The organism is Dinoroseobacter shibae DFL 12 = DSM 16493, from assembly GCF_000018145.1.
Classification (GTDB): Bacteria; Pseudomonadota; Alphaproteobacteria; order Rhodobacterales; family Rhodobacteraceae; genus Dinoroseobacter; species Dinoroseobacter shibae.
The window spans coordinates 278,679-329,279 of record NC_009952.1 but is presented as its reverse complement, the minus strand read 5'-3'; the positions used below and the strand labels follow the sequence as shown (position 1 = coordinate 329,279).

At 64.9% G+C, this 50,601-nt stretch carries 70 protein-coding genes and 2 tRNA genes (1 of these 72 cut by a window edge); 25 read left to right on the top strand and 47 right to left on the bottom strand.

Annotated elements, in window-relative coordinates; all coding sequences use genetic code 11:
* The first annotated feature begins 16 nt into the window (after positions 1-16).
* From rplS to DSHI_RS01705, 3 genes are all read left to right on the top strand, one after another.
* Complete coding sequence (gene rplS / locus DSHI_RS01715; RefSeq protein ID WP_012177020.1) at positions 17-391, top strand: 50S ribosomal protein L19; 375 nt, start codon at positions 17-19, stop codon at positions 389-391.
* 11 nt (positions 392-402) lie between these two features.
* Positions 403-624, top strand: coding sequence for a 50S ribosomal protein L31 (gene rpmE / locus DSHI_RS01710; protein ID WP_012177019.1), 222 nt, complete (start codon positions 403-405; stop codon positions 622-624).
* Positions 625-741: 117 nt separating this feature from the next.
* The gene (locus DSHI_RS01705) at positions 742-1,620 is read left to right on the top strand and encodes a beta-keto acid cleavage family enzyme (protein WP_012177018.1); all 879 of its coding nucleotides are present in this window, start codon (positions 742-744) and stop codon (positions 1,618-1,620) included.
* A 207-nt stretch (positions 1,621-1,827) separates the two neighbouring features.
* Here the strand turns inward: DSHI_RS01705 and DSHI_RS01700 are convergent, their stop codons facing one another.
* Entirely contained in the window at positions 1,828-2,796 is a 969-nt protein-coding gene (locus tag DSHI_RS01700; protein WP_044027581.1) for an MBL fold metallo-hydrolase, read from the bottom strand.
* Positions 2,797-3,042: 246 nt separating this feature from the next.
* On the opposite strand from DSHI_RS01700, the gene DSHI_RS01695 reads away from it, so the two are divergent.
* The gene (locus tag DSHI_RS01695; protein WP_012177016.1) at positions 3,043-3,852 is read left to right on the top strand and encodes a division plane positioning ATPase MipZ; all 810 of its coding nucleotides are present in this window, start codon (positions 3,043-3,045) and stop codon (positions 3,850-3,852) included.
* A gap of 17 nt (positions 3,853-3,869) precedes the next feature.
* On the opposite strand, the gene DSHI_RS01690 is transcribed toward DSHI_RS01695, so the two are convergent.
* Positions 3,870-4,565 carry a peptidoglycan-binding domain-containing protein gene (locus DSHI_RS01690; protein WP_157865186.1) on the bottom strand — a complete coding sequence of 232 codons (696 nt, stop codon included), beginning with the start codon at positions 4,563-4,565 and terminating at the stop codon, positions 3,870-3,872.
* Between the two features lie 228 nt (positions 4,566-4,793).
* Here DSHI_RS01690 and DSHI_RS01685 point away from each other — a divergent pair, with 228 nt between their 5' ends.
* From DSHI_RS01685 to yidD, 7 genes are all read left to right on the top strand, one after another.
* A complete protein-coding gene (locus DSHI_RS01685; RefSeq protein ID WP_012177015.1) occupies positions 4,794-5,525 on the top strand; it encodes a TVP38/TMEM64 family protein in 732 nt (243 codons plus the stop codon).
* 4 nt (positions 5,526-5,529) lie between these two features.
* A complete protein-coding gene (locus DSHI_RS01680; RefSeq protein WP_012177014.1) occupies positions 5,530-6,942 on the top strand; it encodes a dihydrolipoyl dehydrogenase family protein in 1,413 nt (470 codons plus the stop codon).
* Positions 6,943-7,026: 84 nt separating this feature from the next.
* Complete coding sequence (locus DSHI_RS01675) at positions 7,027-8,382, top strand: sensor histidine kinase (RefSeq protein ID WP_050757867.1); 1,356 nt, start codon at positions 7,027-7,029, stop codon at positions 8,380-8,382.
* Between the two features lie 51 nt (positions 8,383-8,433).
* A tRNA-Arg gene (locus tag DSHI_RS01670) sits at positions 8,434-8,510 on the top strand.
* Between the two features lie 155 nt (positions 8,511-8,665).
* Positions 8,666-8,800 carry a 50S ribosomal protein L34 gene (gene rpmH / locus DSHI_RS01665; RefSeq protein WP_012177012.1) on the top strand — a complete coding sequence of 45 codons (135 nt, stop codon included), beginning with the start codon at positions 8,666-8,668 and terminating at the stop codon, positions 8,798-8,800.
* Positions 8,801-8,823: 23 nt separating this feature from the next.
* Positions 8,824-9,252, top strand: coding sequence for a ribonuclease P protein component (gene rnpA / locus DSHI_RS01660; RefSeq protein ID WP_157865184.1), 429 nt, complete (start codon positions 8,824-8,826; stop codon positions 9,250-9,252).
* The gene (gene yidD, locus DSHI_RS01655; RefSeq protein ID WP_012177010.1) at positions 9,249-9,470 is read left to right on the top strand and encodes a membrane protein insertion efficiency factor YidD; all 222 of its coding nucleotides are present in this window, start codon (positions 9,249-9,251) and stop codon (positions 9,468-9,470) included. The genes rnpA and yidD overlap by 4 nt, the downstream gene beginning before the upstream one ends.
* 6 nt (positions 9,471-9,476) lie before the next feature.
* Here yidD and DSHI_RS01650 read toward each other — a convergent pair.
* Positions 9,477-9,552, bottom strand: a tRNA-Thr gene (locus tag DSHI_RS01650).
* Between the two features lie 171 nt (positions 9,553-9,723).
* Between DSHI_RS01650 and ttcA the strand changes: the two genes are divergently transcribed.
* The 5 genes from ttcA (at position 9,724) to yihA (ending at position 15,562) form a co-directional block, all read left to right on the top strand.
* Positions 9,724-10,587 (top strand): tRNA 2-thiocytidine(32) synthetase TtcA, encoded by an 864-nt coding sequence (ttcA, locus tag DSHI_RS01645; protein WP_012177009.1) that lies wholly within the window; start codon positions 9,724-9,726, stop codon positions 10,585-10,587.
* Positions 10,588-10,679: 92 nt separating this feature from the next.
* On the top strand, positions 10,680-12,224 hold the full coding sequence (locus tag DSHI_RS01640) for a putative bifunctional diguanylate cyclase/phosphodiesterase (RefSeq protein WP_245533033.1): 1,545 nt from the start codon (positions 10,680-10,682) through the stop codon (positions 12,222-12,224).
* A gap of 121 nt (positions 12,225-12,345) precedes the next feature.
* Positions 12,346-14,166: a membrane protein insertase YidC gene (yidC, locus tag DSHI_RS01635; RefSeq protein ID WP_012177007.1), complete on the top strand. Its 1,821-nt coding sequence runs from the start codon at positions 12,346-12,348 to the stop codon at positions 14,164-14,166.
* Positions 14,163-14,912 carry an MOSC domain-containing protein gene (locus DSHI_RS01630; protein ID WP_012177006.1) on the top strand — a complete coding sequence of 250 codons (750 nt, stop codon included), beginning with the start codon at positions 14,163-14,165 and terminating at the stop codon, positions 14,910-14,912. Before yidC ends, DSHI_RS01630 begins: the two co-directional genes overlap by 4 nt.
* On the top strand, positions 14,909-15,562 hold the full coding sequence (gene yihA, locus DSHI_RS01625; RefSeq protein WP_012177005.1) for a ribosome biogenesis GTP-binding protein YihA/YsxC: 654 nt from the start codon (positions 14,909-14,911) through the stop codon (positions 15,560-15,562). Before DSHI_RS01630 ends, yihA begins: the two co-directional genes overlap by 4 nt.
* 62 nt (positions 15,563-15,624) lie before the next feature.
* On the opposite strand, the gene DSHI_RS01620 is transcribed toward yihA, so the two are convergent.
* Positions 15,625-16,356 (bottom strand): SDR family NAD(P)-dependent oxidoreductase, encoded by a 732-nt coding sequence (locus DSHI_RS01620; RefSeq protein WP_012177004.1) that lies wholly within the window; start codon positions 16,354-16,356, stop codon positions 15,625-15,627.
* 87 nt (positions 16,357-16,443) lie between these two features.
* Between DSHI_RS01620 and argB the strand changes: the two genes are divergently transcribed.
* Genes argB through DSHI_RS01605 form a run of 3 tightly spaced genes read left to right on the top strand, consistent with a single transcriptional unit; the run spans position 16,444 to position 18,480 of the window.
* Complete coding sequence (gene argB / locus DSHI_RS01615; RefSeq protein WP_012177003.1) at positions 16,444-17,307, top strand: acetylglutamate kinase; 864 nt, start codon at positions 16,444-16,446, stop codon at positions 17,305-17,307.
* Complete coding sequence (locus DSHI_RS01610) at positions 17,276-17,983, top strand: hypothetical protein (protein WP_050757775.1); 708 nt, start codon at positions 17,276-17,278, stop codon at positions 17,981-17,983. The genes argB and DSHI_RS01610 overlap by 32 nt, the downstream gene beginning before the upstream one ends.
* Positions 17,980-18,480: a SixA phosphatase family protein gene (locus DSHI_RS01605; protein WP_012177001.1), complete on the top strand. Its 501-nt coding sequence runs from the start codon at positions 17,980-17,982 to the stop codon at positions 18,478-18,480. Before DSHI_RS01610 ends, DSHI_RS01605 begins: the two co-directional genes overlap by 4 nt.
* A gap of 43 nt (positions 18,481-18,523) precedes the next feature.
* Here DSHI_RS01605 and DSHI_RS01600 read toward each other — a convergent pair whose 3' ends face one another.
* The 11 genes from DSHI_RS01600 to DSHI_RS01550 all read right to left on the bottom strand — a co-directional run bounded on the left by DSHI_RS01600 (position 18,524) and on the right by DSHI_RS01550 (position 28,916).
* Positions 18,524-19,294, bottom strand: a complete 771-nt coding sequence (locus DSHI_RS01600; protein WP_044027579.1) for an amino acid ABC transporter ATP-binding protein — start codon at positions 19,292-19,294, stop codon at positions 18,524-18,526.
* A 21-nt stretch (positions 19,295-19,315) separates the two neighbouring features.
* Positions 19,316-20,614, bottom strand: a complete 1,299-nt coding sequence (locus tag DSHI_RS01595; RefSeq protein ID WP_012176999.1) for an amino acid ABC transporter permease — start codon at positions 20,612-20,614, stop codon at positions 19,316-19,318.
* A gap of 1 nt (position 20,615) precedes the next feature.
* The gene (locus DSHI_RS01590) at positions 20,616-21,851 is read right to left on the bottom strand and encodes an amino acid ABC transporter permease (protein WP_012176998.1); all 1,236 of its coding nucleotides are present in this window, start codon (positions 21,849-21,851) and stop codon (positions 20,616-20,618) included.
* Positions 21,852-21,971: 120 nt separating this feature from the next.
* Positions 21,972-22,988, bottom strand: coding sequence for an amino acid ABC transporter substrate-binding protein (locus DSHI_RS01585; RefSeq protein ID WP_012176997.1), 1,017 nt, complete (start codon positions 22,986-22,988; stop codon positions 21,972-21,974).
* Between the two features lie 349 nt (positions 22,989-23,337).
* On the bottom strand, positions 23,338-24,042 hold the full coding sequence (locus DSHI_RS01580) for an ATP12 family chaperone protein (RefSeq protein ID WP_012176996.1): 705 nt from the start codon (positions 24,040-24,042) through the stop codon (positions 23,338-23,340).
* The gene (locus DSHI_RS01575) at positions 24,039-24,719 is read right to left on the bottom strand and encodes an HAD-IA family hydrolase (RefSeq protein ID WP_012176995.1); all 681 of its coding nucleotides are present in this window, start codon (positions 24,717-24,719) and stop codon (positions 24,039-24,041) included. The genes DSHI_RS01580 and DSHI_RS01575 overlap by 4 nt, the downstream gene beginning before the upstream one ends.
* Positions 24,716-25,762: an RluA family pseudouridine synthase gene (locus tag DSHI_RS01570; RefSeq protein WP_012176994.1), complete on the bottom strand. Its 1,047-nt coding sequence runs from the start codon at positions 25,760-25,762 to the stop codon at positions 24,716-24,718. The genes DSHI_RS01575 and DSHI_RS01570 overlap by 4 nt, the downstream gene beginning before the upstream one ends.
* On the bottom strand, positions 25,759-26,139 hold the full coding sequence (gene crcB, locus DSHI_RS01565; protein ID WP_044027578.1) for a fluoride efflux transporter CrcB: 381 nt from the start codon (positions 26,137-26,139) through the stop codon (positions 25,759-25,761). Before crcB ends, DSHI_RS01570 begins: the two co-directional genes overlap by 4 nt.
* Positions 26,140-26,170: 31 nt before the next feature.
* On the bottom strand, positions 26,171-27,481 hold the full coding sequence (locus tag DSHI_RS01560; protein ID WP_012176992.1) for a replication-associated recombination protein A: 1,311 nt from the start codon (positions 27,479-27,481) through the stop codon (positions 26,171-26,173).
* Between the two features lie 179 nt (positions 27,482-27,660).
* The gene (locus DSHI_RS01555) at positions 27,661-28,248 is read right to left on the bottom strand and encodes an acyl-homoserine-lactone synthase (RefSeq protein ID WP_012176991.1); all 588 of its coding nucleotides are present in this window, start codon (positions 28,246-28,248) and stop codon (positions 27,661-27,663) included.
* 56 nt (positions 28,249-28,304) lie between these two features.
* Positions 28,305-28,916, bottom strand: coding sequence for an autoinducer binding domain-containing protein (locus tag DSHI_RS01550; RefSeq protein ID WP_012176990.1), 612 nt, complete (start codon positions 28,914-28,916; stop codon positions 28,305-28,307).
* A 114-nt stretch (positions 28,917-29,030) separates the two neighbouring features.
* Between DSHI_RS01550 and DSHI_RS22190 the strand changes: the two genes are divergently transcribed.
* Positions 29,031-29,186, top strand: coding sequence for a hypothetical protein (locus DSHI_RS22190; RefSeq protein WP_157865182.1), 156 nt, complete (start codon positions 29,031-29,033; stop codon positions 29,184-29,186).
* Positions 29,187-29,258: 72 nt separating this feature from the next.
* Here the strand turns inward: DSHI_RS22190 and rplQ are convergent, their stop codons facing one another.
* The 18 genes from rplQ to rpmC form a co-directional block, all read right to left on the bottom strand.
* A complete protein-coding gene (gene rplQ / locus DSHI_RS01545; RefSeq protein WP_012176989.1) occupies positions 29,259-29,675 on the bottom strand; it encodes a 50S ribosomal protein L17 in 417 nt (138 codons plus the stop codon).
* A gap of 118 nt (positions 29,676-29,793) precedes the next feature.
* The gene (locus DSHI_RS01540) at positions 29,794-30,810 is read right to left on the bottom strand and encodes a DNA-directed RNA polymerase subunit alpha (RefSeq protein ID WP_044027577.1); all 1,017 of its coding nucleotides are present in this window, start codon (positions 30,808-30,810) and stop codon (positions 29,794-29,796) included.
* Between the two features lie 117 nt (positions 30,811-30,927).
* A complete protein-coding gene (gene rpsK, locus DSHI_RS01535) occupies positions 30,928-31,317 on the bottom strand; it encodes a 30S ribosomal protein S11 (RefSeq protein WP_012176987.1) in 390 nt (129 codons plus the stop codon).
* Between the two features lie 15 nt (positions 31,318-31,332).
* A complete protein-coding gene (gene rpsM, locus DSHI_RS01530; protein WP_044027576.1) occupies positions 31,333-31,701 on the bottom strand; it encodes a 30S ribosomal protein S13 in 369 nt (122 codons plus the stop codon).
* A 236-nt stretch (positions 31,702-31,937) separates the two neighbouring features.
* Positions 31,938-32,579, bottom strand: coding sequence for an adenylate kinase (locus tag DSHI_RS01525; RefSeq protein WP_012176985.1), 642 nt, complete (start codon positions 32,577-32,579; stop codon positions 31,938-31,940).
* Entirely contained in the window at positions 32,576-33,937 is a 1,362-nt protein-coding gene (gene secY / locus DSHI_RS01520) for a preprotein translocase subunit SecY (RefSeq protein ID WP_012176984.1), read from the bottom strand. The genes DSHI_RS01525 and secY overlap by 4 nt, the downstream gene beginning before the upstream one ends.
* A gap of 111 nt (positions 33,938-34,048) precedes the next feature.
* The gene (gene rplO / locus DSHI_RS01515; RefSeq protein ID WP_012176983.1) at positions 34,049-34,522 is read right to left on the bottom strand and encodes a 50S ribosomal protein L15; all 474 of its coding nucleotides are present in this window, start codon (positions 34,520-34,522) and stop codon (positions 34,049-34,051) included.
* A gap of 142 nt (positions 34,523-34,664) precedes the next feature.
* Positions 34,665-34,853 carry a 50S ribosomal protein L30 gene (rpmD, locus tag DSHI_RS01510; RefSeq protein ID WP_012176982.1) on the bottom strand — a complete coding sequence of 63 codons (189 nt, stop codon included), beginning with the start codon at positions 34,851-34,853 and terminating at the stop codon, positions 34,665-34,667.
* Between the two features lie 12 nt (positions 34,854-34,865).
* Positions 34,866-35,441, bottom strand: a complete 576-nt coding sequence (rpsE, locus tag DSHI_RS01505) for a 30S ribosomal protein S5 (protein ID WP_012176981.1) — start codon at positions 35,439-35,441, stop codon at positions 34,866-34,868.
* A gap of 158 nt (positions 35,442-35,599) precedes the next feature.
* Entirely contained in the window at positions 35,600-35,959 is a 360-nt protein-coding gene (rplR, locus tag DSHI_RS01500; protein ID WP_012176980.1) for a 50S ribosomal protein L18, read from the bottom strand.
* An 11-nt stretch (positions 35,960-35,970) separates the two neighbouring features.
* Positions 35,971-36,504: a 50S ribosomal protein L6 gene (gene rplF, locus DSHI_RS01495; RefSeq protein ID WP_012176979.1), complete on the bottom strand. Its 534-nt coding sequence runs from the start codon at positions 36,502-36,504 to the stop codon at positions 35,971-35,973.
* Positions 36,505-36,516: 12 nt separating this feature from the next.
* The gene (gene rpsH / locus DSHI_RS01490; protein ID WP_044028227.1) at positions 36,517-36,906 is read right to left on the bottom strand and encodes a 30S ribosomal protein S8; all 390 of its coding nucleotides are present in this window, start codon (positions 36,904-36,906) and stop codon (positions 36,517-36,519) included.
* 16 nt (positions 36,907-36,922) lie between these two features.
* On the bottom strand, positions 36,923-37,228 hold the full coding sequence (rpsN, locus tag DSHI_RS01485; protein WP_012176977.1) for a 30S ribosomal protein S14: 306 nt from the start codon (positions 37,226-37,228) through the stop codon (positions 36,923-36,925).
* An 18-nt stretch (positions 37,229-37,246) separates the two neighbouring features.
* Positions 37,247-37,810: a 50S ribosomal protein L5 gene (rplE, locus tag DSHI_RS01480; RefSeq protein ID WP_012176976.1), complete on the bottom strand. Its 564-nt coding sequence runs from the start codon at positions 37,808-37,810 to the stop codon at positions 37,247-37,249.
* On the bottom strand, positions 37,810-38,115 hold the full coding sequence (rplX, locus tag DSHI_RS01475) for a 50S ribosomal protein L24 (protein ID WP_012176975.1): 306 nt from the start codon (positions 38,113-38,115) through the stop codon (positions 37,810-37,812). Before rplX ends, rplE begins: the two co-directional genes overlap by 1 nt.
* Positions 38,115-38,483, bottom strand: coding sequence for a 50S ribosomal protein L14 (gene rplN / locus DSHI_RS01470; RefSeq protein WP_011567679.1), 369 nt, complete (start codon positions 38,481-38,483; stop codon positions 38,115-38,117). The genes rplX and rplN overlap by 1 nt, the downstream gene beginning before the upstream one ends.
* A gap of 73 nt (positions 38,484-38,556) precedes the next feature.
* Positions 38,557-38,787 carry a 30S ribosomal protein S17 gene (rpsQ, locus tag DSHI_RS01465; RefSeq protein WP_012176974.1) on the bottom strand — a complete coding sequence of 77 codons (231 nt, stop codon included), beginning with the start codon at positions 38,785-38,787 and terminating at the stop codon, positions 38,557-38,559.
* A gap of 12 nt (positions 38,788-38,799) precedes the next feature.
* Complete coding sequence (gene rpmC, locus DSHI_RS01460; RefSeq protein ID WP_012176973.1) at positions 38,800-39,006, bottom strand: 50S ribosomal protein L29; 207 nt, start codon at positions 39,004-39,006, stop codon at positions 38,800-38,802.
* 192 nt (positions 39,007-39,198) lie between these two features.
* Here rpmC and DSHI_RS01455 point away from each other — a divergent pair, with 192 nt between their 5' ends.
* Positions 39,199-39,819 (top strand): 2OG-Fe(II) oxygenase family protein, encoded by a 621-nt coding sequence (locus DSHI_RS01455; protein ID WP_044027575.1) that lies wholly within the window; start codon positions 39,199-39,201, stop codon positions 39,817-39,819.
* A 51-nt stretch (positions 39,820-39,870) separates the two neighbouring features.
* Positions 39,871-40,260 (top strand): DUF4149 domain-containing protein, encoded by a 390-nt coding sequence (locus tag DSHI_RS01450; RefSeq protein ID WP_012176971.1) that lies wholly within the window; start codon positions 39,871-39,873, stop codon positions 40,258-40,260.
* 572 nt (positions 40,261-40,832) lie between these two features.
* Here DSHI_RS01450 and DSHI_RS01445 read toward each other — a convergent pair.
* The 9 genes from DSHI_RS01445 to DSHI_RS01405 all read right to left on the bottom strand — a co-directional run bounded on the left by DSHI_RS01445 (position 40,833) and on the right by DSHI_RS01405 (position 46,172).
* Positions 40,833-41,063 (bottom strand): DUF6552 family protein, encoded by a 231-nt coding sequence (locus DSHI_RS01445; protein ID WP_012176970.1) that lies wholly within the window; start codon positions 41,061-41,063, stop codon positions 40,833-40,835.
* Between the two features lie 150 nt (positions 41,064-41,213).
* Positions 41,214-41,627: a 50S ribosomal protein L16 gene (gene rplP, locus DSHI_RS01440; RefSeq protein WP_012176969.1), complete on the bottom strand. Its 414-nt coding sequence runs from the start codon at positions 41,625-41,627 to the stop codon at positions 41,214-41,216.
* Positions 41,628-41,640: 13 nt separating this feature from the next.
* Positions 41,641-42,363 (bottom strand): 30S ribosomal protein S3, encoded by a 723-nt coding sequence (rpsC, locus tag DSHI_RS01435; protein WP_012176968.1) that lies wholly within the window; start codon positions 42,361-42,363, stop codon positions 41,641-41,643.
* Positions 42,363-42,743 (bottom strand): 50S ribosomal protein L22, encoded by a 381-nt coding sequence (rplV, locus tag DSHI_RS01430; RefSeq protein ID WP_012176967.1) that lies wholly within the window; start codon positions 42,741-42,743, stop codon positions 42,363-42,365. The genes rpsC and rplV overlap by 1 nt, the downstream gene beginning before the upstream one ends.
* A gap of 3 nt (positions 42,744-42,746) precedes the next feature.
* Positions 42,747-43,025: a 30S ribosomal protein S19 gene (rpsS, locus tag DSHI_RS01425; protein ID WP_012176966.1), complete on the bottom strand. Its 279-nt coding sequence runs from the start codon at positions 43,023-43,025 to the stop codon at positions 42,747-42,749.
* A gap of 3 nt (positions 43,026-43,028) precedes the next feature.
* Positions 43,029-43,871, bottom strand: a complete 843-nt coding sequence (gene rplB, locus DSHI_RS01420; RefSeq protein ID WP_012176965.1) for a 50S ribosomal protein L2 — start codon at positions 43,869-43,871, stop codon at positions 43,029-43,031.
* Between the two features lie 295 nt (positions 43,872-44,166).
* Positions 44,167-44,781: an outer membrane protein gene (locus tag DSHI_RS01415; protein WP_044027574.1), complete on the bottom strand. Its 615-nt coding sequence runs from the start codon at positions 44,779-44,781 to the stop codon at positions 44,167-44,169.
* A gap of 378 nt (positions 44,782-45,159) precedes the next feature.
* On the bottom strand, positions 45,160-45,528 hold the full coding sequence (locus tag DSHI_RS01410) for a DUF5615 family PIN-like protein (protein WP_245533064.1): 369 nt from the start codon (positions 45,526-45,528) through the stop codon (positions 45,160-45,162).
* A gap of 14 nt (positions 45,529-45,542) precedes the next feature.
* Positions 45,543-46,172: a DUF433 domain-containing protein gene (locus tag DSHI_RS01405; RefSeq protein ID WP_050757771.1), complete on the bottom strand. Its 630-nt coding sequence runs from the start codon at positions 46,170-46,172 to the stop codon at positions 45,543-45,545.
* Positions 46,173-46,465: 293 nt separating this feature from the next.
* Here DSHI_RS01405 and DSHI_RS01400 point away from each other — a divergent pair, with 293 nt between their 5' ends.
* The 3 genes from DSHI_RS01400 to DSHI_RS01390 all read left to right on the top strand — a co-directional run bounded on the left by DSHI_RS01400 (position 46,466) and on the right by DSHI_RS01390 (position 48,143).
* Positions 46,466-46,957 carry a YHS domain-containing (seleno)protein gene (locus tag DSHI_RS01400; RefSeq protein ID WP_012176961.1) on the top strand — a complete coding sequence of 164 codons (492 nt, stop codon included), beginning with the start codon at positions 46,466-46,468 and terminating at the stop codon, positions 46,955-46,957.
* A 163-nt stretch (positions 46,958-47,120) separates the two neighbouring features.
* The gene (locus DSHI_RS01395) at positions 47,121-47,501 is read left to right on the top strand and encodes a hypothetical protein (RefSeq protein WP_012176960.1); all 381 of its coding nucleotides are present in this window, start codon (positions 47,121-47,123) and stop codon (positions 47,499-47,501) included.
* 291 nt (positions 47,502-47,792) lie between these two features.
* Positions 47,793-48,143, top strand: coding sequence for a hypothetical protein (locus DSHI_RS01390; protein ID WP_012176959.1), 351 nt, complete (start codon positions 47,793-47,795; stop codon positions 48,141-48,143).
* A 95-nt stretch (positions 48,144-48,238) separates the two neighbouring features.
* Here DSHI_RS01390 and DSHI_RS01385 read toward each other — a convergent pair whose 3' ends face one another.
* The 5 genes from DSHI_RS01385 to tuf all read right to left on the bottom strand — a co-directional run.
* Positions 48,239-48,535: a 50S ribosomal protein L23 gene (locus DSHI_RS01385; RefSeq protein WP_012176958.1), complete on the bottom strand. Its 297-nt coding sequence runs from the start codon at positions 48,533-48,535 to the stop codon at positions 48,239-48,241.
* Complete coding sequence (gene rplD, locus DSHI_RS01380; RefSeq protein WP_012176957.1) at positions 48,532-49,149, bottom strand: 50S ribosomal protein L4; 618 nt, start codon at positions 49,147-49,149, stop codon at positions 48,532-48,534. Before rplD ends, DSHI_RS01385 begins: the two co-directional genes overlap by 4 nt.
* Positions 49,146-49,985 (bottom strand): 50S ribosomal protein L3, encoded by an 840-nt coding sequence (rplC, locus tag DSHI_RS01375; RefSeq protein WP_012176956.1) that lies wholly within the window; start codon positions 49,983-49,985, stop codon positions 49,146-49,148. The genes rplD and rplC overlap by 4 nt, the downstream gene beginning before the upstream one ends.
* A 14-nt stretch (positions 49,986-49,999) precedes the next feature.
* Entirely contained in the window at positions 50,000-50,308 is a 309-nt protein-coding gene (gene rpsJ / locus DSHI_RS01370) for a 30S ribosomal protein S10 (protein WP_044028221.1), read from the bottom strand.
* Positions 50,309-50,418: 110 nt separating this feature from the next.
* Positions 50,419-50,601 carry the final stretch of an elongation factor Tu gene (tuf, locus tag DSHI_RS01365; RefSeq protein ID WP_012176905.1) on the bottom strand. 993 nt of this gene lie beyond the right edge of the window, so 183 of the gene's 1,176 nt are visible here — the last part of the coding sequence; its start codon lies beyond the right edge, outside the window; it ends in the stop codon at positions 50,419-50,421.

Sequence of the window (50,601 nt, the reverse complement as noted above, 5' to 3'; positions counted from 1 at the left end):
ACTCAGGAGAGATCAGATGAACCTGATCGCACAGCTCGAAGCCGAGCAGATTGCCGAACTCGGCAAGGACATTCCGGACTTCAAGGCCGGCGACACCATCCGCGTCGGCTACAAGGTGACCGAAGGGACCCGCAGCCGGGTCCAGAACTACGAAGGCGTCTGCATCGCGCGCAAGGGCGGCGATGGCATCGCGGCCTCCTTCACGGTCCGCAAGATCAGCTTCGGCGAAGGCGTGGAGCGGGTCTTCCCCCTGCATTCCACCAATATCGACAGCATCGAGGTGGTCCGTCGCGGCAAGGTGCGGCGCGCCAAGCTCTATTATCTGCGTGCCCGTCGCGGCAAATCGGCCCGGATCGCCGAGCAGACCAACTACAAGCCGAAATCGAACTGAGGGCCGCCGAGATGAAAAAAGACATCCATCCCGAATATCACATCATCGACGTGAAGATGACCGACGGCACCGTGATCCAGATGCGCTCCACCTGGGGGGCCGAGGGCGACCAGCTGTCGCTCGACATCGACCCGTCCGTGCACCCGGCCTGGACCGGCGGCACCTCGCGCCTGCTGGACACCGGCGGCCGCGTGTCGAAGTTCAAGAAGAAATACGAGGGCCTCGGCTTCTGAGCCTGCCGCTCTCTCGATCGTGCAAAGGCGCCCCTTCGTGGGCGCCTTTTTCATGCGGGCTTGTGCGCTGGGGACCGGGGGTGTTGACTGCAGCTCCGAGCCGGCTTGCGAGGACCCATGCCCCAGATCTGCCTTGAAGTCGCGCTGAACGGGCCCTGGTCGCGCAGCCTGCAACCGGGCATGCCGATCACCACCGACGAGTTGATCGCCCAGGGCATCGCTTGTGCCCGGGCCGGGGCGGCGGTGGTCCATGTCCATGTCTACGACCCCGATACCGGGCGGCAGCGGGAGGATTACGACGCCTATGCCAAGGTGATCGAGGGGATCCGCGCAGTGGAGGACGTGATCGTCTACCCGACCCTGCCGCTCTCGGGCTCAAGGGACGCGGCGACGGCGATGACGCCGGAGGCGCGGTTTGCCGTGGTCGAAGCGCTGGCCCGGGACGGGCTGCTGGAATGGGCGGTGGTCGATCCGGGCTGCGCGATCCTGTCGAGCCTGTCGGAGATCCGCGCAGGCCGGGAGGGGTTCGTTTATCACAATTCGGAGGCGGAGGTCCGGCACGGGCTGGATCTCGCCCGGACCTACGGATTTCACCCGAGCTATGCGATCTATGAGCCGGGCTTCGCCCGCCTCGGGGCGGCCCTGGCCGCACAGGTGCCGGGTGTGCCCCGCCCGATCTACAGGTTCATGTTCTCCGAAGGGTTCACCTTCGGATATCCGCCGCGGGGCTATGCGCTGGACAGCTACCTTGCGCTGATGGCCGAGCTGGACCCCGGCGCCCCCTGCATGATCGCGGGATTGCAGGTGGATATCCTGCCGCTGATCGGGGCCGCGGTGCCGGCAGGCGTCCATGTGCGCGTGGGCCTGGAGGATGCGCCCTTCGGCACGGAGCTGAGCAATATCGGCTGGACCGAGGCGGCGGCGCAGGCCATCGCGCAAGCGGGCGGAACGCTGGCCCGAGCGGCCGAGATACGGCGCAAGATCGCGGGCCGCTGACGCGCGAGGGCGCACGGCGCCACGTGCAAGCGCGTTCGAACGCGCTTGGCCCCGCGGACCCTGGCAGGCTGACCCAACCGAGTGGGACATCGCGGGCCCCTTGGCTTTCATGCCAGCTGGACCCTCACACCGCATCGGGCACAGCGCGATGCGCGTGCCGGTGCCAAGCGCGTTCGAACGCGCTTGTGCCCTGCGGACGCCCTGCGCCTAGAGCCAACTGGCCGGCGCGTAGCGGAACGCGTCGCCGGCGCGCTGGATGCGTCCGAACCCCGGGAAATGCACATGGCTGCCGGCGATCAGCACCCCGTCGCTTGCGGCCTCCTCGAACAGACGCCGCCGGGAATGCGCCGCGGCTGCCGGGTCCACGTCGAAGCCGAAGCCCACATCGGGCATCGCGGTATGCAGGTCCGCACTGTGCAGCGTATCGGCAAGCATCAGGAGCTGCCGGTCGCCGCCGTCGATGCGCAGCACCGCGTGTCCCGGGGTATGTCCCGGAGAAAGGATCAGCCGCACCCCCGGTGCGACCTCCGCCCCGTCGGCCACGCGGGTGACACGGTCGCTATAGGCCTCGACGACGGTTTGCGCCAGCTGGAACAGCCCCTGCGCCTCCGTCGGCGCCTGGGCCATCATCCCGGCATCGAGCCAGAACCCCGCCTCGGCCTCGGCCATCACCAGCTCCGCATTGGCGAAGACCACGGCACCGTCCGCAACAAGACCGCCCAGATGGTCGGGATGCGCGTGGGTCAGGATCACCGTGTCCACATCGCCCGGCGCCACGCCCGCCGCGCCCAGCGCCGCGGCCACGCGCCCGAAGCCCGGGCCGAGCAAATCGACCTCTCCCATGCCGGCATCGATCAGGATCGTGCGGTCGTCGGAGCGCAGGAGATAGGCCGTGACAGGCGCGGGCAGCAGGTCAGGGCCCAGGCCCATCTCCGCCAGCTTGGCGTCGATCGCCCCTTCGTCGGGGCCGAAGAAGAAAGGCCGTCCCAGAGGCGCCATCCCGTCGAGGAGCGCCGTGATTCGGTACGCCCCAAGCGGCATCTCGACCAGCCCGGGTGCGGCCATGCCCCCGGGGCCTGCGGCCTGCGCGGCACTGGGCAGCAGCGCGGCCGGGAGCGACAGGGCGGGGACGGCGAGGGCGGCGCGGCCAAGGGCGCGGCGTGTCAGGTTGGGCATTGGGGGATCCTCCGTGTTGTGTTTGGCGACGAGCCTACCGGCTCCCCAAGGGGAGGGATATCCCGAAACGGCGCGTCGGCAGCAGGGCGCGCGTTAACCAAACACAAAGCCCTTCCTGCGATGAACATCTGCAATGGCTTGGATTTGAGCCGATTGTCGCCGTTTTGGGATTCCAATGCGGGGAGCAGCTTTGTACTGTCCCGGCCAACCGGCGGGGACAAGGACCGGTCGCAGAAAGGGCGCGCAGTGGCACATATCATCGTCTTCGGCAACGAGAAGGGCGGATCGGGCAAGTCCAGCACCTGCATGCATGTGGCCACCGCGCTGGCGCGGATGGGCCACCGGGTGGGCGGGCTCGACCTCGACCTGCGGCAGCGCAGCTTCGGCCGCTATCTGGAGAACCGCAAGGCCTCCTGCGAGCGGGAGGGGATCGCCCTGCCCACGCCGGAGCTGATCGAGTTGCCGCAGATCGACCCGGCGAGCCTGCCGGAGGGCGAGAACCTGTGGGATTACCGGCTGAGCGCTGCGGTCTCGTCGCTCGAAGAGGAATGCGATTTCGTGGTGATCGACTGTCCCGGCTCCCATACCCGGCTGAGCCAGGTCGCCCATTCGCTCGCCGATACGCTGATCACGCCGCTCAACGACAGCTATGTGGACTTCGACATGCTGGCGCGGATCGATCCGACCACCAACAAGGTGCTCGGGCCCTCGGTCTATTCCGAGATGGTGTGGGATGCGCGGCAATTGCGGGCGCGCGCGGGCCTGCCGCCGATCGAATGGGTGGTGCTGCGAAACCGGCTGGGCACCCAGTACATGCACAACAAGAAGAAGATCGGCGACGCGCTGAAGGACCTGAGCAAGCGGATCGGCTGCCGGGTCATTCCGGGTTTCTCGGAGCGGGTGATCTTCCGCGAGCTGTTTCCCCGGGGGCTGACCCTGCTGGATCTGCGCGACATCGGGATCGACAAGCTGAACATGTCCAACGTCGCCGCGCGGCAGGAGCTGCGCGAACTGGTCAAGGCGCTGAACCTGCCGGGCGTCGAGGTCGACTTCTAGGGGTCCGGGTAACGCTCCTAGCTACAGCTCAGCGCGACCACCGTATCCCAATGGTCGATCTCGACGTTCAACCGTGACGGCCTGAAGTCCATTGTGATCGGCCCGCGACCAATCACCCGCACGAACGCGGCCCCCGGCAGATCAAGACGCTGTTTGGGGTCGATTTGCGTGCTCAGAAGCGCTGCATTCTGCCACGCACCGCAGCGATCCTGCTCCCGCGATGTCCGGACTCCGAGACGCTCCGGAGGCGGGCTTAGCGCTTCGCGCAACCAGAACTTCGGCCCGGCCTCCGCCAACCGCGCTCGACCAACCGCGTCCAGCGCATCAGGATCCACGGTTTCCCGTGCCGCATAGGTACGCTCGAGGAAGGTCAGGGACTGGCGGCGGTGGGCAAGACCCAACGCCTCGACCGGGATCGGGCCGCGGTGCACATAGGCTAGCGCCTCGGTCAACGCATGTTGGGTGGCCGGACCGGCGATCCCGTCCACGGGACCGGTGTAAAGCCCGTAATAGGCCAGCCAGGTCTGCAAATCGGTGAGATAAGCCGCATGTTCGACCTCTCGAGCGGCCTTTTCATCGGGTGTTTCGGGGGCCTTCGTTTGCGACTGAAGGAGCTTCAGCAGGATTTCGCTGCCAGTCCCTTGCGCCAGAACCGGCGCGGTCCCGAGACAGAGCAAGACGACGACCGCACAAGGAAGACCCGAAATTCGCATGACACACCTCAAACCGGCACAACATGTACGGTAGGATCGGGCCGTCGCCCTGTCCAGATTGTAACAAACCCTGCCCGGTCTTGCCCAAAGGTTACAGTTTTCGGAGCCGCTTGTTGCAAACGGTGCGAAATCCTCACCCCGGATCAACCGGGCGTGATCACCCTAACAGTGACGCGCAATCAGGCTCAATTCATGGGACAACAGCCCCACACGCAAAGGACCCCCGGGATGTCGATCATGGATGAAAACCGCAAAGCCGCGCTGCCCCGCTGGGTGCCGATCGCCGGTATCGCCGCCATTGCCGCCATTGGCGCCTTCACCCTCAGGGACACGCTGAGCTTCGAGGCGCTGGCCGAGAACCGCGAGGCGCTGATCGCCTTTCGCGATGCGAATTTCGGCCTGACCATAGGGGTTTACCTGGCCGTCTACATCGCGGTTGTGGCATTCTCCCTGCCCGGGGCGACCATCACCACCCTGACCGGCGGGTTCCTCTTCGGGCTGGGCACGGGCACCTTGCTGACGGTGTTTGCCGCCACCATTGGCGCGACGATCATCTTTCTCGCCGCCCGCTGGGGCCTGGGGGAACGGCTCGCCGCGAAGATGGACGCCTCGGAGGGCCGCGTGAAACAGCTCAAGGCCGGGCTTGCGGAAAACGAGATCAGCGTGCTGTTCCTGATGCGCCTCGTGCCGGCGATCCCGTTCTTCGTCGCCAACCTGCTGCCCGCGCTGGTGGGGGTGAAGCTGCGCAACTTCGTCTTCACGACCTTTTTCGGGATCATCCCCGGCACCGCCGTCTACACCTGGGTCGGCGCGGGCCTCGGCGAGGTCTTCGCCCGCGGCGAAACCCCGAACCTCGGCATCATTTTCGAGCCCCATATCCTCGGCCCCATTCTCGGGCTTTCGGCGCTCGCCCTGCTGCCCATTCTCCTGAAGTATTTCCGCAAGACCAAAGGCGCCTGATCCCATGACCAACCGAATTGAAACCGATATCTGCGTGATCGGCGCGGGCTCCGGCGGGCTGTCCGTCGCCGCGGGCGCCGTCCAGATGGGGGCGCGGGTCGTCCTGATCGAAGGCCACCTGATGGGGGGCGATTGCCTGAACTTCGGCTGCGTGCCCTCCAAGGCGTTGATCGCCGCAGGCAAGCAGGCCCATATCGTGCGCGCCGGCGGCTTCGGCGTCGCACCCGCGGAGCCGGTGATCGACTACGCCGCCGCCAAGGACCATGTGCGCCGCGTCATCGACACCATCGCCCCGGTGGACAGCCAGGAACGCTTCGAGGGCCTCGGCTGCACGGTGATCCGCGAATACGCGTCCTTCATCTCGGAAACCGAGCTTCAGGCCGGTGACACGGTCATCACCGCCCGCCGCTTCGTCATCGCCACCGGATCCCGCCCCTTCGTGCCGCCGATTCCAGGTGTCGAGGACGTGCCCTATTACACCAACGAGACGATCTTCGACCTGCGCGAGAAGCCCGAGCACCTGATCATCATCGGCGGTGGCCCGATCGGGATGGAAATGGCCCAGGCCCATGTGCGGCTCGGCTGCAAGGTCACGGTGCTGGAGGGCGCGCAGGCGCTTGGCAAGGATGACCCGGAACTTGCCGCCATCGCGCTGGAACGGCTGCGCGGCGAAGGGATCGAGATCATCGAAGGCGCGCAGGCCTCGAACATTTCCGGCAAGGGCGGTGCGATCACCGTCGAGACCGCCAATGGCCAAAGCGTCACCGGCACCCATCTCCTGATGGCCGTGGGACGCACGCCGAACCTCGACAAGCTGAACCTGGAGGCCGCCGGGGTCGACTACGACCGTCGCGGGTTGAAGGTGGATGCCTCGCTGCGGACCACCAACAAGCGCATCTACGGCGCGGGCGACGTGGCCGGGCCGCTGCAGTTCACCCATGTGGCGGGGTATCACGCGGGCATCCTGATCCGGCAGCTGGTGCTCGGCCTGCCCGCGAAAACCCGCGACGACCATGTGCCCTGGGCCACTTACACGGACCCCGAGATCGCGCAGGTCGGCCTGACCGAGGCACAGGCGCGCGAGAAGTACGGCGCCGCCCTCGAGGTCGCCCGGTTCGAATATGACGAGAACGACCGCGCCATCGCGTCGGGCAAGACCACCGGCCTGATCAAGGTGATGGTGGTCAAGGGCCGCCCGATCGGGGCCTCCATCGTCGGCGCCGAGGCCGGCGAGTTGATCGGCCTCTGGGCCTATGCCATCGCCAACAAGCACAAGATGAGCGCGGTTGCCAACATGATCGCGCCCTACCCAACCCTGGGCGAGATTAACAAGCGCGCGGCGGGGGCCTATTTCTCCCCCCGGCTGTTCGAGAGCGCTCTGGTCAAGCGGATCGTACGCATTGTCCAGAAGTTCTGACAGGCGTATGTCAGGGATCAGAAAGGAGCGACCCACGTGAATTCGCTGTCCGGACGGTTCCTGGTGCTGACCATCATCTTCGTGATGCTGGCCGAGGTGCTCATCTTCGTGCCCTCGGTCGCGCGGTTTCGCGAGGATTACCTGCTGGACCGGCTGGAACGGGCGCAGATCGCCTCCCTTGCCCTGCTGGCGACGCCCGACGACATGGTCGCGCCAGAGCTGGAGGCGGAGCTTCTGGCCAATGCCGAGGTGTTCAACGTGGTGTTGCGACGGGACGAAGTGCGGCAGCTGATCCTGTCGCGTCCCATGCCGCCGGAAATCTACGGCACCTATGATCTGCGCGACCCGTCCGCCTATGAGCTGATCCGCGATGCGCTGTGGAACATCGTGATGACCGAGGACCAGGTGATCCGGGTGATCGGCAACCCGGTGCGCGGCGCCGGCGAGGTGATCGAGATCACCATGCCCACGGGCCCCCTGCGCGCCGCCCTGATCGATTACGGCATCCGCATCCTGATCCTGTCGGCGGTGATCTCGATCTTCACCGCGGCGCTGCTGTTTCTTGCGGTGCGGCGGTTCCTGGTCAAACCCATGCGCCGGGTGGTGGACCACATGACCGCCTATGCCGAGGCGCCGGAGGATGCGCGCCGGATCATCATTCCCGATGCGGGCGTGCGGGAGCTGCGCGATGCCGAGGCCGCCCTGCAATCGCTGCAGACCCAGCTCACCACGGCGCTCAAGCAGAAGGACCGGCTGGCGCAGCTCGGCTCTGCGGTGGCCAAGATCAGCCATGATCTGCGCAATGTGCTGACCGTCGCACAGCTGCTCGCGGACCGGATGGAACGCTCCGAAGACCCCACCGTGCAGAAGGCCGCGCCGAAGCTCGTCCGCTCCATCAGCCGGGCGGTCAATCTCTGCGAGGGCACCCTGGCCTTCGGCAAGGCCGAAGAGCTGCCGCCCACCCTGTCGCGCTTCAACCTCGCCCCTCTGATCGACGACGTGCTCGACAGCGAGGCATTGGCCTGCGACCCGAGCGAGATCGTGCTGCGCGCCGAAATCCCGCCGGGGCTGATGATCCGGGCCGACAGCGAGCAGCTCTACCGCGTGATCACCAACCTCGTGCGCAATGCCCGCCAGGCGATCGAGGCGACCGGCCAGCCCGGTGAGATCTGCGTCCTGGCGCGCGAAGAGGATGCCGAATGGGTGGTCTGCATCCGCGACAGTGGCCCCGGCCTGCCCCCCAAGGCCCGCGAGAATCTGTTTACCGCCTTCCAGGGCGGGGTGCGCAAGGGCGGTACGGGCCTGGGCCTCGTGATCGCGGCCGAGCTGGTGCGCGGCCATGGCGGTGCGCTCGACCTGGTGCGCTCGGACGAGAGCGGTACGGAGTTCGCCCTGCGGCTGCCACGCAACTCCGCCATCCTCGACGCCGCGGCGGAATGACGAAAAACCGGCTTGCAAAGGCAGGACCGGGGCGCTAGTCACCACCCTCACGGACCGATAGCTCAGCTGGATAGAGTACTTGACTACGAATCAAGGGGTCGGGGGTTCGAATCCTCCTCGGTCCGCCACTTTTCCACCGGCCTGCGCGCTGCAAGGCCACCGGGAAAAGGGCAGAACGCTTCATACGCGTTGACATGAACGGCCCGCGCCTCGTATAGGCGGGTTCTGAAATTTTCGGGTCCAACCGCCATCCGGGCGGCGGGCCAACCGAAGGAGAGACACGATGAAGCGTACGTTCCAGCCGTCGAACCTGGTTCGCAAGCGTCGCCACGGGTTCCGCGCGCGCATGGCCACCAAGGCCGGCCGCAAGATCCTGAACGCCCGCCGCGCACGCGGTCGCAAGTCGCTGAGCGCCTGAGCTCTGCCGCTGGCCTTCGGGCTATGACGACAGCGCCCGCACAAGCCGCGACCGGGGCCGGGATGGCCCCCTCCCCGCCGCCCGCATCTTCGCAGGCGGCGCTTTGTGTTTTGACCAAACGCGCGGATTTCCTGCGCGCCGCCCGGGCCCGTCGCCAGTCCGCCCCGGCTTTCCTGTTGCAGGCGCGCCGCCGGGCGCCGGACGAGCCCGCGACGGGCATCCGCGTCGGCTTCACCTGCTCGAAAAAGGTCGGCAACGCGGTCGCGCGCAACCGCGCCAAGCGGCGGCTGCGCGAGATCGCCCGCCTGGAGCTGCCCACCAACGGCCGGGACGGCTGGGATTACGTGCTGATCGGGCGCAAGGCGGCCACGGCGGAGCGGGATTTCACCCTGCTGCGCGCGGACCTCGCCGCTGCCCTCGCCCGGATCCACGGCAAGGGGCGCCCGTCATGAGCCCGCTGGCCTGGCTCCTGTCCCTGCCCGTGCGGGCCTACCGGCTGATCTTTTCGCCCTGGGTCGGGTTCAACTGCCGCTACGATCCGACCTGTTCGGCCTACGCGATGGAGGCTTTGCGCAAACATGGCGGTGTGAAGGGCGGCTGGCTCACCCTGCGCCGCATCCTGCGCTGCCACCCTTGGGGCGGGACGGGCGTGGACGATGTTCCGGACTGAGGGACATGGTGCCTCAAGAGGGACTCGAACCCCCGACCTTGTCCTTACGAAGGACCTGCTCTACCAGCTGAGCTATTGAGGCAACGGCGGTTGCTTACCGTGGCGGCCCGGCCATCACAAGACCAATTATGCGCCGCCCGGTTCCTGCCCGCAGCTGCGACAACGCTGGTGATCCAGCCGCTTTCGCCCACCGGCGATTGACGCACCCCGCCTCCCTCCCCTATCCCGGCAGCAGCCAATCCGGAGGGATCAGATGCTCGACGACGCCGACATTCACCCGCTGTTTCACAACGCGCCCGGCACGACCGAGTTCAAGAAGCTGCGCAAGCGGATCATCCGCAATGTCCGGGAGGCGATCGACCTTTACGGCATGGTCGAGCGCGAGGCCCGCGAGGGGACGAAGCCGCGTTGGCTGGTATGCCTGTCCGGCGGCAAGGACAGCTACACCCTGCTCGCGGCTCTGACCGAACTGCAATGGCGCGGGTTGCTGCCGGTGGAGATCCTGGCCTGCAACCTCGACCAGGGGCAGCCGGGGTTTCCGGCGACGGTGCTGCCGGAGTTCCTGGAGCGCATGGGCGTGCCGCATCGGATCGAGTACCAGGACACCTATTCCATCGTGATGGACAAGGTGCCCGCGGGGCGGACCTATTGCGCGCTCTGCTCGCGGTTGCGTCGGGGCAACCTCTATCGGATCGCGCGGGAGGAGGGGTGTTCGGCCGTGTTGCTGGGGCATCACCGGGACGACATTCTAGAGACATTTTTCATGAACCTCTTCCACGGCGGACGCCTTGCGACCATGCCACCGAAACTGGTCAACGAAGAGGGCGATCTGTTCGTGCTCCGGCCCCTCGCCCATGTGGCAGAGGCCGACTGCGCGCGCTTCGCCAAGGCCCTCGACTACCCGATCATTCCCTGCGACCTCTGCGGCAGCCAGGACGGCCTGCAACGCCAGCAGGTCAAGGCCCTTCTGGATGGGTGGGAGGCGAACTCCCCCGGACGGCGCCAGGTCATGTTCAAGGCGCTGACCAATATCCGCCCGTCTCACATGCTCGACCCGAACCTGTTCGACTTTGCCGGGCTCGGGCTTGCGGACGCATTTTCGGAAAATCCGAAGTAGATTGATCCACCCCGTTAAGGGTCTGCGCATGGTGATCCCCTAGCCTGATGGCGAGCGCCCGGCATGCGGCGCGCGCAGCAAGAGGCAGTGGCGTGTTGGTTTCACGATTTCTCGATTTCTTCCGATCCACCGGCAAGCAGTTGTTCCGCGACCCCGCATTGCTGGCCGGGTTCATCCCGCTCTTCGTGGCGCTGTCCTATTCGACGCGGGACATTCGTTGGCTGATCGGGGCCAGCACGCTCATCCCTTTCCTGGTTCTGGCGATCAGGGCCTTCGATGTGGTCACCTCTCCAAAGGGCGGGCGCGACGGGCTGACGGGCCTGCCCTGCCGCGCCGCGTTGCTGGAGGTGCTGGACAAGTACTTCGCCACACCCGGGGCCAGTACCCGGACCGCGGCGTGCATGGTCATCGACCTCGACGACTTTCACAGTTTCAATGAACGCTGGGGACGTGAGGCTGCAGACGAGGTTCTGCGCCAGACCGCGAATCGCCTGCGCAGCGCCGTGCGCGACAACGACCTCGTGGTGCGGCTCGATGCGGACGCCTTCGCGCTCTACCTCGCACCATCCGAAGGCATGACGCTCGACTCCACCCTGTCGATCGCCGACCGCATCCAGCGCGCCCTCAGCGAGCCGCTGGTGCTGCACGGGCTCACCGCTTATGTCAGCGCCTCGGTCGGGATTGCGCTTGCCAGCAAATCACCCGAACCGACGGCTGCCAGCCTGCTTGTCGCCGCGGAGCGCGCCATGGTCGAAGCCCGTTCCCAGGGGGCCGGTGCCCTGCGGCTGTTCTCGGCCGAGATGCAGACGGAGATTCGCGCCAGCCACGAATTGGCCGAAGATCTGGCCAAGGCACTGGAGAACGGCGAAATCGTTGCCTGGTTCCAGCCTCAGGTCTCCACTGAAACCGGGCAGGTCACGGGCTTCGAGGCGCTGGCTCGGTGGGACCACCCCAGCCGCGGCATCGTGTCCCCGGCGGAGTTTCTGCCGGCCATCGAAGCCTCCGGACGCACCGAACGCCTGAGCGAGGTCATGCTCTACCAGGGGCTGAAAGCCCTCGTCGCATGGGAGCGGGGCGGCTTCGTGATCCCCTCCATCGGTGTCAATTTCGCGGGGCTCGAGTTGCGCAATCCCCACCTGATCGACAAGGTGAAATGGGAGCTGGACCGGTTCGGCCTGACGGCAGATCGGCTGTCGGTGGAAATCCTCGAGACCGTCATCACCGAGACCGATGACGACATAGTTCTTCGCAATATCAAGGCGCTGGGGGAGCTTGGCTGCGGCATCGACCTCGACGATTTCGGCACCGGCCATGCCTCCATCAGTGCGATCAAACGCTTCAAGACCAGCCGCATCAAGATCGACCGGTCCTTCGTCACCCATATCGACAAGGATGGGGAGCAGCAGCGCATGGTCGCCGCCATCCTGACAATGGCGCAGCAACTCCAGGTGGAGTCGCTGGCCGAAGGTGTCGAGACCATCGGTGAACACTCGATCCTCGCCCAGCTCGGCTGCCAGCACGTACAGGGGTTCGGGATCGCGCGGCCAATGCCCTTCGAGGACACCTTTGCCTGGCTGGCCGAGCATGAGCGCAAACGCGCCCCCACGCCCCGGATCGAACGCCAACGCGGCGCTTGAGCCGCGGCATTCCGGACGTGTCGCCACCCCCCGGGTGGTCACATTTGGGAAAATGACTTGACCTTTTTCGGTCCACTCGGTTGAACCCCCCTATCCCAACGGTAGAAGGTGCGGGCTTCACATGGACGACCAGAACAAGAACCTCATTCTCGCCACGGCGCTCAGCTTTCTGGTGATCCTTGTCTGGTTCCTTCTTTTCCCACCGGAAGAGCCGGTGACCGACCCCAACGCACCGACCCAGATCACGCAATCGGGCGAGACGGCCGATGTCGCCCTGACACCGCCTGCGGCCGTGACCGAAGCCGCCCCGGGTGCCGCCCCGCAAACAGCCGCGACCCCGACCGAGAACGCCCCGCGGGTCCAGATCGACACCCCTGCGCTGGAGGGGTCGATCTCTCTTCTCGGGGGGCGGATAGATGACCTGTCCCTGAGGAACTACAACGAAACCCTGGAGCCGGACTCGCCGATCGTGCGCCTGCTGTCGCCGGTGGACGCGCCCGGAGCCTACTATGCGCTCTATGGTTGGGCCCCGGCCGGCACCCTGTCCTTTGACGATGTGCCGGGTGCCAACACCCTCTGGACCGTGGAAAGCGGCGACACCCTGACGGTGGACACCCCCGTGGTGCTGCGCTGGGAGAACGGCAACGGCCTGATCTTCCGCCGCACCCTCGCGGTGGACGACGATTTCATGTTCACGGTGACCCAGAGCGTCGAGAACACCACCGAAACCGACAAGCGGATGCAGCCCTACGGCATCATCGCGCGACATGGCGAGCCCGACACGATCAACTTCTTCGTGCTGCACGAGGGCGTGGTGGCCATGGCCGATGGCAGCCTGATCGAATCCGACTATGACGACATGCTCGACTACGATTTCGTCGAACGGGAAGGCGCCCGGGCCGAGGTCGAACAGATCGAGCAGAACGGCTGGATCGGCTTCACCGACAAGAACTGGATGACCACCCTCATCCCGACGCCCGGGCAGCCTTTCACCTCCGTGGCGAAATACGTGGGCAACGCCGACATCTACCAGACCGAGACCCGCCTGCCGACGCAAACCGTGCCCGGGGGACAGACCGTGACGGTCGAGACCCGGCTCTTTGCCGGGGCCAAGGAGTGGGAAGCCATCCGCGGCTACGAGCGCGAGCTGGGCATCGAAGGCTTCATCGACAGCATCGACTGGGGCTGGTTCTACTTCCTGACCAAGCCGATCTTCTTCGTTCTGCACGAGTTGAACCTTCTGATTGGCAACATGGGCGTCGCGATCATCGTCCTGACCCTGCTGATCAAGGCGCTTTTGCTGCCGCTGGCCTGGAAGTCCTATGTCTCCATGGCGCGCATGAAAGAGTTGCAGCCCGAGATGGAGAAGCTGAAGGAGAAGGCGGGCGATGACCGCCAGAAGCTCCAGGTTGCGATGATGGAGCTCTACAAGAAGGAAAAGGTGAACCCCGCCGCGGGCTGTCTGCCGATCCTGCTCCAGATCCCGATCTTCTTCTCGCTCTACAAGGTGATCTTCGTCACGATCGAGCTGCGTCACGCCCCGTTCTTCGGCCCGTTTCAGGACCTGTCGGCGCCCGACCCGACCTCGATCATGAACCTGTTCGGCCTGCTGCCCTTCGCCTCGCCCGAGCCCGGCTCGATCCTGGCGCTGATCTTCATCGGGATCCTGCCGCTGCTGCTGGGGATTTCCATGTGGCTCCAGCAGAAGCTGAACCCGGCGCCCACGGACCCGACCCAGGCGATGATCTTCGCCTGGCTGCCCTGGGTGTTCATGTTCATGCTTGGCACCTTCGCCAGCGGCCTGATCGTCTACTGGATCGCGAACAACGTCATCACCTTCGCCCAGCAGTACTTCATCATGCGGCGCCACGGGTACAAACCCGATCTTTTCGGCAACATCGTGGCCAGCTTCAAGAAGAAGAAGCCCTCGGAGGACAAGTGAACGGCACCGTCGCCGCGATCTGGCGCCACCCGATCAAGTCCCACGGGGCCGAGGCGTTGGAAACGGCGACCCTGTCCCGGGGCGGCACCCTGCCCGGGGACCGGCTCTGGGCGGTGCTGCACGATGCGGCAAAGCCCAATCCCGAGGGCTGGTCGCCCTGCGCGAATTTCGCGCGCGTCGCGAAGGCACCGGCGCTGGCGGCGATCCGCGCCCGGCTGCACCCCGATGGGCAGACCGTCACGCTGACCCACCCGGACCGTCCGGACCTGGACATTGCGCCGGACCGGGAGGCAGACGCCTTCCTCGCCTGGGTCAAGCCGCTGGTCCCCGCGGATCGCGCCCAACCCGTGGCCGTGCTGCGCAACGATGCGCGCGGCTTCACCGACACGCCGGAGCCCACCATCAGCCTGTGCAACCTCGCCTCTCATCGTGCCGTGAGCCAGAAGCTCGGCCGCGAGCTGTCCCCCCTGCGCTGGCGGGGCAATATCTGGCTCGACGGGCCTGCCCTGTGGGAAGAATTCGAATGGGTCGGGCGGCGCATTGCCCTTGGCACGGCGGAACTGGAAGTTACCGAGCCTATCGCGCGGTGCACCGCCACCATGGTCAACCCGGAGACGGGGCGCCGCGACGCCGACACGCTCGCCTCGCTTGAGACCGGCTGGGGACACCGCAATTTCGGCGTCTATGCGGTGGTCACCCGCGACGGCGAGGTGCCCCTCGGCGCAGAGCTGCGGGTCCTGCCATGACCGCCCTGCCCTTCCCCCTCAGCCCCGAGCCCGACGCGCAAAGCCTTGAGGCCGGGCGCAAGCTGTTCGCGGGCGAGGTCACCTTCCTCAAGGGCGTTGTGGCCATGTCCGGCCTGCCCCCGGCGGACCGGCTGGAGGTCTGCTTCGCAGGCCGCTCGAACGTGGGCAAATCCTCCCTGATCAACGCGCTGACCGGGCGCAAGGCGCTGGCGCGCACCTCCAACACGCCCGGCCGAACCCAGGAGATCAACTATTTCTGCCTCGGCGAGGATCGCTACCTTGTGGATGTGCCCGGCTACGGCTTTGCCGAGGCGCCCGTGGCGGTGGTGCAGAAATGGCAGGCCCTGCTCAAGGCCTACCTGACCGGGCGGCCCACCCTGCGCCGCGCCTTCGTGCTGATTGATGCGCGGCACGGGATCAAGGCGGTCGATCACGAGATCATGTCCCTGCTCGACACCGCCGCGGTCACCTTCCAGGTGGTGCTGACCAAGGCGGACAAGATCAAGACCGCCGAGCAGGACAAGACCCTCGCCCAGGTCCGCAAGGAGCTTGCCAGGCACCCCGCGGCCTTCCCCGAGCTTCTGCTGACCAGCTCGGCCAAGGGCGACGGGATCGAGACCCTGCGCGCCACCGTCGCCGGGCTGGTGTAGGCTCGGGTCGGGAAATATCCCCGGGGTTGGGGACTGGCCCGTGATCCGATACCGGCCCGCCCTCAGACGTGCTGGCCCCCATTGACCTCGATCTCCGTGCCGGAGATGTAGCTGCTCCGCTCCGAGCACAGGAAATAGATCGCCTCGGCCACCTCGGAGGGCTGCCCGAGCCGCCGCAGGGGCAGCTTCTCGACGATCTTGTCCGTCCCAGGCGACAGGATCGAGGTTTCGACCTCCCCCGGTGCGATGGCATTCACGCGCACGCCGAGCGGGCCGAAATCATGGGCCATCTCCCGCGTCAGCGCCTTGAGCGCCGCCTTGGACGTGGCATAGGCCGCCCCGGCGAAGGGGTGCACCCGGGTACCGGCGATGGAGGTGACGTTCACCACCGCCCCGCCCGCGGCGGCCAGCTCATCCTTCAGCCCCCGCGCCAGCACCACCGAGGCGAAGAAATTGACGTGGAACACCTGTCCCCAGGTCCGCAGGTCCGTGTCCAGCGTGTTCAACCGCGCGCCACCGGCCCCCTTGGGCGAGATCCCTGCATTGTTCACCAGCGCATCGAGACAACCGCCCACCTTGTCGCGAATGACCGAGATCGCCTCCATCGTGTTGTGCGGGTCCGCGAGATCGACCTGGATATGATTGTCCTCTCCGCCGGGCCATGGGCACCGCGCATCGAAGGGCTGGCGGGAGCAGGACAGAACCCGCCACCCCTCCGCGCTGAACTTCTTCACGGTGGCGTGGCCGATGCCGCGACTGGCGCCGGTCAGGACGAGAGTACGTTGACGACTCATGGGGCTGGACCTTTCCCGCACAGCCTACGCCTTGGCACGCTGCCGGGAAACAGGTAACAGGCGAGACCACACCAGACCGGGCCCAAGATGAAAACGAGACCGATGAAAAGCGACTGGATCGCCACCGCGCGCACCCTTTCCGAAGCCGTCCCCTTCCTGCGCCGCTACGATGACGCGATCGTCGTGATCAAGTTCGGCGGCCATGCCATGGGCGATGCCGAGGCGATGGCGAGCTTTGCCCGCGACATCGTGCTGATGCGCCAGGTCGGGGTGAACCCGGTGATCGTCCATGGCGGCGGACCGATGATCAACGCCATGCTGGCCAAGCTCGACATCAATTCGGATTTCGTGAACGGCAAGCGGGTGACCGATGCCGCCACGATCGAGGTGGTCGAAATGGTCCTGTCGGGCCTGGTGAACAAGCGCATCGTGCAGGCGATCAACCGCGAGGGCGGGCGCGCCATCGGGCTCAGCGGCAAGGATGCCAACCTCATCGTCTGCGACCCGGCGGACCCGGCGCTCGGCTTCGTCGGCGAACCGGTGGAGGTGACGCCGGACACCTTGCTGCAACTGGTCCGGTCCGAGATCATCCCGGTGATCGCCCCCATCGGCACCGGGCGCGAGGGCGAAACCTTCAACATCAATGGCGACACGGCCGCGGGCGCCATCGCCGCCGCGCTGAAGGCCGACCGGCTCTTGCTGCTCACGGATGTGTCCGGGGTGAAGGATGCCCAAGGCAAGGTCGTGACCGAACTGACCGTGGAGAATATCGAGGAGATGACCGCCGCAGGCGTCATCGCCGGGGGCATGATCCCCAAGACCGAGACTTGCGTTACGGCGATCAGGGGCGGCGTGCGCGCGGCCGTGATCCTCGACGGTCGCGCGCCCAATGCCTGCCTTCTGGAGCTGTTTACCGAACATGGCGCCGGCTCGATCATCCGCCGGGGCTGAGGCCACGGACTATGCCGGGCTGGAGGCCGCCGCCGCGGCGCGCCACCTGGCCGTGTTCGGCGCCTGGCATCCCGAGAGCGACCCGGATGTGCCGGCTGGCACGCAAACGATGATCCTGCTCGGGCCGCGCGAGCCGGGCTTCTGGACCGCCTTCCGCGCCAGCCCGGAGGCACAGGAGGCCCGCGCCGACCCGCTCGACCGCTGGTCCCGGCGCGTGATCGGCCAGTGGGCCTGCGACCTCGGCGCCAAGGCGCTTTTCCCCTTCGGCGGCCCGCCCTGGCGCCCCTTCATCCGCTGGGCGCGCGAGTCGGGCCGGGCGCATGTCTCGCCGGTCGGGCTGCTCGTGCATGACACGGCGGGGCTGATGATCAGCTACCGGGGCGCGCTGGCGCTGAAACAACGCCTCGCCCTGCCACCGCCGCCGCCCGCCCCCTGCGCGGAGTGTTCATCCCAACCCTGCCGCATCGCCTGCCCGGTCTCCGCCCTCTCGCCGGAGGCCTATGACGTGCCACTGTGCAAATCGTTTCTGGACACGCCCGCGGGTCTCGACTGTCATGGGCGCGGATGCGCCGTGCGCCGCGCCTGCCCCGTCAGCCGATCCTACGGTCGGGCCGAGGCGCAATCGGCCTTCCACATGCAAAGCTTTCACAAGCGGGGGCAACGGGGGCCGGAATGAAGACACTTCTTCTCATGCGACACGCCAAGTCGAGCTGGGCCGAGCCCGGGCGCGACGACCACAGCCGCCCCCTGAACGGACGCGGGCGGCGCGGGGCCGAGGCCCTGGGCCGCTGGATCCGCGACAATGACCTGGTCCCGGACGAAGTGCTGTGCTCCGACGCGGCGCGCACCCGGGAAACCTGGCGGCGTCTCGATCTGCCGGGCGAGGTGACGCTGGACCGAGCACTCTATCATGCCGAAGGCGCGGCCCTGATGGCGCGCCTGCAGCAGGCAACCGGGGACCGGGTCCTGATGATCGCCCATAACCCGGGCATCGCCGAGTTCGCCAGCCGCCTGACACCGGACCGGCCCGAGCATCCGCGCTTCGCCCAGTACCCGACCGGGGCGACCACGGTGCTGCACTTCCCCATCGCGGAATGGGCGGCCCTTGAATGGGACACGGGGCGCCTTGCGTCTTTCGTGATCCCCGCCGATCTGGGCGTGACCCGGACATGACAAAGGCCCCGGGGGGCCGGGGCCTTCGCGCGATGCCGGTGCTTCAATGGCCGAGGATCTGGCTCAGGAACAGCTTGGTCCGATCCGATTGCGGGTTGCCGAAGAACTCCTCCGGCTCGTTCTGCTCCACGATCTGACCGGCATCCATGAAGATCACCCGGTTCGCCACCTGCCGCGCGAAGCCCATCTCGTGGGTCACGCAGATCATGGTCATGCCCTCTTCGGCCAGCTCGATCATGGTGTCGAGCACTTCCTTGATCATCTCCGGATCGAGCGCCGAGGTCGGCTCGTCAAAGAGCATGATCCGCGGCCGCATGCACAGCGACCGGGCAATCGCCACCCGCTGCTGCTGCCCGCCGGACAGCTGCCCGGGATATTTGTTGGCCTGGTCCGGGATCTTCACCTTCTCGAGGAAATGCATCGCCGTGGCCTCGGCTTCCTTCTTGGGCGTCTTGCGCACCCAGATCGGCGCCAGGGTGCAGTTCTCCAGGATGGTCAGATGCGGAAAGAGGTTGAAGTGCTGGAAGCACATCCCGACCTCGGACCTGATCGTGTCGATGTTCTTGAGGTCTGAAGACAACAGCGTGCCGTCCACGGTGATCGAGCCCGCCTGATGCTCCTCCAATGCGTTGATGCACCGGATCAGCGTGGATTTGCCCGAGCCCGACGGCCCACAGATCACGATCCGCTCGCCTCGGTAGACCGTCAGGTTGATGTCGCGCAGCACGTGGAATTGCCCGTACCACTTGTTCATCTTGTCGATCTCGATGGCCACCTCGTCCGAGACGGTCATTGCCGGGGCCTGGTCTGTCATAGCCATATGAATGCCCTTTCCTTAGCGATGTTCGGTTGCGAGCTGACGCTCCAACCATTGCGAGTATTGCGAAATGCCGTAGCAGAAGACGAAGAACAGCACCCCGGCGAAGCCCAGAAGCTCCCAGTAGACCCCGAACCATTCCGTCGAGGACAGGATCGGCCCCTGGATCATGCCGAGCATGTCGAACATCGAGATGATCGAGACCAGCGTGGTGTCCTTGAACAGCCCGATCGCGATATTCACGATGGACGGGATCGAGATCTTCAACGCTTGCGGCAGGATGATCAGACGCATGGACTGCCAGTAATCGAGGCCGAGGCTGTCGCCCGCCTCGTACTGCCCCCGCGGCAAGGCCGCGAGCCCGCCCCGGATCGCTTCGGCGATATAGGCCGAGGCGAAGAGGGTGATCATGATGATCACGCGCAGCACCAGGTCGAAACTCGTGCCCGGCGGTAGGAAATAGGCCAGCATGACCGAGGCCACGAACAGCAGGGTGATCAACGGCACGCCGCGGATGAACTCGATGAAGACCACGCAGACGCCCTTGATGATCGGCAGGTTCGACTGCCGCCCCAGCGCCAGGGCGATCCCCAGCGGCAGCGACAGCGCGATGCCCGAGGTTCCGAGAATGAAGTTGATCATGAACCCGCCGATGAAGCGGCTTTCCACCTGCGGCAGGCTCAGCGCCACGACCGAGGACAGGGCGTTCACCGCCAGCGGCGAGATGAAGATCCAGAAGAGCAGCGTGGCGAAGAGCGCCGCGACGATCGCCCCGAAGAACGATCTTTCCTCCAGCGCCTTGAACGCGACATAGCCCACGACAACGCCCACGAGCGCCATGACCGACACCCAGGCGGAGCCGCCCCAGATCAGCCAGTAGGCGATGAACGGGAACAGCCCCGTGAACCACAGCATCTTGCGCGGCAGCTTGAAGAACAGCACCGGCGCCAACGCGACGAACAGCCCGACAAAGGCCAGCACCGCGCGCCAGTATTCCTCGTTGGGGTAGTTGCCGAAGATCAACTGCGGCCAGCGTTCGGCGATGACCGCGAAACAGCCACCGATCGCCCCGTCCAGGATCTCCCGGCAATCACGGATCGAATTCGCATCCCAGACCCCGTTGAACATCCAGGGCATCAGGATCGAGGACAGCCAATAGATGAAGGCCGCCGTCAGAAGCGTCAGGATCGAGGACGGGATCGAATAGAACAGGTTGCTGCGCAGCCAGTTGACGATCCCGACTTCCGAGACCGGCGGCGGGCTCGGCGGGATTTCCTCGGTGCGGACGAAGGCGGCGCTTGCATGGGTATCGCTCATCTCAACGCTCCTTCAGTTTCACGGCATTGTTGTAGAGGTTCATCAGCGCCGAAATGCTCAGGGAGATCAGCAGGTAGAACAGCATCAGCAACAACACGCATTCGAAACTTCGCCCGGTCTGGTTGAGCGTCACGCCGCCCAGGGTTCCCGTCAGGTCCATGTAGCCGATTGCGGCCGCGAGGGACGAGTTCTTGGTCAGGTTCAGGTATTGCGAGATCACGGGCGGAATGATCACCCGCAGCGCCTGCGGCAGGATGATCAGGCTCATGATCCGGTTGGGCCGCATGCCGAGCGCGGCGGCCGCCTCTGTCTGACCCTTGGAGACCGCCAGGATGCCCGCCCGCACGTTCTCCGCGATGAAGGCACCGGTATAAAGCGCCAGCGCGAACCACAGCGCGATCAGCGTACCGCGGATGTTGATCCCCCCGCGGAAGTTGAACCCGCCCAGTTCGGGGTAGTCGAGACCGATGGGGCGCCCCATGACGAAAAAGGCCAAGAGCGTCGGAACGAAGAAAATCGCCAGCGAGATGCGGCCCACGGGCAGCAGCTTGCCGGTGTTGAACAGCAGGTTCTTGGCGTAACGCCGGAATACGAAGATCCCGATGATCGACAACACGAACACCGCCACGACGATGCCCGAGCCGGGGTTCCAGACCGGCGCCGGGATGTAGACCCCGCGATTGGTGAAGGCCACGCTGTCCCACAGAACCATCGTGGCGGTGGCGTCCTCGCCGCGGAATGCCCGCGGTTGCGGCAAAGCCTGGCTCATCACCGCCGAGATGATGACGATCCAGATCAGCACCGGGATGTTGCGGAAAATCTCGACATAGACCGACATCACCTTGGCCACGAGCCAGTTCTTCGACAGGCGCAGCACCCCGGCCAGCACGCCGAAGATCGTTGCGGTGATGCAGCCCAGGAAAGCCACCAGCAGCGTGTTCAGCAAGCCGACGAAGGCCGCGCGCATATGGGTGTCGGTCGAGGTGTACGGGATCAGCGTCTGGTCGATCTCGTAGCTCGCGGGCTGTCCGAGGAAGCTGAAATTGATGTCCTGGCCGAGGGCCGCGAGGTTGTAGATCGCGTTGCTGACAAGCCAGCCGAAGAAGAAGATCAGCGCGATGAGCGCGATGAACTGAAACGTGTAACCTCGATACCGGGTATCATTGATCAACATGCCCAGGTTGAAGGGCTGGTTTGGCGGCCCGCTCGCGGGTGGCGGATCACTGAAGGTGGTCATCTGAGGCCCCTGTGGTTGCGGCAGGGTTCTTTTTATCGCGCTTGAACTGCGCTGCCCTGCTCGGATGTAATCGTAAACGAAAAAGGGCGCAGGAAATCCTGCGCCCAATCTGTGCCCCGCTTAGCGGAAGGGCGGTGCGTAGAGCAGACCACCCTCGGTCCACTGGGCGTTCAGCCCACGTGCCAGACCGATCGGCGTGTTCTCCCCGATATGGGTCTCGAAGATCTCGCCGTAGTTGCCGCCCGCCTTGATCACGTTGACGGCCCAGTCGGCCGACAGGCCCAGCTGCTCGCCGAGGTTACCCTCGGTGCCCAGCAGGCGGTTGATCTCGGGGTTGTCGGTGCCCGCGGCCAGCTCGGCCACATTGGCGGAGGTCACGCCGAGCTCTTCCGCGGCGATCAGGGCGTTGAGCGTCCAGCGGACGATGTCGCCCCACTCGTTGTCCCCGTGGCGCACCAGCGGACCCAGCGGCTCTTTCGAGATGATCTCGGGCAGGACCACATGCTCGTCCGGGCTCTCGAAGGAGGCGCGGGTCGCGGCCAGGCCGGAGGCGTCCGTCGTGTAGACGTCACAGGCCCCTGCCAGATACTGCTGCTGCGCTTCCGACGCGGTGGAGATCGGCACCGGCTCGAAAGAGATGTTGTTGGCGCGGAAGAAGTCCGCGAGGTTCAGCTCGGTCGTGGTGCCCTTCTGGATGCACACCGTGGCGCCGTCCAGCTCGGTGGCGGAGCTCACGCCCAGCGCCTTGGGCACCATGAAGCCCTGACCGTCGTAATAGTTGATCCCGGTGAACTCGAGCTTGAGGTCGACATCGCGCGAGAAGGTCCAGGTGGTGTTCCGGGCCAGCATGTCGATCTCGCCGGAGTTCAGAACCTCGAAACGGACCTGGTTGGTGACCGGGTTGAAGTTGACGGCGGTGGGGTCACCGAAGACCGCGGCGGCCACGGCACGGCACACGGCCACATCGAAGCCCTGCCACTCGCCGTTTGCGTCCTGCGATGCGAAGCCCACGAGGCCGGTGCTGATCCCGCAGTTCACGGCACCACGCGCCTGAACTTCTTCAAGCGTATCTGCCGCGGCACCGGTCGCTGCAAGCCCAGCGGCCGCCAGAGCGCCAAAAAGAACTGATTTCTTCATCTTATCCTCTTCCTGATGGTTTGCCGGTTATGTCCGACAAAGTCGGCCTTTGTGGCCGTTTGCATGTCACGAGAGAGAACACCCCTCCCACCAGCGTCACAAATTGGGCATTTCCCCAAAATAACGTCAAGTGTTCGGCGGTACATTCCCTTCCCTTATCAGATAGCACTTTCGGCGCCGTGGGAAATGCCCAAGAAATACACAAGCGCTTTCAAATTGGTCGCGTTTTTCGGACAAGGCACGGGAAACATGCCAGAATTCGGGCCTGCGCCAGGGCGGCACCGGATACGTTAATTTCCGATCGGGAAACAGTTCTCGTCGCCATAGCGCGCCCAGCACCAAGGTGACGTTACGAAAGGTCGAAGATTTCCTTCGCCCGCAGGTAGTCCGCGCGCTTCACCGCAATGCGCTCGGCCTCTTCCTCGTCTTCACCCCATTGGGAGATCTGCCACTCCTCATCGATTCGCGACGCGGCAAAACCCGCCTCGGCGCTCATCCGGCCCTCGGCCACCGCAAGCCCCAGAACGAGGGAGCCCGAGATCGCCACAAGGTCGTGAAATCCGGTCAGCTGGAACGGGGTGAACGCCGCGACCGCCTGCGACAAGCGCGCCAGGCTGTCGGGGTCCTGGTCCACCGGCAACACCCCCGCAGTCACCCGCAGCCGCGCCCCGTACCGCTCCGCCGCCCAGTCGAGCAGGGGATCCCAGCTCTCTGCCTGGCGCGCGCACAGCGTATCCGGCCCCGTGGCGCGATAACACAGCAGGTCCGTGCCGCCATAGGCGCTGAGCATCTCGGCCACCTCCGCGTGCTGCGGCGTCACCTTGTCCAGGGCAGCATTTGCCGCGCGGGTAAACGGCATCGACTGCGGGTTCACTGTCTCGTCCTGCGCGTCCCATTCGGCGGCGATGCGTTCGGCGAAACCGCGGCTCGGCACCACCAGCAGGGTCTTGAGCGGCGTCCGCACGCTGCGCCCATCGAGCCGCACCTCGAACCCCGTGCCGGCCTCGACGATGTCCGTCTCTTTCCAGAACCGTTTCGCTGCCCAGCCGCTCATCCCTGCCTCCAGATAGTCTCCAACGCGGTGGGTAGTTCGGCGAAATCCGCCAGGACTTCAACCGCGCCATGGTCGCGCAGGCGCGCGGGCGCGTGGTAGCCCCAACCGACGCCCAGCGGCGTGACCCCGGCGGCGCGCGCCATCTCCATGTCGAACCCGGTATCGCCCAGCATGACCGCCTGCGCCGCATCGACCCCGGTCTCGGCCATGGCCTGCCACAGCATCGAGGGATGCGGTTTCGACGGATGGTCGTCCGCCACCTGCGAAGTGATGAAAAAGGGCCGCAAATCGTGGCAGTCGAGCAGATGCTCCAGACCCCGGCGGGATTTGCCGGTCGCCACCCCGAGCAGCGTGTCGTCCCGCGCGGCCAGCGCCCGCAACGCCGCCAGCGCCCCGGGATAGAGCGGCGCATCCGCCTCCGCCCCACCCGCGGCCCGCTGGGCCACGAAGGCCTGCCTGTACCCCTCCGCAAGGCGATCATGGTCCCGCGCCCCGGCCTCCGGCGCCAGCTGCGCCATGGCCACGGGCAAGGACAGCCCGATGATCGCGCGCATGGCCGCAGGCTTCGGTGGCACGAGGCCGATCCCCTCGAACGCCTGGATCATCGCCGCAAGGATCTGCTGCTGGCTGTCCACCAGCGTGCCGTCCACGTCGAACACCACCAGACGCAGGGTCATTCAAGCGCCTCGAACGGGTCCACGGGCACGTCCCGCGCATCCCAGCCCAGCGCCTCCCAGGTGCGCGCCATATGGGGCGGCAGCGGCGCGGTCAGCGACAGCTGCGCGCCGGTGACAGGGTGCGTCAGGCTCAGATGTCGCGCATGTAGATGCAGCTTCTTCGACATCTCGCCGCCCAGCTGCGCGCCCCAGCCATCGCCGAGGTTTTCCTGCCCCGACCCGCCATACTTGCCGTCGCCGATGATCGGATGCCCCAGCTCGGCCATATGCGCGCGCAACTGGTGCGTCCGCCCGGTGATCGGCACCAGCACGCACCAGGCCACCCGCCGCCCCAGGGCCGAGAGCACGGCGTAATCCGTCGTCGCGCGCTTGGCGTCCGGGTGGGCGTCCATCTGCCGGGGGTCGATGCAGAGCATCTTCTCCCCCTCGCCGCGCTTGCCGTGCCCCGGCGCCTTCATCAGGGCATAGCGCACGGTGCCCAGCTGTGGCTGGGGCACGCCGGCCACCGCCGCCCAATAGATCTTGCGCGTCTGGCGCGCCCGGAATGCCGCCGTCAGGGCCGCGGCGCTGCGCCGGGTCCGCGCCATCAGCAGCACGCCCGACGTGTCCTTGTCGAGCCGGTGCACCAGGCGCGGCGGCTCGTCGAGCTCGAATTGCAGCGCCTCGGCCATCCCGTCGATGTGGCGCTCCTGCCCAGAGCCGCCCTGCACCGGCAGCCCGGCGGGCTTGTTCAGCGCCAGGATATCCGCGTCGCGGTAGATCACCGTGCCCTGCAGCATCTCGCGATCCGCGTCCGAGATCCGCGCCCGCGCGGGCCGCGCCGTGATCTCGCCCGGCGCCGGCAGGGGCGGCACCCGCACGGCCTGCCCGGTCTGCAGGCGCGTCGCGGGCTTCACCCGCCCGCCATCCACGCGCAGCTCGCCCTTGCGGCACATCTTCTCGATCCGGCCCTGGCCCAGATGGGGAAACCGCCGCCGCAGCCAGCGGTCGAGCCGCTGATCCCCCTCGTCCACGCCCACGGTCAGGGTCTGCACACCGCTCATGCCACTACCATCCGCGCCATATGCATCCCCGTCCAAAGCCCGCCCACCGACAACACCACCGACGCCAGCACATAGCCCGCCGCCAGGCCCAGCTGCCCGCGCTCGATCAACGTCACCGTTTCCAGCGAGAAGGCCGAGAAGGTGGTGAACCCGCCCAGAAGTCCGGTCATCACCAGCGGCGACAGGTGCGTCAGCCCCCGATGCGCCGCCATCACCACGAACACCCCCATCAGGAAACTGCCCAGAACGTTCGCGCCCAGCACCGCCACCGGAAACGCCGTCGGCCCCGTCAGCCGCAGCACGCCAACGCCCAGAAGCCAGCGCAAACTGGCCCCGACCGCGCCGCCGAGGGCAACCTGGAGAAGGGTGGATATCATGGCCGCTCTGTCGGCCCTGGCGCGCGGCTTGTCAACTCTGCCTCTTGGCGCGCAGCTTGGCGAAATAGGCCAGCCGCTTGGCCAGCTCGCGCTCGAACCCGCGCTCCACCGGCGCGTAATAACGCGGCCGCGCCATGTCGTCGGGAAAATAGTTCTGCCCCGAAAACCCATCCTCCGCCTCGTGGTCATAGGCATAGTCCGCGCCGTACCCCTGATCCTTCATCAGGGCCGTGGGCGCGTTCAGGATGTGCTTGGGCGGCGGGGCCGAGCCGCTGGATTTCGCCTGCTTCATCGCCGCCTTGTAGGCGACATAGGCCGCGTTCGACTTGGGCGCGAGCGCCAGGTACACCACCGCCTGCGCGATCGCCAGCTCACCTTCGGGACTGCCCAGCCGCTCATAGGTCTGCCACGCATCCAGGCACAGCCGCTGCGCCTGCGGGTCGGCCAGCCCGATATCCTCCACGCTCATCCGCGTGATCCGCCGCATCAGGTACCTCGGGTCCTCCCCGGCCGTCAGCATCCGCGCCAGCCAGTAGAGCGCCGCATCCGGGTCCGATCCCCGCACCGATTTGTGCAGCGCCGAGATCAGGTTGTAATGCCCGTCGCCCGACTTGTCGTATTGCGCCGCCCGCTGGCTCAGCCGCTGCCCGAGCGCCTTGGCATCGAGCGGCGCTTCGGGCGTCCAGCTCGCGACCTGCTCGATCAGGTTCAAGAGCGCCCGCCCATCCCCATCCGCCATCTCGATCAGCGCCGCCCGCGCCCCGGGCTCCAGCGGCAGGCTCACGCCCAGCAGCGCCTCCGCCCGCGCCAACAGCGCCTCCAGCGCCGCCGCGTCCAGACGGTGCAGCACCAGAACCTGTGCCCGGCTCAGGACCGCCGCGTTCAACTCGAAGGACGGGTTTTCCGTGGTGGCGCCCACCAGAACGATGGTCCCGTCCTCCATATGGGGCAGGAAGCCGTCCTGCTGCGCCTTGTTGAACCGGTGGATCTCGTCCACGAACAGAAGCGTCCCCTGCCCGCCCTGCCGCCGCAGCCGCGCGGCCTCGAACACCTTGCGCAGGTCCGGCACCCCGGTGAAAATCGCGCTGATCTGAACGAAGGCAAGGTCGGTTTCCGCAGCCAGCAGCCGCGCGATGGTGGTCTTGCCCACCCCGGGCGGCCCCCAGAAGATCACTGAAGACAGCGCACGATTGGCCAGCATGGCCCCGAGCGGCCCGTCCGGGCCCAGAAGGTGGTCCTGCCCGATCACCTCGGACAGATGCGCGGGCCGCAGCCGGTCCGCCAGGGGCCGGGGCCCGTCATCGGGCGGCGCGGCCCCGTCGCGGTCGAACAGATCAGCCATGGCCCTGCCCGCGGCCGGAAAGGGGCGCGCCCCCTGCGGGGCGCGGTGCGAGGGGGACGCACATCCCCCCCGCGGAGTATCGACAGGAAACCGAAAGACGCATGAAGACCCCGCCAGGCTTTGAGGCCGCAGGTATGCGCGCTCCGCCCCGTCGGTTCAAGGCACTCTGCGCGCGGCGCCTAGTGCAGCTTGCGGGTCAGGTCGATCGACACGCACTGGTTGTCGATCCCGTCTAGCTCCATCACCCGCCCGGCCGGCTCGATATCCAGGCCCAGCCGGTCCGCGAAACGGGTCCAGACCGCCGGGACGAGCCCCAGCACCCTGGACGCGCCATGCTCCCGCGCGGCCTTGGTCATCTCGCTGATCAGGCAGGCATGGACCCGGCGGCGCAGCTTCTGCGGCGTGGTGTGCGAGACGAAGACGCGGCTCGATTCCCAGACGCTCTCATCCACCGGCGCAGGCCCATAGAGCAGGTCCTGCGGGATGGTGTCGAGCAGCCCCATCTGGGCGTCCCGGATCATGTAGGTATAGATCCCGCAGCGCGCCGTGGTGGGCGTCAGCCGGATACCGGCATAAACCTCGCCGAATTCGTGCACGGCGACCCAGCGGCTCGCGGGCGTGTCGTACTGGTCGTACTCCATCCCCATCGCCTCGGGCAGGTCCCATTTGTTCTGAACAATGAAGGACTGTCGCCTCGCGCGAAAGAGATTTGCGAATAACTCGCCATGGTTGTGAAGGTTCTCGAACGAAAGCGTGGTGGTTTGCATGGGTCAGTCTCCAGTTTGTGGTGGTGGTGGGTCGAGAAGACCGAGGCCAAAGACCCCTATAGCAGCCTGTAGTCCTTCGCTCGTTGAATGGCTTCGGCTGTGGTACGTGCCATCAGCTTCTGTCTCGCCGCCGTGAGGCGAGCTTTCAACGCACTTTCGGAGATACCGAGTTTGGCAGCGGCCGCTGTATGTCGGTCCCCGGCCGCAATGTGGCCGAGAGCCTCGATCTGTGCCTTGGTGAGGCTGTCCGGCGGCGTCGTGGTGTCGTGAAGCCGCAAGACGATCGTCTGGATGGCCGATATCTCGTCATCCGTGAACTCACGGTCCGACCGGGCAGCTCCGGCGATGGTCCGTGAACTGATCTCGCCGCAAGAGACGGCGACACCATAGTTGAGCCCGAACCGCGCCGCATCGTCGAGGATGCCGAACGGATCCGGGATTCCGATCTCGCTCCACCGGGTGGCCCCGGTCATTCCAAAGCCCCAGGCGAGAAGTGGGTCGCGCAGCGCATAGGCCTGTTCGGTGTAGCGATCCTTCCACTCTTGTGGATAGGTCTGGTAGTCCAGCAGAGGGGCGGCGAACCGGATATGAAGGCCGATATAGTATCCAGTTGGGGAGAGAAGCCCCAATTCATGTAGATCCAGTTCGATGCCTAGCTTTATGGACATGTCTTTTTAGACAAGTTGAAAAGAATCCCGTCAAGCTGCAAAACCGTTCTACCGAAGGTTGTAACGAGGTATCGAATGCCCGCTAGAATAAGTCCGGGACTCTTTGCGCGTGTCATGGCTCTGCCCGACGCGGCGCGTGAAGATTTACTGGAATTCATGGGTGGATCCCCTGTGGACGACACGTGTCTGGAAGCGCTGATCGATGACATATCGGCGCGCATCGAGCGCGAGCGGACGCAACGAAAAGCCCAAAGATTGGAACAGAATTAGACGTCCAGCCGGGAGCCAACTAAAAAACCCCGCCAATGGCGGGGTTTTTTGTTTTCCAGCCTGTGGTGACGCTCAGAGCGCGTCTTCGTCCGCGGCCTCGCGCGCCTTGTCGGCAGCGCCCTTGGCATCCACGTCGCGGTCCACGAACTCGATGATCGCCATCGGCGCCATGTCGCCGTAGCGGAACCCGGCCTTCATGATCCGCACATAGCCGCCCTGGCGCTCGGCATAGCGCGGGCCCAGCACGTCAAACAGCTTGGCCACATAGGCATGCTGCTTGAGCTGCGAGGCGGCCTGACGGCGCGCATGCAGGTCGCCACGCTTGGCCAGCGTGATCAGCTTTTCCACGATCGGACGCAGTTCCTTGGCTTTCGGCAAGGTGGTCTTGATCTGTTCATGTTCGATGAGCGACCCGGCCATGTTCGCGAACAGGGCCTTGCGGTGCTCATGGGTGCGGTTCAGGCGGCGATAGCCTCTCGCGTGACGCATTTTCTGTCTCCGTAGCTTTGTTTTGCTTTGTCCGGCGGCCGATGCGTGTCAGCCGCTCTCCTTGGGGCGGATGCCCGGTCGTGCGGGGGTGTAGGCCGGGGGTCACCCCGGCCTTCCCTCAAAACTGGTCTTCGAACTTCTTGGCCAGGTCCTCGATGTTCTCCGGCGGCCAATCCAGGATATCCATCCCCAGATGCAGCCCCATCCCCGACAGCACTTCCTTGATCTCGTTCAAGGATTTGCGGCCGAAGTTCGGCGTGCGCAGCATCTCGGCCTCGGTCTTCTGGATCAGATCGCCGATATAGACGATGTTGTCGTTCTTCAGGCAGTTGGCCGAGCGCACCGACAGCTCCAGCTCGTCCACCTTCTTCAGCAGAAGCGGGTTGAACTCCAGATCGTCCTCTTCGGACTGGCTGCGGGCCGCTTCCGGCTCGTCGAAGTTGACGAAAACCGACAGCTGGTCCTGCAGGATCCGCGCGGCATAGGCCACGGCATCGTCCGGCGTGACCGATCCGTCCGTTTCCAGCTTCAACGTCAGCTTGTCATAGTCCAGCACCTGGCCCTCACGGGTGGGCTGCACGTCATAGGACACCTTCTTGACCGGCGAGAAGATCGCGTCGATCGGGATCAGGCCGATGGGCGCATCCTCGGGACGGTTCTTGTCCGCCGAGACATAGCCCTTGCCGGTGTTCACGATCAGCTCCATGAACAGGTCCGCGCCCTCGTCGAGGTGACAGATCACGTGATCGCGGTTCAGCACCTCGATCCCCGCACTCTCCGAGATATCCCCGGCGGTGACGACCCGCGGACCCTTGGCGGAGATCGACACCCGCTTGGGGCCTTCGACTTCCATGCGGATCGCGACCTGCTTGAGGTTCAGCACGATGTCGGTGACATCCTCGCGCACGCCCGCAACGCTGGAAAATTCGTGCAGCACGTTGTCGATCTGGACGCTGGTGATGGCCGCGCCCTGCAGCGACGACATCAGCACCCGGCGCAACGCGTTGCCCAGGGTCAGGCCGAAGCCCCGCTCCAGCGGTTCCGCAACGACGGTGGCCTGGCGCGCGGGTTCATTGCCCGGCTTGACCTCCAGTTGCGTCGGTTTGATGAGTTCTTGCCAATTCTTGTGGATCATAGGTGTCGCCTCCATACCTGTCTCCAGCGGTGTGATCCGGTGCCAAAGACGCCCGAGGAATAAATGACACCAAGGGCCACGGGAAAAACCCGCGGCCCTCGGGGAAAATGTGTACGCTCAGACGCGGCGGCGCTTGGGCGGACGGCAGCCGTTATGGGCGATCGGGGTCACATCGCGGATCGCCGTGATGTTGAACCCGACAGCCGCCAGGGCGCGCAACGCGCTCTCGCGGCCCGACCCGGGGCCCTGCACCTGAACTTCCAGCGTCTTGACGCCGTGTTCCTGTGCCTTCTTGCCCGCGTCTTCGGCGGCCATCTGGGCGGCGTAGGGGGTGGATTTACGCGAGCCCTTGAACCCCATGGTCCCGGCCGAGGACCACGCGATCGCGTTGCCCTGGACGTCGGAGATGAGGATCTTGGTGTTGTTGAACGAGCTGTTCACATGCGCCACGCCGGCGGCGATGTTCTTGCGCTCTTTCTTCTTCGTGCGCTGCTTGTCACGTGCCATGTCTGCGCCCTCCCCTTACTTCTTCTTGCCGGCAATGGCCTTTGCGGGGCCCTTGCGCGTGCGTGCGTTGGTGTGGGTCCGCTGACCGCGAACGGGGAGGTTGCGGCGATGACGCAGACCGCGGTAGCAGCCCAGGTCCATCAGACGCTTGATGTTCATCTGCGTCTCGCGGCGCAGATCGCCTTCGACCGTGTAGTTGGCGTCGATATGCTCACGGATCGCAAGGATCTCGGCATCCGACAGCTCGTTCAGACGGCGGCTCTCTTCGATGCCCACGGCTTCGCAGATCGCTTGCGCGGAGCTCAGGCCGATCCCGGTGATGTAGGTGAGGGCGATGGGGGTGCGCTTGCCCGTGGGCAGGTTCACGCCAGCAATACGTGCCAAATCATATGTCCTTTTCGGTGCGGTTCCGTCATGCCAGAACCTTTTTTCACAACCAAAATCCCGTGGGGTCTCCACGGGCCCGACCCGGCGACTCGACGATCAGGAATCGCCGCGCGCCGGATGGGTTGACCTAGGCCCGTTCAGACCGGAGGTCAACCCGATTCACAACCTGTCAAGGGGTTTCTTGCCGACCCCGCGCCGCGTGGACCCAATGCCCCGCGTGCAGGGCCGGAAGCTCAGTCCAATGCCGCCGCGATCTCGGAAGCCACCGCGTCCATGGCCCCCATGCCATCCACCGGGCGCAACGTCCCCTTGGCATGGTAATACCCGATCAGCGGCGAGGTCTTCTTGTAGTATTCCATCAGGCGCTGCTTGAGGCTTTCCTCGTTGTCATCCGCCCGGCGCTTGAAATCCGAGGCGCCGCAGTTGCCGCATTTCCCATCCGCCGGGATCGGGCGCAGCGTGTCATTATAGACCTCGCCGCAGCCGCCGCAGGTCGCGCGCCCGGCGATCCGGGCCACGAGGGCCGCGTCGTCCACCCGCATCTCGATCACCGCATCGAGGCTCTGCCCGAGCTTGTCCAGGAGCGCGCCGAGCGCGTCCGCCTGGGCCAGGGTGCGCGGGAACCCGTCGAAGATGAACCCACCGCCGGCCTCTCCGGCCAGCTTCTCCTCGATCAACCCGATGACGATCTCGTCGGTGACCAACTCGCCCCGGTCCATGACCTCGGCCACCCGTTGCCCCATCTCCGTCCCACTGGTCCGGGCCTCGCGGAGCATGTCGCCGGTCGACAGTTGGGTCATGCCCCGCTCTTCGACCAGCTTGCGTGCCTGCGTGCCCTTCCCGGCGCCCGGAGGCCCCAGAAGTATGATATTCATCGACGTGCCGGGCTCCTCTTCCCTTTGCCGCGTTTCTTGCCGCGCAACTGGGACTTCTCGATGAGCCCTTCGTATTGATGCGCGAGCAGATGGGACTGGATTTGCTGGACGGTGTCCATACCCACCGACACGATAATCAGGATCGAGGTGCCGCCGAAATACGCCGTGATCGCCAGTTCGGTCCGCACCATTTCCGGGATGAGGCAGACCAAGGCCAGGTAGCCCGAGCCCACCACCAGAATGCGGCTGACCACGTAATCGAGATATTCCTCGGTCTTCTTGCCCGGCCGGATGCCGGGGATGAAGCCGTTCTGGTTCTTGAGGTTGTCCGCCACATCTTCGGTCTTGAAGGACACGTTCGCGGTGTAGAAATACGTGAAGAAGATGATCATGCCCGCAAAGAACAGCAGGTAGAGCGGCTGCCCGGGTCCGAAATAGGCCAGGATCGTCGACATGATCGGGCCGGAGTTGCCGCCCGAGAAGGTACTGATCGTCGTCGGCAGGAGCAGCAGCGAAGAGGCAAAGATCGCCGGGATCACGCCTGCGGGGTTGATCTTAACCGGCAGGTGCGAAGACCCGCCGTCATACATCTTCATGCCCACCTGGCGGCGCGGATACTGGATGTGGATCTTGCGCAAAGCGCGCTCCATGAACACCACGAAGACCAGCGTCGCCAGCAACATCAGGATCACGCCCAGGATCACCGGGGTCGACAGCGCGCCGGACCGGCCGCTCTCGAAGAACTGCGCCAGCGCCGCGGGCAGCTCGGCGATGATACCGACAAAGATGATCAGCGAAATGCCGTTGCCGATGCCGCGCTGGGTGATCTGCTCGCCCAGCCACATCAGGAACATCGTCCCGCCCACCAGCGTGATCACGCAGGCCGCCCGGAAGAACCAGCCCGGATCGGTCACCAGACCGCCCGATTCAAGGCTGATCGCCAACCCGTAGGCCTGGAAGGTCGCCAGGAACACCGTGCCGTAGCGCGTGTACTGGTTGATCTTCTTGCGCCCCTGCTCGCCCTCTTTCTTGAGTTGTTCGAGCTTGGGCACCATCGCGGTCAGCAGCTGCACGATGATCGAGGCCGAGATATACGGCATGATCCCGAGCGCGAAGATCCCCATCCGGGAAATCGCACCGCCGGTAAACATGTTCAAAACGCCGCCGAGACCCGCGGCCGCCTGGTCCATGAATTCGCGCAGCTGCGCGCCGTCGATCCCCGGCACCGGGATATAGGTGCCCAGCCGGTAGACGATCAGAAGACCCAGGGTGAAGAAGATCCGCTGCCGAAGCTCGGTCGCCTTCCCCAGGGCGGACCAACTCATGTTGGCGGCCATTTGCTCTGCTGCTGATGCCATATCTCGTTCCTCGGGACGTCTCATGAACAACGCCGCCGGACCGTTTCCCGGTCAGGCGGCGCTGGAAAACTGATGCTAGATGTAAGCGCCGCGGGGGCCGCTCACAACCGCTTACGCAGCCGCCTGCGCAGAAGTGACCGCGACGGAGCCGCCCGCCTTCTCGACCGCGTCGATCGCGGACTTCGATGCGCCGGTCACGGTCAGGTCGATCTTGGTGGTGATCTCCCCCTTCGCGAGCACCCGCACACCGTCGAGCTTCCGCCGGATCAGGCCCGAGGCCAGCAGCGCATCCTCGGTGATCGGCTGGCCCGCGTCGAGCTTGCCGGCCTCGATGAACTTCTGGATCAGCCCGAGGTTCACCACAGCGAACTTCTTGCGGTTGCGCATGTTGAAGCCACGCTTCGGCAGGCGCTGGTAGAGCGGCATCTGGCCGCCCTCGAACCCCTTGATCGCCACACCCGAGCGGGACTTCTGGCCCTTGATGCCGCGTCCGCCGGTCTTGCCCATGCCGGAGCCGGGGCCGCGCCCCACCCGCTTGCGGGGTTTGGTGGCGCCGGGATTGTCGCGCAGTTCGTTGAGTTTCATATCGCTTCTCCTTGCCGGATGCGGGGATCGAAGCGAAAGCCCCCGACCTCGGCGTTTCTTGATTGTGAGGGGCGCGCAGCCCCCTCAGGGGCAACGCGGAACAAGGAAGGTCAGCGGCCTTGTCGGACGCCGACCCGGGGCCTCAGCCCTTTTCCTCGATGATCTGGACCATGTGCGGGATCTTGTTGATCATGCCGCGCACCGCCGGCGTGTCTTCCAACTCGCGCGTCTTGTGCATCTTGTTCAGGCCCAGGCCGATCAGCGTCTGACGCTGCTTTTCCGGGCGGCGGATCGGCGAGCCGATCTGCTTGATGACGATGGTTTTTGCCATGTTCCCGTCTCCTTAGGCTTCGGCCGGCTCGGCGGCGGCTTCGGCGGGCTCGCCATCCTTCTTGAGGATGTCGGAGACCTTCTTGCCACGGCGCTGTGCGACCATGCGGGGGCTGGTCTCTTTGCGGAGACCGTCCAGCGTTGCACGGATCATGTTATAGGGGTTCTGCGACCCGATGGACTTCGCCACCACGTCCTGCACGCCCAGCATCTCGAACACGGCACGCATCGGACCACCGGCGATGATCCCGGTGCCCTGGGGGGCGGTACGCATCATCACCTTGCCCGCGCCATGGCGGCCTTCGATGTCGTGATGCAGGGTCCGACCCTCGCGCAGCGGCACGCGGATCATCTGACGCTTGGCCTGCTCGGTGGCCTTGCGGATGGCCTCGGGGACCTCCTTGGCCTTGCCCTTGCCGAAGCCGACACGGCCCCGCTGGTCGCCCACGACCACGAGCGCGGCAAAGCCGAAGCGTTTCCCGCCCTTGACGGTCTTGGAAACACGGTTGATCGCGACCAGGCGGTCGGCGAATTCAGGGGTCTCGTCGCGGTCGTCGCGGCGTCCCCGGCGGTTGTCACGCTCTGCCATTGCGGGCTCCTTGCGTCTGTATTGGGTCAATCCAGGTGGCCTTCACGACCCCGGATCATCGAGAGAACGGCGCACCGCCCCCTGCAACTGTGCGACCGGGCCGACAGGGCCCGACCGAGTGGCAAAGATGCAGGCCGGGGATCGTCCCCGGCCCCACCTCAGAACTTCAGGCCGCCCTCGCGGGCCGCATCGGCCAGCGCCTTCACCTTCCCGTGGAAGAGGAAGCCACCCCGGTCGAAGTAGCACTCTTCGATCCCGGCCTTCTTGGCGCGCTCGGCAATCGCGGCGCCCACCTTGGCGGAGGCCTCGACATTGTTCTTGCCGACGATGCCCAGGTCCTTCTCCAGGGAGGAGGCCGCGGCCAGCGTCCGGCCCTGGACGTCGTCGATCAGCTGCACGCTGATGTTCTTGCCCGAGCGATGCACCGACAGGCGCGGACGCCCGTCTGCCATTTTCTTCAGTTTGTTCCGGACGCGCAGGCGGCGCTTCAAGAACAGGTCTCTTTTGCTGTTTGCCATGTCTCGCGTCCTTACTTCTTCTTGCCTTCCTTGCGGAAGATGAACTCGCCCTTGTAGCGGATGCCCTTGCCCTTGTAGGGCTCGGGCTTGCGCCAGTCGCGGATGTTGGCCGCAACCTGGCCGACGAGTTGCTCATCGGTGCCTTCGATCACGATTTCCGTGACCTTCGGGCAGGTGACCGTGACGCCCGCGGGCACCTCGTAATTCACCTCGTGGGACAGGCCGAGGTTCAGCTTCAGGGTGTTGCCCTGCATCTGCGCCCGGTACCCCACGCCCTGGATTTCCAGCTCTTTCTTGAAGCCGTTCGTGACGCCGGTCACAAGATTGCCGACCATGGTGCGGGACATGCCCCACTGCTGGCGGGCGCGCTTGGACTTGCCGCGCGGCTCGATGGTGATGACGTTGTCCTCGACCTTGAGGGTCACGTCATCGGTGGCGGTGAAGCTGCGGGTGGCCTTGGGCCCCTTCACTTCGATGGTCTGGCCGGACACGGAGGCGGTGACACCTGTGGGCAGCTCGACCGGTTTCTTACCAATACGGGACATCGCGGGACCTCCTTAGAAGACCGTGCAAAGCACTTCGCCGCCAACATTGGCAGTGCGTGCATTTGCATCGGACATGACGCCGCGCGGGGTAGAGACGATGGACACACCCAGGCCCTGGCGGACCGAGGGGATGTCTTTCGACCCCATGTAAACGCGACGGCCGGGCTTGGACACCCGCTTGAGCTCGCGGATCACCGGAACACCCTCGTAGTACTTGAGGCTGATCTCCAGTTCCGGGTGCTTGCTGTCCGCGACCTTCTCGTAGCCACGGATGTAGCCTTCGTCGGTCAGAACATCGAGCACCCAGGCCCGCAGCTTGGAGGCCGGCGTGCGCACGGTGGACTTGCCCCGCATCTGCGCATTCCGGATACGTGTCAGCATATCGCCGAGAGGATCGTTCATCATGTGCTAACCCTCCTTACCAGCTGGACTTCACGAGGCCGGGGATCTGGCCTGCGGAGCCGAGGTCGCGCAGGGCGATCCGGCTGATTTTCAGTTTGCGGTAATAGGCATGCGGACGGCCCGTCAGCTGGCACCGGTTGTGCAGCCGGGTCGCCGAGCTGTTGCGCGGCAGTTCCGCCAGCTTCAGGCGCGCCTTGAAGCGCTCTTCCATCGGCTTGCTGTCGTCATTCGCGATCTCTTTCAAAGCGGCCCGCTTCGCGGCGTATTTCGCCACCAACTTCTGACGCTTCTTCTCGCGTTCGATCATTGCTTTCTTAGCCATATCAGTCTCTCCCGCGCGTCACGAGTTGAAGGGCATGTTGAAATGCTTCAACAGCGCTTTCGCTTCCGCGTCCGAAGCCGCGGTGGTGCAGATGATGATGTCCATGCCCCAGACCTCATCGACCTTGTCGAAGTTGATCTCGGGGAAGACGATGTGTTCCTTGAGCCCCAGGGCATAGTTGCCCCGCCCGTCGAAGGCCGAGCCCTTCACGCCGCGGAAGTCGCGGATGCGGGGCATGGCGATGGTGATCAGACGATCGAGGAACTCGTACATGCGGTCGCCGCGCAGGGTGACCTTGGCGCCGAGCGGCATGTCTTCACGCACCCGGAAGCCCGCGATGGACTTCTTGGCCTTGGTGATGACCGCCCGCTGACCGGCAATCGCGCTCAGGTCGTCCTGAGCCGACTTGGCCTTCTTGCTGTCCTTCACGGCCTCGGCCCCGGCGCCGATATTCAGGACGATTTTGTCCAGGCGCGGGATCATCATGTCGTTCTTGTAACCGAACTCTTCCTTCATGGCGGCGCGGATCGTCTCCGCATAGGCCGCCTTCAGGCGCGGTGTATAGGTGGCAGCGTCCAACATCAGACAACCTCCCCCGTGGTCTTGGCGAAGCGGACCTTCTTGCCGTCTTCCATGCGGAAGCCGACGCGGGTCGGTTTGCCGTTGCTGTCGACGAGCGCCAGGTTGCTCAGGTCGATCGGCATCGCTTGCGGGATGCGGCCGCCCTGGCTGTTCTGGGACTGGCGGGTGTGGCGGATGGCGATGTTCAGCCCGTCAACCACGGCCTTGCCGGTCTTCGGCGAGACGGACGTGATCTCGCCCTCCTTGCCCTTGTCCTTGCCGGCCAGCACGACGACCTTGTCGCCCTTCTTGAGTTTCGCAGCCATCAGAGCACCTCCGGCGCGAGCGAGATGATCTTCATGAAGTTCTTCGCGCGCAACTCGCGAACCACCGGCCCGAAGATCCGGGTGCCGATCGGCTCGTTGTTGTTGTTGAGGATCACGGCCGCGTTGCGGTCGAAGCGGATGGCGGTCCCGTCTTCGCGACGGACCTCCTTGGCGGTGCGCACGACGACGGCCTTGCGGACGTCGCCCTTCTTCACGCGACCGCGCGGGATGGCTTCCTTCACCGAGACGACAATGATGTCGCCGACGGAGGCGTATTTACGCTTGGACCCACCCAGAACCTTGATGCACTGAACACGGCGTGCGCCGGAGTTGTCAGCGACATCCAGATTGGTTTGCATCTGGATCATGTGGTTTCTCCCGACCTTTGGAGACAGCGATGCGAGCCGCCCCAGGGTTTCGATAAATCGCGAAAGCGATGCCTCAGTTGGCGATCACTTCCCAACGTTTGGTTTTCGACATCGGCGCGCATTCCTGAATGCGGACCTTGTCCCCGACCTTGAACGCGTTCTCGGCGTCATGGGCGCGGTATTTCTTCGACTTCCGGATCGTCTTCTTCAGAACCGGGTGGGTGAAGCGGCGCTCCACGGACACGGTGACGGTCTGGGCATTCGCGTCGCTGGTCACAACGCCATTCAGAATACGCTTGGGCATGTGCGGCGCTCCTTATTCGGTCGCGGCCGCAGCGGCGGCCTTTTCGGTCAGGATCGTGGCCACCCGGGCCACATCGCGGCGCACGGAGCGCATGCGGGCAGTGTTCTCGAGCTGGCCGGTGGCCTGCTGGAAGCGCAGGTTGAAGGCTTCCTTCTTCAACGCGGCCAGCTGATCCCGCAGCTCGTCCGGCGTCTTGTCACGCAGTTCCTGGGCGTTCATCGCCATTTCCTTTTTTCAACGTCACCAGTGGGCCCCTTTTCATGCGTTGCCGCATGCCGGGTCACCTCGATTCTGGTGGAGTCCAAGATGAGAGGGCCGTATAGGCCCCCCAGAGACCCATGGCAAGCCCGCATTTCCCTGTTTTCCAAGGGGTGCGTCGGGTTGCCGACCCAGACCCGGAAAGGAAGGCCCATGCCCGCGATCACTTCTCTCTTCGTCACCCGGCTCTACCGCGCGCAACTGGCCGAGTTCGGACCCGCCCTGGACCCGGGCGAGCTGGAGAAATCCTGCCTCGTGATCGCCGAAGATGACGATGCCGGACAGGACTGGTGCGAGCAGAACGGCTATCCCGGCTACACCTCCTACGCGTCGCTCACAGACCTGCCCTGGCGCTTCCCGATCTTCGCCGATCTCGTCAAGGCGCTCGATGCCCATGTCGCCGCCTTCGCCGAGGATCTCGCCTTCGACCTCGATGGCCGCGCGCTGAAACTCGAAGACATCTGGATCAACATCCTGCCCCAGGGCGGGATGCATGCGAGCCACATCCACCCCCATTCGGTGATCTCCGGCACCACCTACGTGGCCATGCCCGAAGGCACCTCCGCCCTGAAACTCGAAGACCCCCGGTCGGCCCGCATGATGGCCGCCCCCGCCCGGCTGAAAGACGCCCCCGAAGACCTGCAAACCTTCGTCTACGCCAAACCGGCCGTCGGCGATGTCCTCCTGTGGGAGAGCTGGCTCCGCCACGAGGTCCCAATGAACATGGCCGAGGAAGAACGCATCTCCGTCAGCTTCAATTACGCCTGGGCATAGACGGAGAGCCCACGCCGCCTATCTGTTCCGCGACCGGAACCGGAGGCTGCGATGACCGACCTTGTGCTCTTGATGTCCGCCACCCTGCTGGGCGGCATGGTGTTCTACAGCTTCGGCTTCGCGCCGGTCCTGTTCGCGCAACTCCCGATGGAGCGGGTGCGGCCACTGCTGCGGGGCACCTTCCCCTACTACTACCTCGCGGTGATCGGGCTCTCGGCGGTCACGGCGGTCGCGGCCTGGTTCGTCTCCCCGCTGGCCGCCGGGCTGTTCGCGGCGATCGCGCTCAGCACCGTCTACGCCCGCCAGATCCTCATGGCCCAGATCAACGCCGCCACGGATCGCGGCGACAAAAAAGCCTTCGGTATGCTCCACGGCCTGTCGGTGGTGATCCAGCTGATCCAGATCGGCCTTGCGGGCTGGGCGGTGGTTTTGGTGGGGTAGAACACTTGGGATGGAGCACCGTCAGCGTCGTGCGGCGTCTTTTGAGAAAACGAAGCGAACTACCCAAAATTGTACATGCAGTAAAACGAAGCAAACGAGTAAGAACTCAACCCACTGCAACGCGGCAAAAGCCGTTGTAGCACCCATAACTTCATATGTTTCAAAAGAGAGCACTGCCGACCCTTCTTGAACAGGGCTATTCCGCCTCAGGTTTTCTGCGAAAGAACGGAGGCCAGCGTGCGCACTTCCAAGGCAGAATACCAAGGGGGCCAAGAAAACCCACTGCCCGTAATACAGGTATAGAAAGTAAAAACGCTCAAGAGCATGTCGATTTGCATGGGCAACCCACGATAGGAAGGCAAGTGGCCCAAACATGAACGGAATAAGTGCGAGGAGATTATTCCACGCCCAAGGCCAAATCAGAAAGCTGCCTAGAAGATCATGCTCCACGTTTAATGCACTCCACGCGACCAAGCCGTTCCCTGGCGAGGTCTTCTCTTACTCAAACGATGCAACATAGGAACGATTTTCGCTAGGCGCTTGAGACTGGCTCGACGGACGTGCTCTCGCCATCAGGCGTTCAGATAGCCCGCGAGCAGCGAGATGAACGCGCCCACATGGACCACCATGATCGCGCGGTCCTTCCACATCACGCCCACGGCAAACCACAGGAAGATACCCGCAAAGAAGAACCAGATGTTCCACGGCACAAGGTTGAGCCCTGTCAGGCCGTAGCCGATCAGTTGAATGATCGTGGCGATCCATTTGACGATGTCGACGGGTTTGAGCGTGTCTGCGGTCATGGTAATTCCAACGCGGCAAGGGAGAGACGAAAAAGCCCCCGCCGTGTAGGCGGGGGCCTTGAAACTCGGAAGGTGCGGGGCCCGGACGCTTTTCTGCGAAAACCGCCTACACCCAACTGGTCAGAAAACGCTTTCGCGTTTTCGACCGGGTCACCAGTCCTCGCGGACGACCGTGCGGGTCTTGATCGGCAGCTTCATGGCCGCCAGGCGCAGGGCCTCGCGGGCCACGGGCTCGGAGACACCGTCGATCTCGAACATGATCCGGCCCGGCTTGACCTTGCAGGCCCAGAAATCGACGGAGCCCTTGCCCTTACCCATCCGAACTTCGACGGGCTTGGAGGTCACCGGCAGGTCCGGGAAGATCCGGATCCAGACTCGGCCCTGACGCTTCATGTGACGCGTCATGGCCCGGCGGGCGGCTTCGATCTGGCGGGCGGTGATCCGCTCGGGTTGCAGGGCCTTCAGACCGTAGGTGCCGAAGTTCAGGTCAGACCCGCCCTTCGCCTCGCCCCGGATGCGGCCCTTGAACTGTTTGCGGAATTTCGTGCGCTTTGGTTGCAGCATCGTTCAATACTCCTCAGCGATCCCGGCGCGGGCGACCGCCACCCTGGGGACGCGGGCCACCGCCTTCTTGCAGCTCGGCATGACGCCGATCGCGCGCTTGCGGATCGTGCTCCATGATCTCGCCCTTGAAGATCCAGACCTTGATCCCGATGATGCCGTAGGCCGTGGTGGCCTCGACATTGGCGAAGTCGATATCCGCGCGCAGGGTGTGCAGCGGCACACGCCCCTCACGGTACCACTCGGTCCGCGCGATTTCCGCACCGCCGAGACGCCCCGCCAGGTTCACCCGGATGCCTTGCGCGCCCATGCGCACGGCGTTCTGCACCGCGCGCTTCATGGCGCGGCGGAAGGACACCCGACGCTCCAGCTGCTGGGCGATGCTCTCGCCGACCAGGGCCGCGTCCAGCTCCGGCTTGCGGACCTCGACGATGTTCAGATGCAGCTCGCTGTCGGTCATCGCCGCGATCTTGCGGCGCAGACCTTCGATATCCGCACCCTTCTTGCCGATGATGACACCGGGACGGGCGGTGTGGATCGTCACCCGGCACTTCTTGTGCGGACGCTCGATGATCACACGGCTGATGCCGGCCTGCTTGCATTCTTCCTTGATGAACTCGCGGATCTTCAGATCCTCGAGCAGCAGGTCACCATAGTCCTTGGTGTCTGCATACCAACGGCTGTCCCAGGTCCGGTTGACCTGAAGCCGCATGCCGATGGGATTAACCTTGTTACCCATTATGCCTGCTCCTCAACTTGACGGACCTTGATGGTGATTTCCGCAAAGGGCTTGATGATCTTGCCGAACCGGCCACGGGCCCGGGGACGCCCGCGCTTCATGGTCAGGTTCTTGCCGACCCAGGCTTCCGCGACGATCAGCTCGTCGACGTCCAGCCCATGGTTGTTCTCGGCATTGGCGATCGCGGATTGAAGGCACTTCTTCACGTCCACGGCGATCCGCTTGTGCGAGAAGGTCAGATCGGCAAGCGCCTTGTCGACCTTCTTGCCCCGGATCATCTGCGCGACGAGGTTGAGCTTCTGCGGCGAGGTGCGCAGCATGCGCGTCTTGGCCATCGCCTCGTTCTCAGCCACGCGGCGGGGATTCTTGTCCTTACCCATGACTTACTTCCTCTTCGCTTTCTTGTCCGCCGCGTGACCGTAATAGGTCCGGGTCGGAGAGTACTCGCCAAACTTCTGGCCGATCATGTCCTCGGTGACGTTCACCGGGATGTGCTTGCGACCGTTGTAGACCCCGAAGGTGAGGCCCACGAACTGCGGCAGGATGGTGGAGCGGCGCGACCAGATCTTGATCACTTCGTTGCGGCCCGACTCGCGGGTCTTCTCGGCCTTCTTGAGGACGTAAGCGTCGACAAAGGGGCCCTTCCAAACAGAACGCGTCATCTATCAGCGGCCCTTCTTCTTGGCGTGCCGCGAGCGGATGATCAGCTTGCTGGACGCCTTGTTCTTGTTGCGGGTACGGGCCCCCTTGGTCGGCTTGCCCCAGGGGGTGACCGGGTGACGCCCGCCAGAGGTCCGGCCCTCACCACCACCATGGGGGTGATCGACGGGGTTCATCACGACACCGCGCACGGAAGGACGAATGCCCTTGTGCCGGTTGCGACCCGCCTTGCCGAGGTTCTGGTTCGAATTGTCCGGGTTCGACACGGCACCGACGGTGGCCATGCATTCCTGCCGCACAAGCCGCAGCTCGCCCGAGCTCAGACGGATCTGGGCGTAGCCGCCATCGCGGCCGACGAACTGGGCATAGGTGCCCGCCGCACGGGCGATCTGGCCGCCCTTGCCGGGCTTGAGCTCGATGTTGTGCACGATCGTGCCGATCGGCATGCCCGAGAACGGCATCGCGTTGCCCGGCTTGATGTCGGCCTTCTGAGAGGCCACCACCTTGTCGCCCACGGCAGTCCGCTGAGGGGCCAGGATATAGGCCTGCTCGCCATCGGTGTAGGTGACCAGCGCGATGAAGGCGGTCCGGTTCGGGTCATATTCGATCCGGGTGATCACGCCTTCCACGTCGAACTTGCGACGCTTGAAATCCACGATCCGGTAGAGACGCTTTGCCCCGCCACCCCGGCGGCGCATCGTGATCCGTCCAGTGTTGTTCCGGCCACCCTTCTTGGACAAACCCTCGGTGAGGGATTTGACCGGACGGCCTTTCCACAACTCGGAACGGTCGATCAGAACCAGCCCACGCTGGCCCGGCGTCGTCGGCTTATACGACTTGAGTGCCATGCTTTCTGTCTTCCGTTGTTGCGTGCCGGGTAGAACCCGGCTTCTCGGTTTGAAGGGCCCCGAAGGTCCCCATCTCGCTTGGTCGCAGGCCGGGGCTCTGCCCGGCACCAAACCAAAATCAAAGCCCCGGACGAATCCGGGGCCTTGCGGATGGGGTCTCGTACGGCAGTCAGGTCAGGGCGTCAAGCGCCACAGGCGATATCGGCCCACCGACACCGAGCAGGCCCAGCCCGCCACGCAAAAAGCCCCGCAGGAAGCGGGGCTTTGAGCCGTCGTCACGAGGGATGCGTCAACCTCAGAAGCGGTAGGCCGCCTTGATGTGAAGCGTGTTGAGGTCCACGTCGTCGAAGCTGTGGTACATGTACTCGCCCCCGACGGTCCAGTTATCGCCCACCCGGTAGTCATAGCCGAGGCCAAGGAGCCAGTTCGTATCGCTGCCGTCGATTCCGTCGAACACGTCACCGGCGCTGTCGAGGCTGCCATAGGCGATGCCCGCCGTGCCGTAGAGCAGGCCGTTGCCGATCTCCCGCCCGACGATGAGCTTCAGACGCGCGATCTCGTCAAAGCTCGCGGTGTCCCCGCCATCCTCGGTGATCTCCAGATCGGCCCAGTCGTACTGGACCTCGGGGCCGACATACCAGCCGGAGCCCACGTCAAACAGGTAACCGGCGGTCAAACCCCCGATGAAACCATCATCATTGTCGTCGCCATCGATGGCCGCATCGATGTCGAAGTCGCCATAGGCGTAGCCGAGCTGGGCACCGATATAGCCACCCGCCCAGAAGGGCGCGGGCGCCGGGACGGGCGCCACCATCACCGGCGCGACGGGCGCAGGCTCCGGGTTCCCCGCGTAAAGGCTTCCTGTGGAAGCCGCCAAAACAAGTCCGAACGCAGTAGCAGTACGGAACATTTCTTTCCCCTTTGTGTGGAAGTAGGATGAAGTCATATCATCCAAACGCACCCCACTCCATGGGGTTCCGCAGGGCGCGAATTAATTTGAGCGTCTCATTGCTTGCGGGCCACAGGCCCCGGCGCCTCTGCACCGTAATGACGGAATGCCTGGCGGGCACGACGCCCACGCCAGGCAGAAAACCCGGCACCTCCTGCGCCCGAAATCCTCAGCAGCGCACGCCACCACCCCCGCCCGACGTACCCCCGAAGCGCACAAACTGCGGCCCCAACCCGCCAAGAGCAACGCCCCGGCCGAAAGCAGGGCCTTGCGGATGAGGTCGTGCAGGGAGTTCAGAGCCCTAGGGTAGAGGCTCGTTCGCAGTGCAACTTCGGCTAGCTAACGGTGAGTACGGATGTAATTTCCACCTATCTCCACCCAAAAACGGCGCGCAACTCTAGAGCACGCGATTTCCCACTCGCTTTCAATCAATTCGATTGCTTCTCTGACTCTGTGGACCGCTTGGGGCTCTGAGCAACGAAACTGCAGTAAATGCAAACTGCGAAAACGCAGCTTGCCCACACCGTTCTGCTTCGCAATCTGTCGCATGTCTTTATCCACGGCAACCAAGATCGCTTCGTTGCGCTGTGCAATCTCTGCGACCAAAGTGTCCGGCGATCCCCTAGCCATCACGTCCTGCATATATGTTACCTTGTGGTTCCTTTCCGCGAGGAACCTGCCTACAGATCGAGGCGCGCCTTCATCCATGAACAGTGGCAGTATCAAGCCGCCTCATCATCCGCCAAGGCCGCCTCAACGTCATCTTGGGTCAAAGTCGGATACTCGTCCAAAATCTCCGTTACGGTGAACCCTGCCTCGCGGAATGCCCTTATCGCTGAAACAGGGACACGCGTGCCCGCCACAACGCGTCTGTTGTGCATAACACGACGTTTCTGGGCGACTTGACCGATACAGGCGTCGTCTCGTTTCAAAAACTCTTTGAGCCCTGCATCCAGTTCATCGAGTGTTTCGGCGAGTGAGATCGCCATTATCTTTTGCCCCGAAACAACTTGCTCCGGTTCCCCTGTTTTTGGGTGAAAGAAAGCAACTTCATCCCCATCAACCCAAAGCTTCAAGCCTCGCCAAACCGTGGGATCAAACTCAGACAGTCGTTGCTTTACGATCCGCAGCCGTTGAAGCGGAACTTTCTTGCGAAGCCTGGCGACAACCTTCAATGAAACGAGATCAAGGTAACTGTAAATGCGGCTGAAAGGGTCACCACGCTCTTCCCACGCGTACTCAGGGCAAAAAAAGTCCGTATCATCCCAGTAACGCAGCTGCCTGACGGAGATCCCCGTCAAACGAGAAACTTGCTCGTCCGTGAAAGCGGTTATGACGTCTGAGTTAGCCACGAGTTCTTCCTAAGTCGCATTCCGAATATAGTACCTTCATGCCCCGCGTGACCAGTCACAGTTCGACCTGTCAGGTTTGTGTGTTGCAAATCCTCCAGCCTTTGTCCTGATTTCGCATGCAGGCACCCCGCCCCGATCACGCGCGCATGCCGTAGCAGTGATCGTTTGGTGATCCGAGTTTATTCGCTTTCCCCCCGTCCGCGCGGCAAGTCTTGACCTGCACGGACACCGTGCAACGTCGACATCTCTCAGAGCGGTCGGCGTTCGGACCATACCCCAGCGAGGAAAACCCCATGCCCAAAACCCTGTCCCTGAAATCTCTCCGGACCGGCTTTGTCGTCGCGACCCTGGCCACCACCCTGTCCCTCGGCACCGCCTTCGCCGCCGACGAGGTGTTCATCACCGACGCCGACATGAATATCGCGATCAACGGCTACGATCCGGTCGCCTATCACACTGCCGGGGCCCCCACCAAGGGCGTCGCGGAGTTCAAGGCGGAGTATGACGGGGCCGTCTACAAGTTCTCGTCGGCCGAGAACAAGGCGGCCTTCGAGGCCGATCCCGCCGCCTTCGCCCCGGCCTTCGGCGGCTGGTGCACTGTGGGCGCCTCCAAGGGCAAGAAGATCGCCACCCAGCCCGAATTCTTCGACATCGTGGACGGCCAGCTTTACCTGAACTCCTCCGAAGGCGCGCATGACCTCTACCTGCGCCAGACGACCCAGACCATCGACACGGCCACCACCAACTGGCCCGAGATCGTGAGCACGCCGGCCTCGGAGCTCTGATCCGACCAGCCACCGCAGAGAGGTCGGGGCGCGCAACACGCGCGACCGGCCTCGCCTCGGGAATGCGCCGCAGAACGGGGACGCAGACGCAGGTTTGACTGCCGCCCAAAGGCGCGCCTAGGGTGGGGGGAAATCTCATGTCTGCCACGTCCGGAGCTTTCCCATGCGTATCCCGTCCCTGACCGCCCTCACCCTGGCCTGTCTTGCCATGGGCACCGGCCTCGCCGCCGCGGCCTGCGATGGCTCCACCGGGCGCGGATGGGCCAGCGGCAAGGGCACCGGCAGTTACGAGATGACCGGCAGCGGCCCCTGCCTGATCCCCTTCGTCGGGTTCTTCTCTAATGGCGGGCAGGATTTTACCGAGGCAACCGAGGTCTCCCTGCGCAAGGCCCCGAAATCGGGCACGGTCGGCCTGACCCGGCGCGGCATCACCTATACGCCCAACGCGGGCTTCAAGGGCCGGGACGAGTTCTGCACCATCAACCGCAGCAGCGCGGTGCCTGGCGAAACGCTCGGCGGCTGCTACACGATCACCGTCCGCTAGGCGCGCCCGTTCGACTTTTTCGAAACCTGCGTGCGGAGGTGCCCGACACTTGCCCGACACATGGCCGACAGTTGTCCGACGCCGATCCGACCGAAGTTTCCCCCCAAGATCCCGGCTCCCGATTCTGCGCGCCCGAGGGCACGGGATCGCGCCATCGGCGGGCGCGGCCCCCGGCGCGGGGCGCGCGGCGATAGGACCAGGAATGCACAGGCCCCCGGTGCCGCGGCCCGGACTTCACCTTGCACCCCGGGCCAAGCTGCTGTTCTATATGATGAAACAAGGAGGTGGATGATGAGATTTGTCATGGGGCTGGCGGCACTGGCGCTGGCGGGCTGCACCGCGCAGGATCTCGGCCTCGCCCCGCCCGAGGACGGACCGATCACCCGCGCGCTGGCGGGCAAGACCCTCACCCTCGACGGCGCCCCCGAATTCCAGGTAACCTTCGCCAAAGACGGCACAATTTCCGGCTTCGCCGAAGGGCGCTGGAGCGTCACCGACGGTGCCTACTGCCGTACCCTGACCGGCCCGCCCGGCATGGCCGGTACCGAATGCCCCGTGACGGAGCTGTCAGGCGAAACCGTCACCTTCACCTCCTCCACCGGGCGGAGCACCTGGCGGATTTCGCCCGCACCGGACGCCTAGAGATCGCACCACACCCCAGATGCAAGAAGCCCCGGCCTGTTCAGGACCGGGGCTTCTCAATCAGGATGGAGAGCGGGGTTCCCCCCGCCACGGCCTCACAGACCGGTGGACACGTCGATGGTGTTACCCTCTTCGAGCGTCACATAAGCCTTCTTGACGTCCTTGCGCTTGCCCGGGGTGCCGCGGAAGCGCTTGGTCTTGCCCTTGGTGATGGTGGTGTTGACCGCCTTCACCTTCACACCGAAGAGCGCCTCGACGGCCTCCTTGATCTGGGGCTTGTTGCTGTCGATGGCCACTTCGAAGACCACGGCGCCGTTTTCGGACGCCAAGGTGGCCTTCTCGGTGATGATCGGCTTGCGGATCACGTCGTAATGCTGTGCTTTGGCGGTCATTTCAGTCGTGCCTCCAGTGCTTCGACACCCGCCTTCGTCAACACCAGGGTGTCGCGCTTGAGGATGTCATAGACGTTTGCGCCCATGGACGGCAGCACATCGAGCGTGTCGATATTGGCCGCGGCCTTGGCGAAGCCCGCATCCACCTGCGCCCCGTCGATCACAAGCGCGCGCTTCCAGCCCAGGTTCTTGATCTGCTTGGCCAGGGTTGCGGTCTTGCCTTCGGAGGTCGCCATGTCGATCACCACAAGCTCGCCTGCCTTGGCCTTCGCGGACAAGGCGTGCTTCAGACCCAGCTTGCGGAATTTCTTCGGCAGGTCATGGGCGTGGCTGCGCGGGGTCGGACCCTTGTAGATACCACCCTTGCGGAAGATCGGCGCAGACCGCGCACCGTGGCGTGCGCCGCCGGTGCCTTTCTGGCGATAGATCTTCTTGGTGGAGTAGCTGACTTCCGAGCGGGTCTTGACCTTGTGGGTGCCGGCCTGCGCCTTGTTGCGCTGCCAGCGGACCACGCGGTGCAGGATATCCGCACGCGGCTCCAGCCCGAACAGGGCCTCGTCCAGCTCGACCGAGCCGGCCGCTTCGCCGTCCAGTTTGATGACGTCGAGTTTCATTCGTCACCTTCCTTCTTCTCGGCTTCGATCTGAGCCTCGGCCTGTTTCAGAGCGGCTTCCTCGGCAGCAGCCGCTTCGGCGGCCGCAGCCTCCTCAGCAGCCTTCGCTTCGGCTTCCGCCGCGGCGGCAGCTTCCTCGGCCAGACGCTTGGCCTCTTCGGCCGCGGACTTCAGCGCCGCGGGCAGGATCACGTTCTCGGGCACGGGCTTCTTCACCGCGTCCTTGATCGTCACCCAGCCACCCTTCGATCCCGGGACAGCGCCCTTGATCATGATCAGGCCGCGATCGGCATCGGTGCGCACGACCTGCAGGTTCTGCGTGGTCACCCGCGCAGCGCCCATGTGGCCGGCCATCTTCTTGCCCTTGAACACCTTGCCAGGGTCCTGGCACTGACCGGTGGAGCCGTGCGAGCGGTGCGAGATCGACACACCGTGGGAGGCCCGCAGGCCGCCGAAATTGTGCCGCTTCATCGCACCGGCAAAGCCTTTGCCGATCGAGGTGCCGGAGACATCCACGTACTGGCCTTCGAAGTAATGATCGGCGGTGATTTCCTCACCGACATTGATCAGGTTCTCGGGCGCCACGCGGAATTCCGCAACCTTGCGCTTGGGCTCGACCGAGGCGGCGGCGAAATGGCCGCGCATGGCCTTCGTCGTCCGCTTGGCCTTGGCCGTCCCCGCCCCGAGTTGCACGGCCGAGTAGCCGTCCTTCTCGGCGGTGCGCTGTGCCACCACCTGCAGCTTGTCCAGCTGCAGCACGGTGACGGGCACCTGCTTGCCGTCTTCCATGAACAGGCGGGTCATGCCCACCTTCTTTGCAATCACTCCAGAGCGCATCTGTCTTGCCCTCCTCAGACCGAAATCTGCACGTCCACACCCGCCGCGAGGTCGAGCTTCATCAGCGCGTCCACGGTTTGGGGGGTCGGATCGACGATGTCGAGAAGACGCTTGTGCGTGCGGATCTCGAATTGGTCGCGGGACTTCTTGTCCACGTGCGGACCACGGAGAACCGTGAACTTCTCGATCTTGTTCGGGAGCGGGATCGGCCCGCGCACCTGGGCACCGGTCCGCTTGGCGGTGTTGACGATTTCCTGGGTGCTGGCGTCCAGCACACGGTAATCGAACGCCTTGAGACGGATGCGAATGTTCTGGCTTTGGATGGCCATTGTCATTGCCTTTCGCGGCTTGAGATTGAGAGGAGGAGCGGCGGGTTACGCCACCCCTCGTCGAACCTGTCGGGCGGGATCCTGTCCCGCCCTGCTGGTCATGGTTACTCGATGATCTTCGACACGACGCCTGCGCCGACGGTGCGGCCGCCTTCGCGGATGGCGAAGCGCAGGCCGTCTTCCATGGCGATCGGCGCGATCAGTTCGACGCCGAACTTCAGGTTGTCGCCCGGCATCACCATCTCGGTGCCCTCCGGCAGCGTCACCGTCCCGGTCACGTCCGTGGT

What these genes read in the sequence shown, in the direction of transcription:
- rplS (WP_012177020.1), top strand. Translation starts at nt 17, where the DNA reads ATGAACCTGATCGCACAGCTCGAAGCCGAGCAGATTGCCGAACTCGGC.
- rpmE (WP_012177019.1), top strand. Translation starts at nt 403, where the DNA reads ATGAAAAAAGACATCCATCCCGAATATCACATCATCGACGTGAAGATG.
- DSHI_RS01705 (WP_012177018.1), top strand. Translation starts at nt 742, where the DNA reads ATGCCCCAGATCTGCCTTGAAGTCGCGCTGAACGGGCCCTGGTCGCGC.
- DSHI_RS01700 (WP_044027581.1), bottom strand. Translation starts at nt 2,796, where the DNA reads ATGCCCAACCTGACACGCCGCGCCCTTGGCCGCGCCGCCCTCGCCGTC.
- DSHI_RS01690 (WP_157865186.1), bottom strand. Translation starts at nt 4,565, where the DNA reads ATGCGAATTTCGGGTCTTCCTTGTGCGGTCGTCGTCTTGCTCTGTCTC.
- DSHI_RS01685 (WP_012177015.1), top strand. Translation starts at nt 4,794, where the DNA reads ATGTCGATCATGGATGAAAACCGCAAAGCCGCGCTGCCCCGCTGGGTG.
- DSHI_RS01680 (WP_012177014.1), top strand. Translation starts at nt 5,530, where the DNA reads ATGACCAACCGAATTGAAACCGATATCTGCGTGATCGGCGCGGGCTCC.
- DSHI_RS01675 (WP_050757867.1), top strand. Translation starts at nt 7,027, where the DNA reads ATGCTGGCCGAGGTGCTCATCTTCGTGCCCTCGGTCGCGCGGTTTCGC.
- rpmH (WP_012177012.1), top strand. Translation starts at nt 8,666, where the DNA reads ATGAAGCGTACGTTCCAGCCGTCGAACCTGGTTCGCAAGCGTCGCCAC.
- rnpA (WP_157865184.1), top strand. Translation starts at nt 8,824, where the DNA reads ATGACGACAGCGCCCGCACAAGCCGCGACCGGGGCCGGGATGGCCCCC.
- yidD (WP_012177010.1), top strand. Translation starts at nt 9,249, where the DNA reads ATGAGCCCGCTGGCCTGGCTCCTGTCCCTGCCCGTGCGGGCCTACCGG.
- ttcA (WP_012177009.1), top strand. Translation starts at nt 9,724, where the DNA reads ATGCTCGACGACGCCGACATTCACCCGCTGTTTCACAACGCGCCCGGC.
- yidC (WP_012177007.1), top strand. Translation starts at nt 12,346, where the DNA reads ATGGACGACCAGAACAAGAACCTCATTCTCGCCACGGCGCTCAGCTTT.
- yihA (WP_012177005.1), top strand. Translation starts at nt 14,909, where the DNA reads ATGACCGCCCTGCCCTTCCCCCTCAGCCCCGAGCCCGACGCGCAAAGC.
- DSHI_RS01620 (WP_012177004.1), bottom strand. Translation starts at nt 16,356, where the DNA reads ATGAGTCGTCAACGTACTCTCGTCCTGACCGGCGCCAGTCGCGGCATC.
- argB (WP_012177003.1), top strand. Translation starts at nt 16,444, where the DNA reads ATGAAAACGAGACCGATGAAAAGCGACTGGATCGCCACCGCGCGCACC.
- DSHI_RS01610 (WP_050757775.1), top strand. Translation starts at nt 17,276, where the DNA reads ATGGCGCCGGCTCGATCATCCGCCGGGGCTGAGGCCACGGACTATGCC.
- DSHI_RS01605 (WP_012177001.1), top strand. Translation starts at nt 17,980, where the DNA reads ATGAAGACACTTCTTCTCATGCGACACGCCAAGTCGAGCTGGGCCGAG.
- DSHI_RS01600 (WP_044027579.1), bottom strand. Translation starts at nt 19,294, where the DNA reads ATGACAGACCAGGCCCCGGCAATGACCGTCTCGGACGAGGTGGCCATC.
- DSHI_RS01595 (WP_012176999.1), bottom strand. Translation starts at nt 20,614, where the DNA reads ATGAGCGATACCCATGCAAGCGCCGCCTTCGTCCGCACCGAGGAAATC.
- DSHI_RS01590 (WP_012176998.1), bottom strand. Translation starts at nt 21,851, where the DNA reads ATGACCACCTTCAGTGATCCGCCACCCGCGAGCGGGCCGCCAAACCAG.
- DSHI_RS01585 (WP_012176997.1), bottom strand. Translation starts at nt 22,988, where the DNA reads ATGAAGAAATCAGTTCTTTTTGGCGCTCTGGCGGCCGCTGGGCTTGCA.
- DSHI_RS01580 (WP_012176996.1), bottom strand. Translation starts at nt 24,042, where the DNA reads ATGAGCGGCTGGGCAGCGAAACGGTTCTGGAAAGAGACGGACATCGTC.
- DSHI_RS01575 (WP_012176995.1), bottom strand. Translation starts at nt 24,719, where the DNA reads ATGACCCTGCGTCTGGTGGTGTTCGACGTGGACGGCACGCTGGTGGAC.
- DSHI_RS01570 (WP_012176994.1), bottom strand. Translation starts at nt 25,762, where the DNA reads ATGAGCGGTGTGCAGACCCTGACCGTGGGCGTGGACGAGGGGGATCAG.
- crcB (WP_044027578.1), bottom strand. Translation starts at nt 26,139, where the DNA reads ATGATATCCACCCTTCTCCAGGTTGCCCTCGGCGGCGCGGTCGGGGCC.
- DSHI_RS01560 (WP_012176992.1), bottom strand. Translation starts at nt 27,481, where the DNA reads ATGGCTGATCTGTTCGACCGCGACGGGGCCGCGCCGCCCGATGACGGG.
- DSHI_RS01555 (WP_012176991.1), bottom strand. Translation starts at nt 28,248, where the DNA reads ATGCAAACCACCACGCTTTCGTTCGAGAACCTTCACAACCATGGCGAG.
- DSHI_RS01550 (WP_012176990.1), bottom strand. Translation starts at nt 28,916, where the DNA reads ATGTCCATAAAGCTAGGCATCGAACTGGATCTACATGAATTGGGGCTT.
- DSHI_RS22190 (WP_157865182.1), top strand. Translation starts at nt 29,031, where the DNA reads ATGGCTCTGCCCGACGCGGCGCGTGAAGATTTACTGGAATTCATGGGT.
- rplQ (WP_012176989.1), bottom strand. Translation starts at nt 29,675, where the DNA reads ATGCGTCACGCGAGAGGCTATCGCCGCCTGAACCGCACCCATGAGCAC.
- DSHI_RS01540 (WP_044027577.1), bottom strand. Translation starts at nt 30,810, where the DNA reads ATGATCCACAAGAATTGGCAAGAACTCATCAAACCGACGCAACTGGAG.
- rpsK (WP_012176987.1), bottom strand. Translation starts at nt 31,317, where the DNA reads ATGGCACGTGACAAGCAGCGCACGAAGAAGAAAGAGCGCAAGAACATC.
- DSHI_RS01525 (WP_012176985.1), bottom strand. Translation starts at nt 32,579, where the DNA reads ATGAATATCATACTTCTGGGGCCTCCGGGCGCCGGGAAGGGCACGCAG.
- secY (WP_012176984.1), bottom strand. Translation starts at nt 33,937, where the DNA reads ATGGCATCAGCAGCAGAGCAAATGGCCGCCAACATGAGTTGGTCCGCC.
- rplO (WP_012176983.1), bottom strand. Translation starts at nt 34,522, where the DNA reads ATGAAACTCAACGAACTGCGCGACAATCCCGGCGCCACCAAACCCCGC.
- rpmD (WP_012176982.1), bottom strand. Translation starts at nt 34,853, where the DNA reads ATGGCAAAAACCATCGTCATCAAGCAGATCGGCTCGCCGATCCGCCGC.
- rpsE (WP_012176981.1), bottom strand. Translation starts at nt 35,441, where the DNA reads ATGGCAGAGCGTGACAACCGCCGGGGACGCCGCGACGACCGCGACGAG.
- rplR (WP_012176980.1), bottom strand. Translation starts at nt 35,959, where the DNA reads ATGGCAAACAGCAAAAGAGACCTGTTCTTGAAGCGCCGCCTGCGCGTC.
- rplF (WP_012176979.1), bottom strand. Translation starts at nt 36,504, where the DNA reads ATGTCCCGTATTGGTAAGAAACCGGTCGAGCTGCCCACAGGTGTCACC.
- rpsH (WP_044028227.1), bottom strand. Translation starts at nt 36,906, where the DNA reads ATGAACGATCCTCTCGGCGATATGCTGACACGTATCCGGAATGCGCAG.
- rpsN (WP_012176977.1), bottom strand. Translation starts at nt 37,228, where the DNA reads ATGGCTAAGAAAGCAATGATCGAACGCGAGAAGAAGCGTCAGAAGTTG.
- rplE (WP_012176976.1), bottom strand. Translation starts at nt 37,810, where the DNA reads ATGTTGGACGCTGCCACCTATACACCGCGCCTGAAGGCGGCCTATGCG.
- rplX (WP_012176975.1), bottom strand. Translation starts at nt 38,115, where the DNA reads ATGGCTGCGAAACTCAAGAAGGGCGACAAGGTCGTCGTGCTGGCCGGC.
- rplN (WP_011567679.1), bottom strand. Translation starts at nt 38,483, where the DNA reads ATGATCCAGATGCAAACCAATCTGGATGTCGCTGACAACTCCGGCGCA.
- rpsQ (WP_012176974.1), bottom strand. Translation starts at nt 38,787, where the DNA reads ATGCCCAAGCGTATTCTGAATGGCGTTGTGACCAGCGACGCGAATGCC.
- rpmC (WP_012176973.1), bottom strand. Translation starts at nt 39,006, where the DNA reads ATGAACGCCCAGGAACTGCGTGACAAGACGCCGGACGAGCTGCGGGAT.
- DSHI_RS01455 (WP_044027575.1), top strand. Translation starts at nt 39,199, where the DNA reads ATGCCCGCGATCACTTCTCTCTTCGTCACCCGGCTCTACCGCGCGCAA.
- DSHI_RS01450 (WP_012176971.1), top strand. Translation starts at nt 39,871, where the DNA reads ATGACCGACCTTGTGCTCTTGATGTCCGCCACCCTGCTGGGCGGCATG.
- DSHI_RS01445 (WP_012176970.1), bottom strand. Translation starts at nt 41,063, where the DNA reads ATGACCGCAGACACGCTCAAACCCGTCGACATCGTCAAATGGATCGCC.
- rplP (WP_012176969.1), bottom strand. Translation starts at nt 41,627, where the DNA reads ATGCTGCAACCAAAGCGCACGAAATTCCGCAAACAGTTCAAGGGCCGC.
- rpsC (WP_012176968.1), bottom strand. Translation starts at nt 42,363, where the DNA reads ATGGGTAACAAGGTTAATCCCATCGGCATGCGGCTTCAGGTCAACCGG.
- rplV (WP_012176967.1), bottom strand. Translation starts at nt 42,743, where the DNA reads ATGGGTAAGGACAAGAATCCCCGCCGCGTGGCTGAGAACGAGGCGATG.
- rpsS (WP_012176966.1), bottom strand. Translation starts at nt 43,025, where the DNA reads ATGACGCGTTCTGTTTGGAAGGGCCCCTTTGTCGACGCTTACGTCCTC.
- rplB (WP_012176965.1), bottom strand. Translation starts at nt 43,871, where the DNA reads ATGGCACTCAAGTCGTATAAGCCGACGACGCCGGGCCAGCGTGGGCTG.
- DSHI_RS01415 (WP_044027574.1), bottom strand. Translation starts at nt 44,781, where the DNA reads ATGTTCCGTACTGCTACTGCGTTCGGACTTGTTTTGGCGGCTTCCACA.
- DSHI_RS01410 (WP_245533064.1), bottom strand. Translation starts at nt 45,528, where the DNA reads ATGGATGAAGGCGCGCCTCGATCTGTAGGCAGGTTCCTCGCGGAAAGG.
- DSHI_RS01400 (WP_012176961.1), top strand. Translation starts at nt 46,466, where the DNA reads ATGCCCAAAACCCTGTCCCTGAAATCTCTCCGGACCGGCTTTGTCGTC.
- DSHI_RS01395 (WP_012176960.1), top strand. Translation starts at nt 47,121, where the DNA reads ATGCGTATCCCGTCCCTGACCGCCCTCACCCTGGCCTGTCTTGCCATG.
- DSHI_RS01390 (WP_012176959.1), top strand. Translation starts at nt 47,793, where the DNA reads ATGAGATTTGTCATGGGGCTGGCGGCACTGGCGCTGGCGGGCTGCACC.
- DSHI_RS01385 (WP_012176958.1), bottom strand. Translation starts at nt 48,535, where the DNA reads ATGACCGCCAAAGCACAGCATTACGACGTGATCCGCAAGCCGATCATC.
- rplD (WP_012176957.1), bottom strand. Translation starts at nt 49,149, where the DNA reads ATGAAACTCGACGTCATCAAACTGGACGGCGAAGCGGCCGGCTCGGTC.
- rplC (WP_012176956.1), bottom strand. Translation starts at nt 49,985, where the DNA reads ATGCGCTCTGGAGTGATTGCAAAGAAGGTGGGCATGACCCGCCTGTTC.